General features: G+C 41.6%; 53 protein-coding genes (1 of these 53 running past the window's edge). 16 read left to right on the plus strand and 37 right to left on the minus strand.

What is annotated here, in order from left to right:
* Window positions 1–209: 209 nt before the first annotated feature.
* From H5164_RS17240 to H5164_RS17260, 5 genes are all read right to left on the minus strand, one after another.
* Window positions 210–497 (minus strand): hypothetical protein, encoded by a 288-nt coding sequence (locus tag H5164_RS17240; protein ID WP_182757177.1) that lies wholly within the window; start codon window positions 495–497, stop codon window positions 210–212.
* Between the two features lie 109 nt (window positions 498–606).
* Window positions 607–1,038 (minus strand): DUF4262 domain-containing protein, encoded by a 432-nt coding sequence (locus tag H5164_RS17245; RefSeq protein ID WP_182757178.1) that lies wholly within the window; start codon window positions 1,036–1,038, stop codon window positions 607–609.
* Window positions 1,039–1,152: 114 nt separating this feature from the next.
* Window positions 1,153–1,530 carry a hypothetical protein gene (locus H5164_RS17250; protein ID WP_182757179.1) on the minus strand — a complete coding sequence of 126 codons (378 nt, stop codon included), beginning with the start codon at window positions 1,528–1,530 and terminating at the stop codon, window positions 1,153–1,155.
* Between the two features lie 775 nt (window positions 1,531–2,305).
* A complete protein-coding gene (locus H5164_RS17255; protein WP_182757223.1) occupies window positions 2,306–2,542 on the minus strand; it encodes a hypothetical protein in 237 nt (78 codons plus the stop codon).
* Window positions 2,543–2,593: 51 nt separating this feature from the next.
* Window positions 2,594–3,097, minus strand: a complete 504-nt coding sequence (locus H5164_RS17260; RefSeq protein WP_220492733.1) for a hypothetical protein — start codon at window positions 3,095–3,097, stop codon at window positions 2,594–2,596.
* Between the two features lie 348 nt (window positions 3,098–3,445).
* Here H5164_RS17260 and H5164_RS17265 point away from each other — a divergent pair, with 348 nt between their 5' ends.
* Window positions 3,446–4,405: an integron integrase gene (locus H5164_RS17265; RefSeq protein ID WP_182757180.1), complete on the plus strand. Its 960-nt coding sequence runs from the start codon at window positions 3,446–3,448 to the stop codon at window positions 4,403–4,405.
* A 631-nt stretch (window positions 4,406–5,036) separates the two neighbouring features.
* On the opposite strand, the gene H5164_RS17270 is transcribed toward H5164_RS17265, so the two are convergent.
* Entirely contained in the window at window positions 5,037–6,653 is a 1,617-nt protein-coding gene (locus H5164_RS17270) for a M28 family metallopeptidase (RefSeq protein WP_259396857.1), read from the minus strand.
* A gap of 319 nt (window positions 6,654–6,972) precedes the next feature.
* On the opposite strand from H5164_RS17270, the gene H5164_RS17275 reads away from it, so the two are divergent.
* Window positions 6,973–7,314 (plus strand): hypothetical protein, encoded by a 342-nt coding sequence (locus H5164_RS17275; RefSeq protein ID WP_182757182.1) that lies wholly within the window; start codon window positions 6,973–6,975, stop codon window positions 7,312–7,314.
* Window positions 7,315–7,316: 2 nt separating this feature from the next.
* Here the strand turns inward: H5164_RS17275 and tilS are convergent, their stop codons facing one another.
* From tilS to rpsB, 17 genes are all read right to left on the minus strand, one after another.
* Window positions 7,317–8,768 carry a tRNA lysidine(34) synthetase TilS gene (gene tilS, locus H5164_RS17280; protein ID WP_182757183.1) on the minus strand — a complete coding sequence of 484 codons (1,452 nt, stop codon included), beginning with the start codon at window positions 8,766–8,768 and terminating at the stop codon, window positions 7,317–7,319.
* Window positions 8,769–8,777: 9 nt separating this feature from the next.
* Window positions 8,778–12,251, minus strand: coding sequence for a DNA polymerase III subunit alpha (gene dnaE / locus H5164_RS17285; RefSeq protein WP_124016998.1), 3,474 nt, complete (start codon window positions 12,249–12,251; stop codon window positions 8,778–8,780).
* A 109-nt stretch (window positions 12,252–12,360) separates the two neighbouring features.
* A complete protein-coding gene (gene rnhB / locus H5164_RS17290; protein WP_404948434.1) occupies window positions 12,361–13,008 on the minus strand; it encodes a ribonuclease HII in 648 nt (215 codons plus the stop codon).
* A gap of 18 nt (window positions 13,009–13,026) precedes the next feature.
* Window positions 13,027–14,175 (minus strand): lipid-A-disaccharide synthase, encoded by a 1,149-nt coding sequence (gene lpxB, locus H5164_RS17295; RefSeq protein ID WP_124016997.1) that lies wholly within the window; start codon window positions 14,173–14,175, stop codon window positions 13,027–13,029.
* A gap of 9 nt (window positions 14,176–14,184) precedes the next feature.
* Window positions 14,185–14,955 (minus strand): acyl-ACP--UDP-N-acetylglucosamine O-acyltransferase, encoded by a 771-nt coding sequence (lpxA, locus tag H5164_RS17300; protein ID WP_124016996.1) that lies wholly within the window; start codon window positions 14,953–14,955, stop codon window positions 14,185–14,187.
* Entirely contained in the window at window positions 14,952–15,413 is a 462-nt protein-coding gene (gene fabZ / locus H5164_RS17305; protein ID WP_124016995.1) for a 3-hydroxyacyl-ACP dehydratase FabZ, read from the minus strand. Before fabZ ends, lpxA begins: the two co-directional genes overlap by 4 nt.
* 31 nt (window positions 15,414–15,444) lie before the next feature.
* Window positions 15,445–16,470, minus strand: a complete 1,026-nt coding sequence (gene lpxD / locus H5164_RS17310; protein WP_124016994.1) for a UDP-3-O-(3-hydroxymyristoyl)glucosamine N-acyltransferase — start codon at window positions 16,468–16,470, stop codon at window positions 15,445–15,447.
* 5 nt (window positions 16,471–16,475) lie between these two features.
* Window positions 16,476–16,973, minus strand: coding sequence for an OmpH family outer membrane protein (locus H5164_RS17315; RefSeq protein WP_124017027.1), 498 nt, complete (start codon window positions 16,971–16,973; stop codon window positions 16,476–16,478).
* A 65-nt stretch (window positions 16,974–17,038) separates the two neighbouring features.
* Complete coding sequence (gene bamA, locus H5164_RS17320) at window positions 17,039–19,522, minus strand: outer membrane protein assembly factor BamA (protein ID WP_182757184.1); 2,484 nt, start codon at window positions 19,520–19,522, stop codon at window positions 17,039–17,041.
* 31 nt (window positions 19,523–19,553) lie between these two features.
* Window positions 19,554–20,924: a sigma E protease regulator RseP gene (rseP, locus tag H5164_RS17325; RefSeq protein WP_182757185.1), complete on the minus strand. Its 1,371-nt coding sequence runs from the start codon at window positions 20,922–20,924 to the stop codon at window positions 19,554–19,556.
* 12 nt (window positions 20,925–20,936) lie between these two features.
* A complete protein-coding gene (gene ispC, locus H5164_RS17330; protein ID WP_182757186.1) occupies window positions 20,937–22,127 on the minus strand; it encodes a 1-deoxy-D-xylulose-5-phosphate reductoisomerase in 1,191 nt (396 codons plus the stop codon).
* Window positions 22,128–22,132: 5 nt separating this feature from the next.
* On the minus strand, window positions 22,133–22,990 hold the full coding sequence (locus H5164_RS17335; protein ID WP_124016991.1) for a phosphatidate cytidylyltransferase: 858 nt from the start codon (window positions 22,988–22,990) through the stop codon (window positions 22,133–22,135).
* Window positions 22,991–23,009: 19 nt separating this feature from the next.
* Window positions 23,010–23,834 (minus strand): polyprenyl diphosphate synthase, encoded by an 825-nt coding sequence (uppS, locus tag H5164_RS17340; protein WP_182757187.1) that lies wholly within the window; start codon window positions 23,832–23,834, stop codon window positions 23,010–23,012.
* Between the two features lie 81 nt (window positions 23,835–23,915).
* Complete coding sequence (gene frr / locus H5164_RS17345; protein ID WP_220487623.1) at window positions 23,916–24,458, minus strand: ribosome recycling factor; 543 nt, start codon at window positions 24,456–24,458, stop codon at window positions 23,916–23,918.
* Window positions 24,459–24,592: 134 nt separating this feature from the next.
* Complete coding sequence (pyrH, locus tag H5164_RS17350; protein ID WP_124016988.1) at window positions 24,593–25,330, minus strand: UMP kinase; 738 nt, start codon at window positions 25,328–25,330, stop codon at window positions 24,593–24,595.
* A 68-nt stretch (window positions 25,331–25,398) separates the two neighbouring features.
* Window positions 25,399–26,250 carry a translation elongation factor Ts gene (gene tsf / locus H5164_RS17355; RefSeq protein ID WP_124016987.1) on the minus strand — a complete coding sequence of 284 codons (852 nt, stop codon included), beginning with the start codon at window positions 26,248–26,250 and terminating at the stop codon, window positions 25,399–25,401.
* Window positions 26,251–26,367: 117 nt separating this feature from the next.
* Window positions 26,368–27,096, minus strand: a complete 729-nt coding sequence (gene rpsB / locus H5164_RS17360) for a 30S ribosomal protein S2 (RefSeq protein WP_124016986.1) — start codon at window positions 27,094–27,096, stop codon at window positions 26,368–26,370.
* Between the two features lie 350 nt (window positions 27,097–27,446).
* Here rpsB and map point away from each other — a divergent pair, with 350 nt between their 5' ends.
* From map to dapD, 3 genes are read left to right on the plus strand one after another with little or no spacing between them, the layout of a single operon-like run.
* Window positions 27,447–28,244 carry a type I methionyl aminopeptidase gene (gene map / locus H5164_RS17365; protein ID WP_124016985.1) on the plus strand — a complete coding sequence of 266 codons (798 nt, stop codon included), beginning with the start codon at window positions 27,447–27,449 and terminating at the stop codon, window positions 28,242–28,244.
* A 23-nt stretch (window positions 28,245–28,267) separates the two neighbouring features.
* Window positions 28,268–30,841 (plus strand): bifunctional uridylyltransferase/uridylyl-removing protein GlnD, encoded by a 2,574-nt coding sequence (gene glnD, locus H5164_RS17370; RefSeq protein ID WP_182698047.1) that lies wholly within the window; start codon window positions 28,268–28,270, stop codon window positions 30,839–30,841.
* Window positions 30,842–30,894: 53 nt separating this feature from the next.
* Window positions 30,895–31,719 carry a 2,3,4,5-tetrahydropyridine-2,6-dicarboxylate N-succinyltransferase gene (gene dapD / locus H5164_RS17375; RefSeq protein WP_124016983.1) on the plus strand — a complete coding sequence of 275 codons (825 nt, stop codon included), beginning with the start codon at window positions 30,895–30,897 and terminating at the stop codon, window positions 31,717–31,719.
* A 167-nt stretch (window positions 31,720–31,886) separates the two neighbouring features.
* On the opposite strand, the gene H5164_RS17380 is transcribed toward dapD, so the two are convergent.
* From H5164_RS17380 to H5164_RS17395, 4 genes are all read right to left on the minus strand, one after another.
* Complete coding sequence (locus H5164_RS17380) at window positions 31,887–33,785, minus strand: HD domain-containing phosphohydrolase (protein WP_182757188.1); 1,899 nt, start codon at window positions 33,783–33,785, stop codon at window positions 31,887–31,889.
* 362 nt (window positions 33,786–34,147) lie between these two features.
* Window positions 34,148–35,020: a formyltetrahydrofolate deformylase gene (gene purU / locus H5164_RS17385; protein WP_124016981.1), complete on the minus strand. Its 873-nt coding sequence runs from the start codon at window positions 35,018–35,020 to the stop codon at window positions 34,148–34,150.
* Between the two features lie 177 nt (window positions 35,021–35,197).
* Window positions 35,198–36,676, minus strand: coding sequence for a PTS transporter subunit EIIC (locus H5164_RS17390; RefSeq protein ID WP_182757189.1), 1,479 nt, complete (start codon window positions 36,674–36,676; stop codon window positions 35,198–35,200).
* Window positions 36,628–37,092 carry a flavodoxin gene (locus H5164_RS17395; RefSeq protein WP_182757190.1) on the minus strand — a complete coding sequence of 155 codons (465 nt, stop codon included), beginning with the start codon at window positions 37,090–37,092 and terminating at the stop codon, window positions 36,628–36,630. Before H5164_RS17395 ends, H5164_RS17390 begins: the two co-directional genes overlap by 49 nt.
* A 171-nt stretch (window positions 37,093–37,263) precedes the next feature.
* Between H5164_RS17395 and H5164_RS17400 the strand changes: the two genes are divergently transcribed.
* A complete protein-coding gene (locus H5164_RS17400; RefSeq protein WP_165870116.1) occupies window positions 37,264–37,425 on the plus strand; it encodes a hypothetical protein in 162 nt (53 codons plus the stop codon).
* A 17-nt stretch (window positions 37,426–37,442) separates the two neighbouring features.
* Here H5164_RS17400 and truC read toward each other — a convergent pair whose 3' ends face one another.
* Window positions 37,443–38,243, minus strand: a complete 801-nt coding sequence (truC, locus tag H5164_RS17405; RefSeq protein ID WP_404716461.1) for a tRNA pseudouridine(65) synthase TruC — start codon at window positions 38,241–38,243, stop codon at window positions 37,443–37,445.
* Between the two features lie 172 nt (window positions 38,244–38,415).
* Window positions 38,416–38,778, minus strand: coding sequence for a YqcC family protein (locus tag H5164_RS17410; RefSeq protein WP_124016978.1), 363 nt, complete (start codon window positions 38,776–38,778; stop codon window positions 38,416–38,418).
* A 49-nt stretch (window positions 38,779–38,827) separates the two neighbouring features.
* On the opposite strand from H5164_RS17410, the gene H5164_RS17415 reads away from it, so the two are divergent.
* Window positions 38,828–39,841: a DUF3549 family protein gene (locus tag H5164_RS17415; protein WP_182698042.1), complete on the plus strand. Its 1,014-nt coding sequence runs from the start codon at window positions 38,828–38,830 to the stop codon at window positions 39,839–39,841.
* A complete protein-coding gene (locus H5164_RS17420; protein ID WP_124016976.1) occupies window positions 39,838–40,224 on the plus strand; it encodes a DUF3301 domain-containing protein in 387 nt (128 codons plus the stop codon). The genes H5164_RS17415 and H5164_RS17420 overlap by 4 nt, the downstream gene beginning before the upstream one ends.
* A 119-nt stretch (window positions 40,225–40,343) precedes the next feature.
* Here the strand turns inward: H5164_RS17420 and H5164_RS17425 are convergent, their stop codons facing one another.
* Entirely contained in the window at window positions 40,344–40,985 is a 642-nt protein-coding gene (locus H5164_RS17425; RefSeq protein ID WP_182757191.1) for a hypothetical protein, read from the minus strand.
* A 1,477-nt stretch (window positions 40,986–42,462) separates the two neighbouring features.
* Here H5164_RS17425 and focA point away from each other — a divergent pair.
* A complete protein-coding gene (gene focA / locus H5164_RS17430) occupies window positions 42,463–44,043 on the plus strand; it encodes a formate transporter FocA (RefSeq protein ID WP_182757192.1) in 1,581 nt (526 codons plus the stop codon).
* 363 nt (window positions 44,044–44,406) lie between these two features.
* Here focA and H5164_RS17435 read toward each other — a convergent pair whose 3' ends face one another.
* Complete coding sequence (locus H5164_RS17435) at window positions 44,407–44,934, minus strand: LuxR C-terminal-related transcriptional regulator (protein WP_124016973.1); 528 nt, start codon at window positions 44,932–44,934, stop codon at window positions 44,407–44,409.
* Window positions 44,935–45,198: 264 nt separating this feature from the next.
* Between H5164_RS17435 and H5164_RS17440 the strand changes: the two genes are divergently transcribed.
* Window positions 45,199–45,828, plus strand: coding sequence for a heme-binding beta-barrel domain-containing protein (locus H5164_RS17440; protein ID WP_124016972.1), 630 nt, complete (start codon window positions 45,199–45,201; stop codon window positions 45,826–45,828).
* A gap of 536 nt (window positions 45,829–46,364) precedes the next feature.
* Here the strand turns inward: H5164_RS17440 and msrA are convergent.
* The 3 genes from msrA to H5164_RS17455 form a co-directional block, all read right to left on the minus strand.
* A complete protein-coding gene (gene msrA / locus H5164_RS17445) occupies window positions 46,365–46,958 on the minus strand; it encodes a peptide-methionine (S)-S-oxide reductase MsrA (protein ID WP_182698039.1) in 594 nt (197 codons plus the stop codon).
* Window positions 46,959–48,070: 1,112 nt separating this feature from the next.
* Window positions 48,071–48,388, minus strand: a complete 318-nt coding sequence (locus H5164_RS17450) for a DUF962 domain-containing protein (RefSeq protein ID WP_182757194.1) — start codon at window positions 48,386–48,388, stop codon at window positions 48,071–48,073.
* A gap of 69 nt (window positions 48,389–48,457) precedes the next feature.
* Window positions 48,458–49,087, minus strand: coding sequence for a GNAT family N-acetyltransferase (locus H5164_RS17455; RefSeq protein ID WP_182757195.1), 630 nt, complete (start codon window positions 49,085–49,087; stop codon window positions 48,458–48,460).
* Window positions 49,088–49,264: 177 nt separating this feature from the next.
* Here H5164_RS17455 and H5164_RS17460 point away from each other — a divergent pair, with 177 nt between their 5' ends.
* Window positions 49,265–49,501, plus strand: a complete 237-nt coding sequence (locus tag H5164_RS17460; RefSeq protein WP_124016968.1) for a DUF2789 domain-containing protein — start codon at window positions 49,265–49,267, stop codon at window positions 49,499–49,501.
* A 35-nt stretch (window positions 49,502–49,536) separates the two neighbouring features.
* Here H5164_RS17460 and H5164_RS17465 read toward each other — a convergent pair whose 3' ends face one another.
* Window positions 49,537–49,920: a DUF3192 domain-containing protein gene (locus H5164_RS17465; RefSeq protein ID WP_124016967.1), complete on the minus strand. Its 384-nt coding sequence runs from the start codon at window positions 49,918–49,920 to the stop codon at window positions 49,537–49,539.
* A gap of 159 nt (window positions 49,921–50,079) precedes the next feature.
* Between H5164_RS17465 and H5164_RS17470 the strand changes: the two genes are divergently transcribed.
* Genes H5164_RS17470 through H5164_RS17480 form a run of 3 tightly spaced genes read left to right on the plus strand, consistent with a single transcriptional unit; the run spans window position 50,080 to window position 53,927 of the window.
* The gene (locus H5164_RS17470) at window positions 50,080–50,445 is read left to right on the plus strand and encodes a hypothetical protein (RefSeq protein ID WP_182757196.1); all 366 of its coding nucleotides are present in this window, start codon (window positions 50,080–50,082) and stop codon (window positions 50,443–50,445) included.
* Window positions 50,446–51,219 (plus strand): Zn-ribbon-containing protein, encoded by a 774-nt coding sequence (locus tag H5164_RS17475; RefSeq protein ID WP_124016965.1) that lies wholly within the window; start codon window positions 50,446–50,448, stop codon window positions 51,217–51,219.
* 14 nt (window positions 51,220–51,233) lie between these two features.
* The gene (locus H5164_RS17480) at window positions 51,234–53,927 is read left to right on the plus strand and encodes an ATP-binding protein (protein WP_182757197.1); all 2,694 of its coding nucleotides are present in this window, start codon (window positions 51,234–51,236) and stop codon (window positions 53,925–53,927) included.
* A 95-nt stretch (window positions 53,928–54,022) separates the two neighbouring features.
* On the opposite strand, the gene syd is transcribed toward H5164_RS17480, so the two are convergent.
* The gene (gene syd, locus H5164_RS17485) at window positions 54,023–54,673 is read right to left on the minus strand and encodes a SecY-interacting protein (protein ID WP_182757198.1); all 651 of its coding nucleotides are present in this window, start codon (window positions 54,671–54,673) and stop codon (window positions 54,023–54,025) included.
* A gap of 54 nt (window positions 54,674–54,727) precedes the next feature.
* Between syd and queF the strand changes: the two genes are divergently transcribed.
* Window positions 54,728–55,585, plus strand: a complete 858-nt coding sequence (queF, locus tag H5164_RS17490) for an NADPH-dependent 7-cyano-7-deazaguanine reductase QueF (RefSeq protein WP_124016962.1) — start codon at window positions 54,728–54,730, stop codon at window positions 55,583–55,585.
* Between the two features lie 383 nt (window positions 55,586–55,968).
* Window positions 55,969–57,492, plus strand: coding sequence for a S10 family peptidase (locus H5164_RS17495; RefSeq protein ID WP_182757199.1), 1,524 nt, complete (start codon window positions 55,969–55,971; stop codon window positions 57,490–57,492).
* Here H5164_RS17495 and H5164_RS20170 read toward each other — a convergent pair.
* On the minus strand, window positions 57,489–57,671 hold the final stretch of the coding sequence (locus H5164_RS20170; RefSeq protein ID WP_182757200.1) for a 4'-phosphopantetheinyl transferase superfamily protein. 678 nt of this gene lie beyond the right edge of the window; the window shows 183 of its 861 coding nt (coding positions 679–861); its start codon lies off the right edge, out of view — the gene reads right to left on this strand; the stop codon is at window positions 57,489–57,491. The genes H5164_RS17495 and H5164_RS20170 overlap by 4 nt on opposite strands.

A 57,671-nucleotide genomic window follows, 5' to 3' on the forward strand; every position in this document is an offset into this window, starting at 1 on the left:
TTAACTCATCTTTAAATCCAAGCCCCATAGTTGCACCTAAACTCAGAAACCCGAAAATAACGAGAGTTATAAAATGCAAAATTGTGGCAATGGCAATCTGTTTAATTTTCATCGTGCAACATAACGCTTAAAGCATGGGCGCGGCTTTATCGCGTCCAATGCCTTTACTTGTTAACTGCTGATTACGAGAACTGTTTTTCATAAGCTTCTCAATAGTGTTTAAAATACTTATCATATTCCTCATAAGAATCTATAAGAGCTGTGACTTCAAGGCACGTTTCTCCCATTTCCTTTGTAAGGTCTTCAAAAGAAATAGACTCACATTTGATTTCGATATCTCGGCCCTGCTCATATAGCTCAGCTTTCACCACACCAGATAAAAACTCATAGTTTTCAGTTGGAGTGACACTGCCAAATACGAACCCCATCGGCGGATCACCACCTTCTAAGTTGGTAGTACCAATTACTACATCATTAATTCGAATTTCGTAGATCACTCAAACCTCTAAGTGCAGTTAACGCCTTACTAAGCGGCGCGAAATTGTTGGCTAAAATGTACGAGGAACGAGTGCTAGCCAACTGTTTAGCGTCCGTTTGAGTAACTTGTTATACGATTTTTAACGCTTCATCTTGAATAGTAAGATCACAACCACCCTCTGTTGGAAGTATGTTCTGTTTGTTTGGCCAAAACATAACCATTGCTCTGAATGGTTTTTGGTAATATTTAGAAGCTAAACCGAGATACTCGCTATGAAACTCTTCTTGAACGGGTTTAAATAACACATCCATATCACCACCTATTACGTCATTTAAGCGCTCGTTAGAGTTGAATGACTTTCCATTTTTTAGTTCGTCCGCTATGTCTGATAAAATATGGTGAGCAGTATCTTTTTTTAATCCAAAAACTATAATTTCTGGGTGGTTATAAGACTCTTCAAATCCAACAGAATAAGCAAAATCAGACGCATTACCCTCAGGATCAAAAATATATAAAAAATGCCATCCAAATTTTTCTATATTAGTGCGGATATTATCCATACCATCTCCTTAATCGTATAACGCCGCGAGCAACGGCACAAAATTGATGGCGACTTTATTGCGCCTTTTGCAAAAAAGGTGACAGCGAGTTTGTGTCCGATTTGACTGGCCTTGTTATGTGCTTTTTGCATATTTAACCCAAATACCCAGTAGCTGTTCATCTGTTTTATTGCCGCCATCTAGAATAGCAAAACTGAGTTCACCCATGTTTGTAGGATTAAGATAATACTCTTGCGTTCCTAAGGTAATATAAAGTGTGCTTTGCTTCATTTCTAGTTTTGCGTCACTCCAGCTTTCTGGAACATCGATTCTAGATTGCTTCCAGCCAGCTTCGCCTGGCTCCAAGATTTGATTAAGCTCAAGCATAAGACCGATGCCAAGAAGCTTTTGAGCTTGCTTTAACTCATATGATATTGCTTCAGGCTTCCATAAAACTTCAGCAGATATAGAGAGCGAAAAGAGAAACAGTGGGAGTAATATAATTTTCTTCATCGTGCTCCCTACTCGAACTGCACATAACGCCCCAAGCAGGGGATTTTATGAGTGTTTTTCAGCGAGTAAAATTCCCGCTGACTTGGCTTGTTATAACTCATTTTTTAATGTACCAATATACTAGTGCTGAACATGGGAGAACTACAACACATAGCATTAGCAGTGCACCCGACATATTTACAATAGCATCAGGTAAATCAAGTGCTCCGAGGGCAAAATTGAATCCAATGGCATAAATAAAAATACAGGCAATACATGATATACCCCCTGATACGAGCAGCCTTTGGAATATAGGCAATTGCAATTTATGGAATATAAATTTGAAAATTGGGTAGCCTACGATTGACGATATAACTGTTACAGGAATTGCCACTATTAGAGAGAAAATAAAAATCGGGATCATTGGTGGAACCAAGCTTTCAACAGAAAACAATGCAATTCCAATAGCGACAACAAAGAACGCTAAAAAATAACCTCCAAGTGCTGAAGTGATATATGTCGTGATTCTGGGCTGAATATTCATAATGAGTTATAACGCCGCGTTAAGTAGTGAGCAACACTGCCACCTTACCTAAACCATTGTGCCGTAAACACTAATTTCAAAGCAAACCGAAAATGCCAAGCGTTGCGAATCTGCCTTAAACGCCTTGTTAGTTGCCATTCTACACCTTTGATTTCAGTTCATTTACACTTTGCCAACACCGTTTTTGATGCGTTTTTAAAAACTCAAATCAGGCGCAGTTTCAAAGCGCCTGTCACTGAAACCACTTGGAACTTACAACGTCGCAGAAAACTGGCCCAAAATACCCAATAAACCTTTTGGAAAGGCAATGTCACAAAGCTGAATTTCAACGTGTAAATTAGCGTCTGAAACGGCAAAACAAAACCGCAACATTAAAAAATCGAACACAACTTCAGCAAACCACACCCAGATACAAAACCGAGCATAATTCATTAGCCTTAATTTTTCTGATTTAGCTGCGTTTTTTTCGCTGGCAACTAACGCCCGCATTTGCGGCTGGTTTGAAGCGCAGCGAAAAAACAGTCCGACAACATGCGTTTGTTATGCAATTGAATTCCCGTTCATATCAGTGATAGTTAAAAATGAATCAAACTCTCCATTAGAGAATGAGTTGTCTGCTAGCCACTGATGAACAGACGAGCAAACGTCCCGGCAGAAAATGTCAACTTGCAACTGCAGAGCGTTATTCATTTTATTCATGTGAACTTCCCAACCTTGAGGAGGAACAACAAAATTAAAGTTCTCGATTACCTGCTGCGCTCGTTGCTCAGATATATCGTGTGACCCCTCATGCAATAGGGCACATCTCAAGGCATAGCAGTCTTCACCTTGCAGAAACACGTGCTCCTCTCTATCCGCTCCTACTTGTCTTGTATACTTTGGCAGCATGTATTGGTTGTACCATTTTACATACCTTCGTTGGCTCCCCTCGTTTGGTGAACATACATTGGCACATATATCTGGAAGTGCTAGCGCTAGCCCCAGCGCTGCGTACCAGTTTTCATCATTCAGCGCCTTTTTAATAGCTTGAGTAAACCTGAGCATTTCGCCTCCTTGCATAACAGCTTATTGATTAGCAGCAGGATAACCTCCTGCTTTCTTGTAAGTTTCTTCGTCAAAATATCACTTGTAAGTGTTTGTTGTAAATATATTATTTAACAAAAAATACAGGTTAAATATGACAATTTAGAAGATAAAAAAGATGCATAGGTGTTTACGAGGTCTGCATAGCACTTTTATATATATTACAAACTATTGATAATAATGAGTTAATGTTTAACAGTTAGTATTATCGATGCGCCAATCCAACGATTTATGCATCTTTTTCATACCAATTATCTCAACTTCAACTATAACTGTATATAAACACAGTGCATTGGTAAGGTAACGGTTATGGGGCAATTAACATTTTTGGAGGCTATACGGACAGAGATCAGGGTACGCCATTACAGCTATCAAACAGAAAAATCCTACCTCTATTGGAACCGCTATTTCATTCGACATTGCAATATTCGTCATGGCGCTGATATAACCCCCGCTTTGATTGAACAATTTCTCTGTTTTTTAGCAGTGGAGTGCGAAGTGTCGGCGAGCACCCAGAAACAGGCTCTATGTGCCATTGTATTTGCTTGTCGCCATGTGTTAAAAATTGAGCCCAATGAGTTACAATTTCCCTATGCAAAAGCCCCTAAACGAATACCGCAGGTATTGTCTAACGAAGAAGCAAAACTGATCATCAGCAATTTGTCAGGCTACCACTATTTAATTGGTGCCATCCTATTTGGCTCAGGGCTAAGATTAAAGGAAGCCTTAAAACTTAGGGTAAAAGATATTGATCTAACCACTAAATCTATCTTTGTGTACCGAGGTAAAGGGCAAAAAGATCGAGTTTGTATGCTACCTAACGGATTGATTGATGTTCTAAAGTCACAAATGAAACAGGTAAAAAAGCTCCACGAGGCGGATTTGTCAGATGGCTTTGGACTTGCTTCATTGCCCATCTCTCTCATCAGAAAATACCGCAGTAACGCCTCTAAGTTTCATTGGCAATATCTCTTTCCTGCTAGCCGCCGTTGTATGCACCCAAGTGACAACTATGTGTGCAGACACCATATTCATCCAACGGCTTTTTCACGTGCATTAAGGCAAGCTACCACTAACTGTGGTATAGATAAGCGCGTTACCGCCCATACTTTCCGCCATTCATTTGCAACATCTTTATTACTCAAAGGCCATGACATTCGTACCATCCAAGAGTTATTGGGACACAGTGATGTCAAAACGACCGAGATATATACCCATGTGATTGGTGGCCATCATACTGGGATCATAAGTCCTCTTGACAGTCTTTAAGGCATACTACAAAACAAGTTACTAGGGCCTTATCTTTTGCTTTCCGCATTAGTAAATATGAGGCAAACACAGAAACACAAAGTTCGAATGAGTAATTGTTCTAAATCATAATGGGGCATAAATGATTTGCATAACTTGCTTGCAATTGGTGTGATTCAACTCTGAACTTGAGGACGTTGAAGACTCTTTATAAAAGAATGCGTGAGCCTGACAGGACGTCAGGCTAGCTTTCGCGGTACAGGATGTACCATCGGAAGCGTTAGCATTTTCGAATAAGGCCGAGGCAGAATTCAAACGAAACCCAAAGCTGGATCAATTTCCGTCGCGACCTTTTCGCTCTTTAGAAATGTTGCCGGAACGGCAGGGGTGATCCAAGAGGGGATTGCTGTTGATCCCCTCTTGGCCAGTGCAGGATGGAACCTTGCGATCTTAATTCAAACGAAGTTTGAAAAAGTCTGCTGTGGGTTAAGCGCCACGACTTTGGTGGCCGCAGGCCATATGTAGTCAGCCCATGCAGGGTGGAACCTTGCGATATTACTTCAAACGAAGTTTGAAAATACCTTAGTAGCCGTAGGCCATAACTAATAAAAAAGGAGGCTTTCGCCTCCTCTCTTTATCCAACTAGCTAACACTACTTACCGTCTTGTGCTCGACGCTTTTTGAAGTCTGAATCTTCGATCCATTTTGGCCAGTCGTTGTTATTGGCGAGCTTTTCAATAATGTCGCTGATCAAGGCTAAGTCTTGCTCTACCCCGCCTAAATTCCAGCTGGCATCGTAATCGTCTGCGCCTTGGTGGTACTTATGGGCGATGTAGTCTGGGTCGGTGTCGCCTAGGCTCATGAACATTAACCCGGGGACGCCTTGTTGGGCTAAGGCAAAATGGTCTGAACGGAACATTAAACCATTTTGTGGGCGAGGATCAGCCTTTACAGTGCGGCCTTGTGCTTTGGCGGCATCATCTAAATAGGTTTCAAGTTGTGATACGCCTTGGCCGTAACGCAAGATGTAATTAACCCCTTTACCCACGTTCATGCCGTCTATGTTTAAAAACGATACCAGTTGTTTAGTCGGTACAGGAGGATTGGCGGCAAAGTATTGCGCGCCAATAAGGCCAGTTTCTTCTGCGGTAAATGCAGTAAATAAAATAGAGCGTTTAGGTGCTTTGTTTTGCTGTTTAAAATGACGCGCAAGTTGCAATACGCCTGCAACCCCAGAGGCATTGTCGACGGCACCGTTTAAAATTACCGTTTTACCGTCTTGCACGGTTTTACCTAAATGATCCCAGTGGGCATGCATGACTAGCCATTCATCGGCTTGACTGTTGCCTGGTATGAGTCCTGCTACGTTATAGGATGTGGCTAATTCGATGGTATTTTTTACTGCTAAATTGGCTTTGAGTTTAAGTGGTATAGATTTAAAACCCGCTTTTGCTGCACTGAGTTTCACTTTATCAAAGTCTAGGCCTGCTGCTTGAAACACCTTTTGCGCGGTTTGATGTTGCACCCAGCCCATGACACCAATATGTGATTGGTTTTTGTGATCATCAACTAAGGTGTATTTAGTATTGGTGTTGCTGTTTTCTACCACATTCCAGCCGTAGGCTGCAGGTGCAGTTTCATGGACAATAAACACCGCTTTGGCGCCCTGCCTGGCTGCTTCTTCGTACTTGTAGGTCCAACGGCCATAATAGGTCATGGCATTGCCTTTAAAGATAGCGGGATCTTGAGTGGCAAAGCCTGGATCATTAACTAACACGATGACGGTTTTGCCTTTCACATCAATGTTGGCATAGTCATTCCACTGATATTCTGGCGCATTAATACCATAGCCAACAAACACTATATCGCTGTTATCTACACTCACTTGAGGTAGAACTTGCTCAGTACGTGCAGTGAAATCAGTGCCATTATTAAACACTAAATCGCCAATAGTGAGTTGCATGGTTTGATCCGCGGTAATCTTAGCCATCGGCACAGCTTGACGATAACTGTCACCGAAACCAGGAGCGAGTCCCATTGCTTTGTATGCGTTTTCTAAATACTCAACGGTTAGCTTTTCGCCATGAGATAACGGCCCACGGCCCTCAAATTCATCACTGGCTAAGGTTTGGACATCTTGACGATAGGTTTTTTGATCAAATTGAAATGGCGTAGCATTGACACTTGGCAGAAGCAACACACCAAACACAGCTAATAAACGAAAGGTATTCACGGACAAGGTCCCCTGTTGAGTATTGAGAGCAACCATTGTAACAGCAAGCAGCTAAAGCGAAAGTCGTTAACGCAGCATAATAAATAACGTCAGCTGGGTTCACACAAAAAGGATAATTAAGATGCTTTGCATACGGCCACCTCTAACTAAATGCATAGCTATCTGACTAAAAATGATCGGCATGCATTTGTAATACAACAACACCTATTGACATAATATGTCACAGCATTCTATAGTGAGACATAAAATGTCATCGAGGGTACGTTTGCCATTTTGATGATTTAACGTGTATGAGCTTGTGTTAATAAAACACCCGAGGTGAATAGTGACAATACCGAAATATAAAGGGAAATATATGAAATTTATCATCGTGGGTGTAATCAGTTTTACACTGGGCATAACTGGCGCGGGTATGATTGCACTTAAATTTTTTGCCTATGGAGGTCAAAGCGTTGCCGCTGCAGAAATTCAAATGTCGGCGAGTACCTTACAACTGCTTGAATCACATCAAACCGATATGGTAGTCAACAAGCTGTGTTCGATACTGCCTATTGCATTAAAAAATAAAGCCGAATTTGACGCCTCATGGTTTGCTATCGAATTTAATTATGGTCATACCCAATCAGACGAAGATATTGAAACAATCGCCAAAAATATGTTGGCAAAGGGCAATATTTGCAACCCGATAACGCATTAACATCAAAGTAAACTAATGCCTTGGTGCCCTGTTTGCGCTAAATAGCGTTTGTCTACCCATAGGCCGATAGCAGCAACTAATACTTCATCATAGAAAACTAACGGAATAAGTTGCCGACGCCAAGGTGGGATATTGCACTCTTGCCATAGTTTTTTTAACTCACGCGGTTTTGGCCGTTGTGAGGTAGCAAATTGTGGTTGGCACTTAATAGAGCCTGCTGCGCCATAGCGAATCGTCACTTTACTGTTAGTTGGCGCTAACGCTAATAGAGGCTTATCAGCAGATATTTGTTGGCTTAAAAGGCATTGATGCTGGCCGATATCTATCTGCAACTCAGTAACATCACCCTTTAATAGACGAATAAAATCAGCGGTTAATGAGAGCGGATCGGGCGTTTTAAGATCACTATTGCTCAGTACATAGGCCACCCCTGCATAGCGTTTTACTTGGTAGCCACCCCATTGGATCGCCATATTAGCATCATCTTTAGCAGCCAGCAGTTGTGACAGTATCTGCTGTAATTGCGCTTGCGAAGGTAAACTAACGCCACAATGGCTTAAATATCCGCGAAATAGTAATGCTTGCCAAGCAGCACTTAATTGACCAAAACCGCTAAGCTTAAATCCGCTTGATTCGATTATTGATGCATTGTCATCACTGGCTAACATTAGCCATTGAGGTAAGCGATGACTGACTTCGTCATCAATAACGTCTTGTTGCTGAGCACACAATGCCGCACTTCTAGCGGCTGTTACTGCGATACTTGGCCAGCGTTGTTTTAAGCGGGGAATAATATCTAAACGCAGAAAGTTACGATCATAACTGTCGTCTTGATTACTTTCATCTTCAATATGAGTTAAACGCTGTTGCAGTGCAAATTGCTCTATTTGCTCTCGGCTGACATCTAATAATGGCCTAACCAACCAAGCGTGATGATAAGCTTGTATGGCGCCCATCGCACCAAGCCCTTTAGGGCCTTGGCCACGCTTTAATGCCAGCAATAACGTTTCAAGTTGATCATCCTGGTGATGGGCCGTGAGTAAAATATCACCCGGATTAAGGTAGCGGTCAAACGCTTGATAACGGGCGTCACGCGCTTGTGCCTCAAGGCTTTGCCTTGGACCTTTGTCAACATTAACGCGCTCAATTTGCACGGGTAATTGGTAATAACCCGCGCGCGTTATACAGTGTTGCACCCAAGTGTCGGCATTGGGACTGAGCCCATGATGAACATGGATAAGTAAACACGCAATATGTGGGTATTTTTGGGCGAACGCACTCAAACCATAAGCTAATACTTCAGAATCAACCCCACCACTGTAAGCCAGCACTAACTTAGGTGTGCGCTCATGTTGCAAAGTCGTCTGTTGATAAAGTGGCATTACCGCTTGTTCAAGCAAACTAAGCAATTGTTGGCCGCTGAGTTGAGCTAAAGTCGAGTGTTTCACTGTCATGGTATGTACCTAGAAAACAATTTTAACATTGGTTGACCCGAGCATACTTTCGAGAGCTAACATCAACTCATCACTGGGATTAACTCGCCATTCATCACCTAAAGTAATTTTACCGCTAGCATGGTCTTGTGCATAATTAATGGTCACCGGAACCACACCATTTCGCCAAGGGGTTAAGGTTTGTTCAAAGGTTTCCAGCCATGCTTGGGTAACATCGTTGCCATGAACATTTATTGCAACCGCTTTAGCAAAATGACTACGAGCTTCACCAATTTCGATAATATTACGGGCGTTCATCCGGTTACCACCAGAGAAATCATCAAAACTGACATCACCTTCGCAAATTAAAATACGGTCTTTTTCAAGCATGTGGCCAAACTTTTCAAACGGTTCGGTAAATAGCATGACTTCTAAACGGGCACTTTTGTCATCTAAGGTTACTAGGCCCATTTTAGAGCCACGCTTGGTGATCATTACCCGCGTAGCGACCACTAGACCAGCAACTTTAACGGTTTTACCACGTTCTGTTGGGTGAATATCTTTTAAGCGACCGTTTGTGTATTGCTTCAACTCTTTTAAATACTGGTTAATCGGATGACCCGTTAGATACAAACCTAATGTTTCACGCTCCCCTTCAAGCCAAATTTTGTCTGGCCAAGGGGTACACTGAACAAAGTTTTGCTTACTGTCTTCTGGCTCGGAGTTGAGTAAACCAAACATATCATGCTGACCAATGGCTTCGGCTTTAGCATGTTGCGCGGCAGCACTAATAGCCTCTGGCAAAGTGGCCATCATTGAAGCGCGATGCGGGCCTAAGGTATCTAGTGCACCCGCAAGGATCAGTTTTTCAATCACTCGTTTGTTGAGCTTTTTCAAATCAACACGGGCACAGAAATCAAATAAGTCGATAAATGGGCCGTCTTTTCGGGCCTCTAAAATGGACTCAACCGGACCTTCACCTACGCCTTTAATCGCGCCGATACCATAAACAATATTTAAGTCGTCATCGACGGTAAATTTAAATTGGCCTTTGTTCACATCGGGCGGAATTAACGGTAAGCCCATGCGCTCACATTCATCCACTAAGGTGACAATTTTATCAGTGTTGTCCATGTCGGCAGACATTACTGCCGCCATAAACTGCGCCGGAAAATGGGTTTTTAGCCACAGGGTTTGGTACGAGACGAGTGCATAAGCGGCTGAGTGAGATTTGTTAAACCCGTAACCGGCAAACTTTTCCACCAAGTCAAAGATCTTCATCGACAAATCGCCATCGATACCGTTGTTAATCGCCCCTTCTTTAAACGTGCCGCGCTGCTTGGCCATTTCTTCGGGTTTTTTCTTACCCATGGCACGACGGAGCATATCCGCACCACCTAGGGTATAACCCGACAATACTTGCGCAATCTGCATCACCTGCTCTTGATACAAGATAATGCCGTAAGTTGGTGACAGTAATTCTTTTAATGATTCATGCTGATATTCGGCATCTGGGTATGAGACTTCTTCACGCCCATGCTTACGTTCAATAAAGTTATCCACCATGCCTGATTGCAAAGGACCTGGACGGAATAACGCTACAAGCGCAATCATGTCTTCAAAACAGTCTGGTTGCAGACGTTTGATCAAATCTTTCATGCCGCGAGATTCGAGCTGGAATACCGCAGTGGTCTCATAACGTTGCAGTAATCTAAAGCAAGCAGGATCGGCAAGTGGAATGGCTTCAATCAGTACCGGCTCTTTACCTTCTTTGGCTAGGCGCGGATTAATCATCTGCAATGCCCAATCAATGATGGTTAAGGTACGTAAACCCAAGAAGTCGAACTTAACTAAACCCGCGGTTTCAACATCGTTTTTATCAAATTGCGTAACCGGGTTTAGACCTTCTGCATCGCAATACAGTGGCGCGAAATCGGTAATCCGAGTGGGCGCAATAACCACACCACCGGCATGTTTACCCGCGTTACGGGTCACACCTTCTAGGCGCCGACACATGTCGATGAGCTCTTTAACATCTTCGTCGCTGTCATAGGCTTCTGGTAGCGATGGCTCAACTTCAAACGCTTTAGCTAACGTCATTCCAGGCTCTGCTGGGATCATTTTAGTGAGACGTTCAACAAAGCCGTATGGATGACCTAAAACACGGCCAACGTCGCGCACAACCGCTTTAGCCGCCATGGTACCAAAGGTAATAATTTGCGATACCGCTTCTCGGCCATACAGCTCTGCTACGTGATCAATGACCTCATCGCGTCGGTCCATGCAAAAGTCGACGTCGAAATCGGGCATGGATACGCGTTCAGGGTTCAAGAAACGTTCGAACAGTAAGTCGTATTCGAGTGGATCTAAGTCGGTAATTTTAAGTGCGTATGCCACTAATGAACCGGCACCTGAACCACGACCTGGGCCAACCGGAATACCGTTATCTTTACCCCATTGGATAAACTCCATCACGATAAGGAAGTAGCCAGGAAACCCCATCTGGTTAATGACTTTCAGCTCAATCGCAAGGCGTTCGTCATACTCGCCACGCTTTTCGATACGAACTTGTGGGTCGGGGAATAAAAACGCCAGACGCTCTTCGAGGCCTTTTTCGGAGGCCGCGACTAAGAAGTCTTCAATCGATAAATCACCGGTGGGGAAATTAGGTAAAAAGTATTCATGCAAGCGGATGGTGACATTACAACGTTTAGCAATTTCAACACTGTTTTGAATCGCCGACGGAATATCACTAAACAGCGCAAGCATTTCATCTTCGGTGCGCAGATATTGTTGATCGCTGTAGGTTTTAGGGCGACGGGGGTCAACTAAAGTATAACCATCATGGATCGCAACACGGATCTCATGCGCTTCAAAGTCGTCTTGCTTTAAAAACACCACTTGGTTAGTGGCCACAACGGGTAAACCTTTAATTGACGCTAGCTCAACCGCCATGTGTAAATAGCGTTCTTCGTGCGCCCGGCCGGTGCGAATAAGTTCAAGGTAATAGCGGTCTTCAAAGTGTTGTTGATAAAAAGCAATCAGTGACTCAACTTGATTTTGATTGCCCTTTAATAAGGCTTTGCCCACATCACCGTCTTTGGCGCCAGAAAGAATGATCAAGCCGCTGTTATATTTGATCAGCCAGTCTTGATCAATCACTACGCGGTTATCGATATGCCCACGAAGATAAGCTTCGCTGATTAATTGGGTTAGATTTTGATAACCGTCATTGTTCATCGCAATAATGGTTAACGCACAAAACTCTTTTTCAAAACCAGGAGTTTGCACCCAAAAATCGGCACCAATAATAGGTTTAATCCCGACGCCATGACAGGCACCGTAAAACTTGACCAAACCACAAAAGTTGTTTTGATCAGTTAACGCTATGGCTGCCATACCCTGACTTTCAGCAGCAGCAATAATAGGTTTAACTTTGGCAACGCCATCTGACATTGAATAATCACTGTGGACGCGCAAATGAACAAAACGAGGATCGGACATAGATTATTTTTCTTCGAAAAAGATGAATGAAACAACACGAAAATGCGGAATTTAGACTACCAAACTAAGTGATTTTATCCAATGATAAACTCACTTAGTTTGGTGATTATCACAATGGATCCTGAAGTAAAATACGCTCAGCAACAGGTTTAAAACTTTTACGATGTTCAGGTAACACGCCATATAATGCCAGGGCTTCAAAATGTGCTTTGGTTGGGTAACCTTTGTGCTTAGCAAAGCCATACTGGGGATACTGGCTGTCTAAGGCATCCATCTCGGCATCACGAGTCACTTTAGCAATAATAGATGCTGCGCTGATAGCGGCAACGAGCCCATCACCTTTGATGATAGCATGGCTGGTAATACCAAAATGAGGCACACGATTACCATCAACTAATACTCGCTCAGGTAAAATTGCTAAACCTGCCACTGCGCGTTGCATCGCCAGCATAGTGGCATGCAAAATATTAAGCTCATCGATTTCAAGTGGACTGGCACGACCAATACTGACACTTAACGCGTTATCCATAATCTGTTGATATAAAGCGTTACGGCGCTTCTCACTGAGTTTCTTAGAATCATTAAGGCCTACAATTGGTTTACTCGGGTCTAAGATCACCGCGGCGGTGACCACATCACCAATCAATGGACCACGACCGACTTCATCAACACCGGCAACCACACCTTGTGAAATCATGGCGACGTGTTCTGGGGTAATATTTTTAATCACCACAGGAAGAGAATCAAGAGATGTCATCTGTTTTATCCTGTAAACCTAAGACGCATGTAACAATGCCACTACAGCATCTGCAGCTCGTTCGCTGGCGTTACATTTAAGTAAACCATGTAATTGCTCAAAACGGGCATTTAGCGGTGCAAAATCTTGATTGAGTTGGTTAATTACCGCGTCTGCAATTAACTGAGGCTGGCAATTTGCTTGCATGAGCTCAGGCACTATGGTCTCGTTTGCTAACAGATTAGGCAACGAATAGTTCTTAATTTTCATCATCCGAATCGCAATGGCGTAAGTAATAGGGCTAACACGATAAGACACCACCATTGGGCGTTTTACCAGCATTGCCTCTAAAGTTGCAGTGCCTGACGCTAACAAAATACAATCAGCAGCAGCCATCACCTCACGAGATTGACCTTCGATAAGAGTGACCTCTAAATCGGGCGCAAACTCCTCAAGCGCAGTTAGAAATTGTTGCCGGCGAGCATCATTAACCACAGGCGTGACAAATTTGATGTCCGGATAAGCTTGTTTAACCAACTGGGCTGCTTTGATAAAAGGTTCAGCTAATTGCTTTAACTCACCGCCACGAGACCCTGGTAATACCGCCAAGTATTCAGCATCGGCATCTAATCCTAATAATTGACGCGCTGCCTGCTTGTCGCTGTACATAGGTATATCATCAGCAAGTGTATGGCCGACAAAGGTACAGGGTACTTGATACTGGTCGTAAAAGGCTTTCTCAAAGGGCAGTAACGACAACACCATATTAGTGGCTTTGGCAATTTTGAAAATACGCTTTGGACGCCAAGCCCATACCGACGGGCTAACATAATGGACCGTTTTTATTCCTTTAGCTTTTAACTTAAGCTCTAAGCCAATGTTAAAGTCAGGTGCATCAATACCGATAAAGCAATCTGGAGCTAATTCAGTAATCTGTTTCACTAAACTGGAACGAATATGCATAAGCCGCGGTAAACACGAAAGCACCTCAACTAACCCCATCACTGAAAGCTCTTCCATTGAGAATAAACTTTCAAATCCTAGGGCTTGCATGCGCGGGCCACCAATACCGATAAATCGCGCATCAGGGTAGCGTTGTTTGAGTGAATGAACTAAACCGGCACCTAAAATATCGCCGGAGATTTCTCCGGCGACAATGGCAAATACTTTTGAAGAAGAGTTGGTCATCGTTTCCGTCTATCGAATAATGCCACGAGCAGAGTGGTTTACAAAATCTACTAACATTTTTACATTGGCGTCATTTTTAGCAGACTCAGCCAGTTCAGCATTGGCTTCTTCAATGGTTAAGCTTTTACGAAATATCGCTTTATACGCATTCAAGATTGCACGCTGGCTTTCTTTAGTAAAACCACGGCGTTTTAAACCTTCTAAATTTAATCCACGTGGTGCAGCAGGAGATCCCGAAGCCATCACAAATGGAGGTACATCTTTTAAAATCAGCGAAGCACCAGCAGTGAATGCATGGTCACCAATATGAACAAACTGATGTACACCTGTCATGCCACCTAAAATAACCCAATCACCAACATGCACATGGCCAGCGATAGATGCATTGTTAGCCATAATGACGTTATTACCTACAACACAGTCATGGGCGATGTGAACATAAGCCATAAATAGATTATTTGAACCTATGCGTGTTTCACCATGATCTTGGGTAGTGCCTCGGTGAATAGTGACTGACTCACGGATAATATTATTGTCACCAATAATTAACCGAGTTTGCTCACCGGCATACTTTTTATCTTGGCACTCTTCACCGACTGAAGAGAATTGAAAAATACGGTTACCTTTACCAATAACCGTTGGACCTTTAACCACAACATGCGAGCTTATCCATGTGTCGTCGCCAATTTCAACATTTTCACCGATATAAGTCCAAGGACCAATAGTGACATTATGGCCAATTTTGGCTGTTGGGTGAACAAATGCTAATTTATCTATCACTTTTCAATCTCTCTACGTGCACACATGATTTCAGCAGAACAAACCAGTTCGCCATCAACCAGGGCTTCACCAATAAACACACCAATGCCACGACGCTCTTTAATCATTTTAACGTGAAAATGTATTTGATCGCCCGGTACAACTACACGTCTAAAACGCGCTTTATCAATACCGGCGAAGTAATACAATACGTCAGGAGACGGCTCTGTACTCATGGTTTTAAATGCAAGTAAGCCTGTGGCTTGTGCCATAGCTTCTAAAATTAGTACACCTGGCATCACAGGTTGTATTGGAAAATGTCCCTGAAAAAATGGTTCATTAATAGTGACATTTTTAATCGCATGTAGTTGCTCACCTACAGTAAAGTCTAATACACGATCGATTAACAAAAATGGATATCTATGGGGTAGATATTTAAGTATCTCTTGAATATCCATGGTGTTTAATTGGTTTGACACACTACATTCCTTTAATAAGGCAGAATTACAATTATTCTGTGCCCTTAGCACTTTTCTCGAGATTTTTCACTCGACTAAATAAATCATCTAGTTGGCGGAAACGCACAGTATTTCGGCGCCAAAGTTTGTTTTCCATGGCAACTGTAGCAGATGAATACACGCCTTTCTCGCGAATAATACTCGTTATATTGGTACCGCCAGAGACATGGACACCATCCACAATACTAAGGTGTCCTGCAACAGCACTACCACCACCAATAATGCAGTATTTACCGATAGTAGAACTACCTGCAATGATGGAACCACCCGCCATCGCGGTATTTTGTCCAATAACTACATTATGGGCAATTTGAACTTGATTGTCGATAATCACACCATCATGAATCTCGGTATGCGACAGCGCGCCACGGTCAATACTGGTACATGCGCCAATTTCCACATGATTGCCAATACGTACACCACCTGTTTGAGGGATTTTAATCCAATTACCACGTTCATTGGCATAACCAAAACCATCAGAACCAATAACAGAGCCTGAATGAACGATACAGTGGTGACCAATATGCACATCATGATAAATCGTTACATTCGCCCAAAGACGTGTATCTGAACCAATAATACTGGTTTCACCGATCACACAACCTGGACCAATCTGAACATTTTCACCTAAAATAACATTGGCACCAATCACCGCATTTGCACCAATAGCAACACCGTCACCAATAATGGCTGAGGCTTCTATTTGGGCTGAAGGATGGATACCAAGGCTTTCTTTTGGTGTGGTATCAAGTAATTGCGCCACGCGAGCGAAACCAACATAAGGGTCACTGACAATTAGGGCATTACCTTGATAATTGCTTGCTTCTTTTTCGCTAAGTAAAACCGCGCTAGCTTGAGTTGCCTCAAGCATTGCACGGTATTTACTATTGGCTAAAAAAGAGAGTTGGCCTTGGACTGCATGTTCAAGAGTAGCCACACTGGTGATTTCCAGCGTATCGTCACCTTTGACTGTTGCACCCAATAATTGGCTAAGCTCTTTTAAAGTCACTTTTTGCATACTTATTATTTGCCTTTGCTTAAGGCTTCTACCACTTTGCTGCTGATATCAGCTTCTGGCTTAACAAAAATTACCGCGCCACGTTGAAGAACCATGTCGTAGTTTTCTTTACCAGCAATGGTATTAATTGCTTTTTGAACTTGAACTAATAGCTTGTTCTGCTCTTCACCTTGACGGCGACGCATGTCTTCGTCTAAAGCTTTGCCTTTCAGTTGGAATTCAGATTTCAATGATTCCATTTTACGGACTAATTCAGTTTTTTGTGTGTCGCTCATTAACGCGCCATCACGTTGTTGCTTTTCAACCATAGAACGCATGTCTTCTTGCATTTTTTGGACTTCAGCAACACGATCACCAAACTCAGCTTTTAACGATTTAGAAATTTGTTCGCGCTGTGGCAACTGCTCGAACACTTGACCCATATCCACTACAGCAAGCTTTTCTGCTTGAACTAGCATAGGGGTAGCAAACAATGCCAATGTAATTAATGCGCGATTTACCATCTTTTTCAAAGTAGACTCCTTGTTGAACTTGTTGTTGTCAGCAAAACTTGCCGAGTGTATTTGTTTTAGAACGTTTTGCCAATATTGAACGAGAAAATCTCTGTCTCATCATCTGCGTATTCTTTCAGCGGCCAAGCTAAACTGAATACCATAGGACCCATTGGCGATAGCCACTGAACGCTCATACCCCATGAGGCACGTAAACGAGCTGGATCACTGTAATCTTCTAACTTAGAGAACTGATCCGCAGGCAGATTTCGATAAGATTCATAATCAAACTCTGTATCCCACACGTTACCGGCATCCACGAAGAAACTGGTCCGCACTGAGTTGGTGTAAGCTTCATCAAGGAATGGCGTTGGAACGATCATTTCAAAGCTTGCGGTTGCAATAGCATTACCACCAATTGAGCGACCTGAACTGACCTGAATCGTATTTGGGTCACCAGGTAAGCTACAACCATCACCAGAAACATCAGGCGCACATTGCTCACTACCACGGTATAAATAGAACGAGCGTGGACCGACTGAATTTGACTTGAAGCCACGTAACGAACTGCTACCACCTGAATAGTAGTTTTCCCAGAACGGTAAGATTTGGTCATTGTCGTTATATTGACCATAACCATTTGAGTAACCTAAACGGGCGCGAGCCAATAATACAAACCCATGCTGAGGTGTCAGCGGGAAGTAGAAATTGGTATCAAAATCCGTTTTAAAGTACTGCAAGTCAGAACCCGGAACCGTCATTTTACCGCTTAAACGTTGCGATGAACCATCTGTAGGGAACGTACCACGGTTAAGTGTGCTGCGGTACCAACCAGCATTCAATTCAAAGTTATCAAAACTTAAGTCTGAATTTGGATCGTCCGTTTCACGATACACATTGTAGAAACGCAATGCTTGTTCATAAGCAGAGATTTCTGAAATGGTATTATGACGATAACCAATACCACCGTTCAAACGGTTATATTCGTTGATCGGGAAGCCTGAGTTTAACGCCACACCATAAGATTTATTCTTATAGCGTTCAAGGTTAGCCTGGTTAGCATCAAACTCGTTCCAGTAAACGCTACCACCTAAACTAACACCATCTTTGGTGAAATAAGGGTCAGTGAAAGACAAGTTAGCGCTACGGGAATATTTATTAGTGTTAATACTAATACCCGCTTGGTTACCTGTGCCAAGGAAGTTGTTTTGCTCAACGCCAAACTGCAAACTCACGCCAGATTCAGTACCATAACCGACACCCGCGTTAAACGAACCCGACGGCTGTTCTTTTACGGTCACTGCAACATCAACTAAATCGTCACTGCCCGGCACTTGAATCGTTTCTGCATCAACCGTTTCAAAATAACCTAAACGGTTAAGGCGAAGTTTAGACTGCTCAATTTGGGCTGAGTTTAACCATGCCCCTTCCATTTGACGAAGTTCACGACGCATAACTTCATCTTTGGTAACCGTGTTACCGGTGAAGTTAATTGAGCGAACATAAACGCGTTTACCCGGTTTAACATTAATGTTAAGCACCACTTCTTTGGTGTCATCATTAATTTCAGGGTAAGTTTTCACTTCCGGATAAGCATAACCAAAACGGCCCAGGTATTTACTGTACATTTCTTCGGTGAATGTGACATCGGCACCGTTGTACATATTACCCGCTTTGATCGGTAAAATAGCTTTCATTAACTCTTCGCGGCCCATAAGGTCACCAATTAAGTTAACTTCTTTTACTTTATACTTTTCACCTTCATTAACATTGATAGTGATGTACAAACCTTTACGGTCCGGTGTCATCGCCACTTGTGTTGAGGTGACTTCAAAACGAATATAACCTTGGTTATGGTAATAGGTTTTGATGGTTTCTAAGTCGGCTTGTAGCTTTTGCTTTTGATAGCGACGCTCGCCAAACAAATCCCACCAAGCCACATAATCTTTGAGTTCCAGCATGCTGATGATCTCAGAATCTGAGAACACAGTATTACCTACCACGTTGATTTGACGGATTTCAGCCGCTAACCCTTCGGTAAATTTAAACTTAAGCTCAACACGATTACGCGGTAAGTTGATGATTTGCGCTTCAACTTTAGCCCCATACTTACCCACACCGTAATAGAAATCTTGCAGGCCTTTTTCAATGCCTGTCAACATGGTTCTATCAAGTGACTCGCCCGCTTTAACACCAGAACCGTCAAGACTTTCTTGTAACTGTTCGTCTTTAATATCTTTATTACCTTCAAACGAGATAATACTGATAGTTGGACGCTCTTTAACCGTTACAAAAAGTATACCGTCTTCATGACTGACACTGATATTTTCAAAATTAGTTGAACCGTATAGGCTCTTAATCGCTTGCTGTAATTTAACTTCATCTACCGTGTCACCTACTTTCACAGGTAAACTCAATAGTGCTGCACCGAGAGCAACTCGTTGCAAACCTTCTACTTGGATGTCGGTCACTTCAAAAGGTTGGAAAGACTCTGCCCAACCATTCCCTGAAAAAGACGCGCCGACGAATAACATCGAGGCAAAAATTTTATTAAATCTCATAGAGCACTTCTAATTATTAGTCTGTCCTTGCTCAGAGTCGGGCAAAATCATTGAATAAGGCTACGCCCATCAACATTAGCAGCAAAGCTGCGCCAAACCTGAAACCTATTTCCTGAACCTTTTCGGGTACAGGCTTACCAGTAATCACTTCAATAAAGTAATACAGCAAGTGTCCACCATCGAGCACTGGCAAAGGCATTAAGTTGATAATGCCTAAGTTAACGCTGATGAGCGCGATAAATCCTAGAAAGTACACTAAACCGTAACTCGCACTGGCGCCTGCGCCCTGTGCAATAGAAATAGGACCACTAAGATTTTTCACCGACACATCGCCGGTAAATAATTTTCCAATCATCTTGAAGCTGACCACAACAAGTTGCGATGTTTTATCAGCTGCAGCGACAACAGAATCTACTATGCCATACTCAAGTTCAAAGCGCATATTATCAGGCCATGGAGCTTGAGTTGGGCTAATTCCGACAATCCCGATAGTCTTACCTTCAGGATCTTGTTGTGCTTTTGGCACAACATCAACATTGATAAGTTCGCCTTGGCGCAGCAATGTCATATTAATATTTTTGTTAGCAGAGCTTTGTATCACATCAACAAACGCATTCCAATCGCTGTATTGTGTACCGTTAATGTTGACCAGTTTATCGCCAGCAATAATGCCTGCTTGCTCAGCTGCGCTGTCTTTGCTCACTGCAGCTATCGTTGGATCAATACCTGGGCGAAAAATGCCTAATCCAAGAGCCGTAATCGGTGATTCTTTTTCAGGATCAAATACCCAGTTACGCGTATCGAGCTTGAACGTGCGAACTGGCATGTCCATCCCAGATAACTCAGGTAGTGACGCCAAGGTTAATTCAATACTGTCATCACCAATATGCCCCACTAGAGCCAAGTTAACCTCTTCCCAAGTGCGCACTTTTTGTCCTGACACCGCGATAATCTGTTGCGGCTCAACCAATTGAATAACACTGGCAGGACTGTCTAATTTAGTAGTATCAATCACAGGCTTAATCGACGGAGTGCCAATAAGGTACATGAGATACAAGGCTGCAAAAGCAAAAATAAAGTTAGCGATAGGGCCGGCTGACACAATCGCAATCCGTTGCCATACGGTTTTACGGTTAAACGCTTGATCAACTAACTCGGCGGGGACCTCTTCAACACGCTCATCGAGCATTTTGACATAGCCACCCAGTGGGATCATCGCAACCACATATTCAGTTCCGTCTTTACCGACTTTTCGCCAAATTGCTTTACCAAAGCCAATAGAGAAGCGCTCTACTTTGACACCACAGCGACGGGCAACCCAAAAGTGTCCGTACTCATGTGCAGTAATCAAAATACCTAATGCAACAATAAAAGAGCCTAGGCTCCACAAAAAATCTATCATTATTTCCCTGAACTAATTAAGTGCTTTAATGGCAGACATTGCTGTCGCACGGGTTTGAGCATCAAGCTGTAATATATCGTCAATACTCGCTAAGCGCGTCTGTTGTACCAGTTCTAAACAGCGAGCGTTTACATTGGCAATATCAGTGAAGCGGATCTGGCCTTTTAAAAACGCATCAACAGCGACTTCATTCGCTGCGTTCAGCACAGTAGTGGCTTCTTGCCCTTGCTCGCAAGCCTGCATCGCTAAGCGTAAACAGGGAAAACGCTCAAAGTCAGGTTCACAAAAGCTTAATTGTCCGACTTTGAAAAAATCCAAAGGTTCAACGCCAGCGTCAATTCTTTGCGGATAGCTCATACAATGAGCAATCGGCGTACGCATATCGGGGTTGCCCATTTGCGCAATAACAGAGCCATCTCGGTATTGCACCATAGAATGAATGAGACTTTGAGGATGAATCACCACTTTCAGTTGCTCAGCTTGAGTATTAAACAACCAGCGAGCTTCAATAAACTCTAAGCCTTTGTTCATCATAGTGGCGGAATCAACAGAGATTTTAGGGCCCATAGACCAGTTGGGGTGATTACACGCCTGAGTCGGCGTCATCGCACTTAACGTGGTTAAATCGGTGTTTAGAAATGGCCCACCGGAACCTGTTAATAAAATATGAGCAATACCTGAAGCGGCTAAATCACAGTAACCTAATTGGGCTTGAACTTGTGTGGGTAAACACTGGAAAATCGCATTGTGTTCGCTGTCGACAGGTAACACAATTGCGCCCGATGTTTTTGCCGTGTGCATAAATAACTCACCCGACATCACTAAGGCTTCTTTGTTGGCTAACAACACCCTTTTGCCAGCTTTAACGGCATCAAATGTTGGCACTAAACCCGCCGCACCAACAATGGCCGCCATCACGGTATCGGTTCGACTGTCGGTCACTAAGGCGTTTAACGCCTCAGCACCGGTTGTCACTTGAGTAATACAGTTGCTCGGCAATAACGACTTAAGCTCCATAGCGGCGCGCTCATCGACCATGTGAGCATATTCAGGTTGATGACTGATACACAAAGCCAGCATGTCATGCACGCTGGTATTAGCCACTAATCCATACACATGAAAATCAGCAGTATTGTTTGCCACCACACTTAAGGTGCTTGCACCAATTGAGCCTGTCGCCCCTAAAATCACCATATTTTGCATTGGCATCACATCCACATAGCTATGTAGATAAACGTAAATACAGGTAATGCAGCCGTTAGACTGTCGATGCGATCTAAAATCCCACCGTGTCCGGGTAAAATGGTGCCAGAGTCTTTGATATTGGCTGCACGTTTAAACATACTCTCAGACAAGTCGCCAAATGCAGATGCAAGTGCTGTAATTAAGGTAACTACAACAAGTAAACCCAGTTCTTGCTCTGGGGCAACATACATAATTCCCGCGACCACAACCATAGTGGTCACCAAGCCACCAACTAAACCCTCAAGGGTTTTAGCAGGACTGACACTTGGCATTAATTTACGCTTACCTAACTTACGGCCAGCGAAATAAGCTCCAGTATCGGTAGCCCACACCACTAACATGACGATAAACACTAAAGCACCGCCATAATACGGATGCACATTGCTGCTTAACGATTTGAGGGCAATCAATGAAGCAAAGCACGGAATAAGCGTTAACTGACCAAACATGGATTTCAGCATTGGGCTGTCTTTCCATATTTTGGCGCTTTTGGGGAAACTGAACACCAATGCACTGCTCACTATCCACCAAAATACCCCGATGGTGATGATAGCCAGGTACATAGGGTGTAATTGCCCTTTAAACCACAACACATCAATTGGTACCGCCAAATTAAGCGCGATAAGTAACAAGCCCAGTGTTGCAGTAAAAGACCACTGCGTAACGTTACAGCTTGGGTCAATAAAACTGCCCCACTCTTTTGCTGCAATTAAAAACACTGGGACTAACACCCAAGCAAAAATATTTGCTGGGAGTAAAAATATTGCCCCGAGTACAATTGGGATTAACCACAATGCTGTTATTATTCGTTGTTTTAGCAAAAACTAATCCTCTTAATATTTATATTGCGCGTATCTCTTCAATTTGACTCCCGGTCAAACCAAAACGGCGCTGCCGACTGGCAAAAATGGCAATAGCATCGCGAAATGCTCGCTCATCAAAATCAGGCCATAAGGTGTCAGTAAACACCAATTCGGCATAAGCGGCCTGCCATAAAACAAAATTACTAATGCGGTAATCACCGCCAGTACGGATCATTAAATCAACTTCGCTCTGATTTTGCATGCACAAATGTTCATTTAAGGCCTCTTCGGTCATCTGACTGCTGCTGATTTCACCACTTTCCACTTTTTCGGCTAATTTCTGTGCAGCTTGTAAGATATCCCAACGGCCACCATAGTTCGCCGCCACATTTAATATCAATCCAGTATTGTTTGTGGTTTTCTCTTGGGCTGCGGCAATTTGTTTCTGCAAACGAGTCGAGAAGCGACTCGTGTCACCAATAATATTGAGCCTAACTTGGTTTTTGTCGAGCAATTTTAATTCACGATGTAACACGGTAAAAAACAGTTCCATCAACAAACTGACTTCTTTATCTGGTCGGCGCCAATTTTCACTGGAGAAGGCAAACAAGGTTAATGATTCAATACCCAGTTGACTTGCTGTGCTAACTGCACGGCGCACCGCTTTAACACCTGCTTTGTGACCAAAAACCCGAGCTTTACCCTGCAGTTGCGCCCAGCGGCCATTACCATCCATAATAATCGCAACATGCTTGGGCAGAGATTGTTTTACTACATCAGATAATTGTCCCGGCAAAACTTGCGAAGTCATTTGCTCCGAATCGGCTTTAGGGTCTGATCCAAACTCAACTGTAGACGACATCTACGACAATCCTTTATAAAAACAAACGCCGTGTAGTATACCCTTACACGGCGTGTTAACTCTAGCGTCTAAATTGACAGATTATACTTCCATCAACTCTTTTTCTTTCGCTGCTAAGATCTGATCAATATTTTTGATTGATGCATCTGTATGCTTTTGCACCTCATCTTCACTACGACGTACATCATCTTCTGTGCATTCTTTGGCTTTTTCAAGCTTCTTAACTTCACTAATAGCATCACGACGAACGTTACGAATCGCAATTCGGCCATTTTCAGCTTCGTTACGTACCACTTTGATGAAGTCTTTACGACGTTCTTCAGTTAACGAAGGTAATGGAATACGCAAAGTAGCACCCGCTGTCATTGGGTTTAAGCCCAAGTCAGAGCTCATAATAGCTTTCTCTACCGCTTGAACCATAGTTCTATCGAACACACTAACAGTTAAGGTACGAGAATCTTCTACGCCTACGTTTGCCACTTGCTTAAGCGGTGACATAGAGCCGTAACAAGACACTTGGATAGAATCTAATAAACTTGGGTGCGCGCGACCGGTGCGAACTTTCGCCATTTGATTTTTAGTCGCATCTACACATTTACCCATGCGCTCTTGCGCATCTAACATAATAGTATCAATCACAATAGTTTCCTTTTTGTCACAAATTCACGTGTGTTTGAGCATTAGCCTAAGAATGACACATGCAATAAAACCGCTCAAACAGTTAAATGATATAATGTAAATATTTTCTGTGTCTGTGATTAAGCAGATTGTTTACTGCTAATAATCGTACCTTCTCTCTCACCCATAATCACGCGGCGAAGTGCTCCTGGCTTATTCATATTGAATACCAGAATAGGCATATTATGATCACGAGCCATAGTAAATGCAGCAAGATCCATTACTTTAAATTCTGATTCAAGAACTTCAGCATAACTAAGTGCGTCATATTTAACCGCTTCAGGATCTTTCATTGGGTCAGCAGAGTATACACCATCGACTTTAGTGCCTTTTAATACCACTTCAGCTTCAATCTCAATACCACGTAAACAGGCTGCAGAATCAGTTGTACAAAAAGGATTACCCGTACCCGCAGCAAAAATCACTACTCGGCCAGACTTTAATAAACTAATTGCTTCTGTCCAGGTGTAATCATCACACACACCTTTAAGCGGGATAGCAGACATAAGACGAGCATTAACATATGCACGGTGCAAGGCATCACGCATGGCTAAGCCATTCATTACGGTTGCTAACATACCCATGTGATCGCCCACCACGCGGTTCATACCAGCTTTTGCTAAGCCTTCACCACGAAACAGATTACCACCACCAATAACCACGCCAACTTGGATACCAAGTTCAACAAGCTCTTTCACTTCTTGAGCCATACGATCAAGTACTTTAGGGTCAATGCCGAAGCCTTCTTCACCCATTAATGCTTCACCGCTTAATTTAAGCAGAATGCGTCTAAACGCTGGTTTTGGATTGGTGCTCATAATTTTCATCCTGATCATAACAAAACCGCAGCGGTTGCTGCGGTCTTAGGGTATTTAGATAAAAGCGATTACGCTTTTTTAGTAGCAGCAATTTGCGCAGCTACTTCAGCAGCAAAATCTTCTGCCTTCTTCTCGATACCTTCACCAACTTCTAAACGTACGAAGTTAGTTACTGTTGCGCCTTTAGATTTCAGTACTTCGCCAACAGTTTTCTTTGGTTCCATGATGAAAGCTTGACCAGTAAGAGAGATCTCACCAGTGAACTTCTTCATACGACCAACAACCATCTTCTCAGCGATGTCAGCAGGCTTGCCTTCATTCATCGCGATTTCGATTTGAAGTGCTTGCTCTCTTTCTACAAGTTCAGCAGGAACATCTTCAGGGTTGACGAAATCTGGCTTAGAAGCAGCAACATGCATTGCGATGTGCTTCAATGTTTCTTCATCAGCTTCACCGGCTACAACAACACCAATGCGCTCACCGTGGCGGTAAGAAGCTAGGTTTGCACCGTCGATGTACTCAACGCGACGAACGTTGATGTTTTCGCCGATTTTAGTCACTAGAGCAACACGAGTTTCTTCAAACTGTGTTTTTAACTCTTCAATAGTCACTTTAGATGCAGCAGCAACGTCTAACACTGCGTTAGCAAATGCTAAGAAGTTTGAATCTTTTGCAACGAAGTCAGTTTGGCAGTTAACTTCTAATAGTGCAGCGAAACCTTCGCCATTCTTGATTAGAATTGTACCGTCAGCAGCGATGTTACCTGCTTTTTTAGCAGCCTTCGCAGCGCCGCTTTTACGCATGTTATCAATCGCTAGTTCGATGTCACCGTCAGTTTCAGTCAGTGCATTCTTACAGTCCATCATGCCAGCGCCAGTGCGGTCACGAAGTTCTTTAACTTGGGCAGCAGTAATCGCCATTGTTAAATCCTCTAATTTAATTCGTCTAATATTGCATTTATAAAACAGGGGCCAATAGGCCCCTGTTCACCAATTATCTTATTGGCAAATAAGGGGGATGCTAAGCATCACGCCTTATTAAACAGCTTCTACGAAACCGTCTTGCTCTGCTTGAACAGCTAAATCTTGACCACGGCCAGCGTTAGCAGCTGCAGCAACAGAAGAAGTGTACAAACGGATAGCACGCATAGCGTCATCGTTACCAGGAACGATATAGTTAACACCGTCTGGTGCAGAGTTGGTATCAACAACTGCAACAACTGGGATACCTAGGTTGTTAGCTTCTTTAATAGCAATATGCTCATGGTCAGCACCGATAACGAATAATACGTCAGGTAAACCGCCCATGTTTTTAATTCCGCCTAAAGACTTTTCTAATTTGTCTAATTCGCGTGAACGCATTAACGCTTCTTTCTTAGTTAACTTGTCGAAAGTACCGTCTACAGACTGGCTTTCTAGCTCTTTAAGACGCTTGATTGACTGACGAACAGTTTTCCAGTTGGTTAACATGCCGCCTAACCAACGGTGATCAACATAGTACTGATCACAAGAAAGTGCAGATGCTTTGATGGCTTCGCCAGCAGCGCGCTTAGTACCTACGAATAATACTTTACCTTTCTTAGAAGCAATGTTGCTAATGAAAGCTAGAGCTTCGTTGAACATTGGTACTGTATGCTCAAGGTTAATGATGTGTACGCCATTACGAGCACCGAAGATGAAAGGCTTCATCTTTGGGTTCCAGTAACGAGTTTGGTGACCGAAGTGAACACCAGCTTGTAGCATTTCGCGCATTGTAACAGTAGTCATTGTATATACCTTAATGTAAGGGGTTAGACCTCCACGCATCCCATGTTTTCGACTTTCTAACTTCCGTTAAGAATGAGAAAGCACCCCGAAAAATGTGTCGATACGTGTGTGATTTAGTATTTAAGTTAATTGCCATGTATAATAGCCGCCATATTTTACGATTTGCCGAACATGATGTACATCTCGCTTAAAAAGCGTCGATTGACATTATATTTACTCGAACCGTACAACAACGAACTTACACATAACGGCGCGCTTTATACCATAAACGGCAAGTAAATACAAATTTTTGCCGTAAAATCCTTGGATAAAACATGCCTATTTTGACCGTCAAAAGATAGAGAGTTTTCATGAGTATAGTGATCAAAAATGCAGACGAAATAGAAAAAATGCGCGCAGCGGGTAAATTAGCAGCGCAAGTCTTAGAAATAGTCGCTCCATATGTTAAGGCTGGAGTCACCACAAATGAATTAAATGACATTTGTGCTAAATATACCGAAGAGCAAGGTGCTATCTCTGCACCACTGAATTATCACGGATTTCCAAAGTCTATTTGTACCTCGGTAAACGAAGTCGTTTGCCACGGTATTCCTTCTGACTATGTGTTAAAAGAAGGCGACATGATTAACCTCGATATTACGGTTATTAAAGACGGTTATCATGGTGATACCTCTAAAATGTTTCTGATTGGTGAAGTGTCAGCAAAAGACAAACGTTTAAGTCGCATTGCCCAAGAAAGCTTATATTTAGCCATTCGCAAAGTGCGCCCTGGGTTAAAATTAGGCGAAATTGGCACGACTATCGAAAAATTCATCAAAACAAGCAAAACAGGGCTTGATAAGTATTCCATCGTGCAAGATTATTGTGGTCATGGTATTGGCACAGGATTCCACGAAGAGCCTCAAGTTGTTCATTATAAAAATAATGATAAAACCGTGCTAAGACCAGGGATGTGCTTTACGATTGAACCGATGATCAATGCGGGTCGTCATACCACCGTATTGAATAAAAGTGATAATTGGACCGTCACCACCTCAGATAGTAAAAATTCGGCACAGTGGGAACACACGCTTTTAGTGACCCAAACTGGTGTAGAAGTGTTAACTTTGCGTGAAGAAGAAGACTTTCCTCGTATTATTAATCACTAAAAATTAAAAGAGTAAGGACATCAATGAATACTGCGCTGGCCGCCAAAAACACATTAATTGACCTAAACCAGCGCTTAGTTGAGCAGTACACTGCAAAACACCCAATTGCTGATATTGTTAAACACCGTAGTCAATTTGTTGATGCTTTACTCATACAAACTTGGCAAGATTTTGGCCTCAATAATGGCCACATTGCCTTGGTTGCTGTTGGCGGTTATGGTCGCGGCGAGCTGCACCCTCATTCAGACGTAGACTTACTGTTTTTGGTCGACGATGAACCATTATCGCCAGAAACTGAAACTCTGCTGAGTCAATTTATTACCTACCTTTGGGATACAGGGCTTGAAATAGGCCACAGTGTTCGCACCATAGCGCAAACCATTGAACAAGGTAAGTCAGACATCACCATTGCCACGAATCTGATTGAAGCCAGATTGCTTACCGGCAGTGAATTTCTGTTTGACGTATTATATGACGCCATTCGTCAACAAGACTTTTGGCCCTCATATGACTTTTATAACGCCAAAAAAGACGAACAATCGGCACGCCACAGCAAAGCCAGTGCCTTTGATTTAGAACCTAACATCAAAACCTGCCCTGGCGGATTACGCGATATTCAGACCATAGCCTGGGTCGCGATGCGCCACTTTGACGCGGCGACATTAGAAGAACTGGTCGAATACGATTTTTTGTCACCGGCAGAGTTAGCCGAACTCATTGAGTGCCAAAATTTTCTGTGGGAAATTCGCTTTGCCCTGCACATCACAGCTAATCGCAACGAAAACCGCCTACTCTTCGACTTGCAACGCCAAATAGCCAGTTTATTAGGTTACGAAGATGCCACTCAATTAGCTGTTGAGCAAATGATGAAACGCTATTATCGCACGGTGCGCCGCGTGATGGAGCTCAATCAAATGCTGTTGCAATTGTTTAAGCGCGCGACTTTGGGCCATACAAAAGCGCTTGAGATACAGCCTATTAGCGATGTTTACCAACGTCGCGGGCGTTACATCGAAGTATTGAATGATGATTTATTTAGTCTCCACAACGAAGAGATATTACGCTTATTTCTGTTGGTGGCTAAAAACTCTAATATTCAAGAAATCTACGCGCCCACTCTCAGGTTATTACGCAATGCCCGTAGAGCGTTAACGACACCGTTACAAGAAAACCCTGCCTGTCGTAAAGTGTTTATGGAGATCTTAAAACATCCTCGCGGCATAGCGGCATTTTCATTAATGCATCGACACGGCATTTTATCGTCTTACCTACCTGCTTGGCGCAAAATTGAAGGCCAGATGCAGTTTGATTTATTTCATGCCTATACCGTTGATGAGCACACCCACAGATTACTGCTCAATATTGAACGTTTCTCACAAGCAGAACAAAAAGATGAATTCCCACTGGGCGCCATCTTAATTAATCAATTACCGAAAAAAGGCTTATTGGTACTCGGGGCCATTTTTCATGATATCGCCAAAGGCCGCGGCGGTGATCACAGTAAACTGGGCTCCAAAGATGCAATCGATTTTTGCAAATTGCATGGCATGAATGATCACGACGGACGTTTGGTGGCATGGTTAGTTGAAAATCATCTGGTAATGTCGATCACTGCGCAACGAAGAGATATTTCAGATCCAGAGGTCATAGCACTGTTTGCTGAAAAAGTACGCGATGCCGCGCATTTAAGTTATTTGTACTGCCTTACCGTTGCCGACATTTGCGCCACCAATGAAAAAACGTGGAATAATTGGAAAGGTTCATTGCTGCGGGATTTGTATTTTGCCACCCAACGGGTATTAGCTCGGGGCAAAGAAAAACCTATCGACGTAAAAGCGCGAGTACAAGAGATCCAAGCCAAAGCGAAAAAAGAACTTATCCGCCGCGGGTTGAAAGAAAAAGACATGGATACGCTGTGGTCACGGTTTAAATCGGAGTATTTTTTACGTCATCAACCAACCCAAGTTGCTTGGCATGCAGAAGCGATTTTAAAACATCATCACGATGATCCATTAGTGTTAATGTCAAAACATACTACTCGTGGTGGCACTGAACTGTTCGTCTACAGTAAAGATAAACCAAAACTTTTTGCTACTGTAATGACCGTTTTAGACAATAAAAACATTAATGTTCATGACGCCAACATCATGACATCAAAAGATAATTATGCACTCGACACCTTTGTTATTTTAGAACAAGATGGCGAACCTATTGTGCAATTATCTCGCATTCAAAGTATCCGCAAGGCGCTCGAAAAAGCCCTAGCCAGTGAAAACCCTAAATTACCAAAATTTAGAAAATTAGCGCGGATCATGAAACCTTTTAATGTTGCGACTCATGTGAGTTTCTTACCCAGTGCCCGCCATGGTACAAGTATGATGGAATTAATTACCTTAGATACGCCAGGTCTGCTGGCCAAAGTCGGTGATACCTTTTATCGTTGTAACGTTACACTGTTAGCGGCAAAAATTACCACTATCGGTGAACGTGCAGAAGACTTCTTTATTTTACAAAACCAAAATGCGACAGCCCTAGATGAGCAACAGCAGCAACAATTATCTGATGCGCTTACACTGGCGCTAAAATCATCTAACTAATTTTTTTAACCTTAATTTTTACGCTACTAATCATTTAATACCGGGAGAAAACAATGGAGGCTTTACGCCAACGCATTGAAGCAGCATTCGAAACACGTCAAGACATCTCACCTTCAAGTGTTGAACCTAGTGTTCGCGCCGATGTGGAGACAGTGATCAGTATGCTCGATAAAGGCCAAGCACGTGTTGCAGAGAAAATTGATGGCGAATGGCATGTGCATCAATGGCTTAAAAAAGCGGTGCTACTGTCTTTCCGCATTTTTGATAATGGCGTGATTGAAGGTGGCGACACTAAGTATTTCGACAAAGTCCCACAAAAATTTGCCGATTATGATCAAGCTCGTTTTCAAGCTGAAGGTATTCGCGTTGTGCCACCAGCCACCGTTCGTAAAGGGTCATTTATCGGTAAAAATACCGTATTAATGCCATCTTACGTTAACTTAGGTGCCTATGTTGATGAAGGCACTATGGTTGATACATGGGCAACGGTAGGTTCGTGTGCGCAGATAGGTAAGAACGTTCATCTATCAGGTGGTGTGGGTATTGGTGGTGTATTAGAGCCATTACAAGCCGGACCAACCATTATTGAAGATAACTGCTTTATTGGAGCTCGCAGCGAAATCGTTGAGGGTGTGGTGGTTGAAGAAGGCAGTGTGATTTCAATGGGCGTTTACATTGGCCAAAGCACACGGATTTTCGACCGTGAAACCGGTGAAGTACATTATGGTCGAGTGCCAGCAGGTTCGGTTGTAGTATCAGGTAATTTACCATCAGCTTGCGGCACATACAGTTTATATGCAGCCATTATTGTTAAAAAAGTCGATGCTAAAACCCGTGGTAAAGTGGGTATTAATGAACTATTACGTATTGTTGATTAATCTTGCTCAACAGCGATAAATAGATAAAAGGCTCCTAGGAGCCTTTTTTATTGCGTTGATAATAATTACTGAACAAATTCACTTAACCAGTCAAATTGACAGAAAGCATCGACTCTCATCAATAACCTAGATTAATTAAATCTATAATAAGCTAATGCATCGGCGTATTAGGCGTTAACCAATAATGCATTAGCTAATATTTTCCAGGTGAGCATACCGATAACCTGATGCTTGTCATTGTGAACAATCAAATAGTTTGCATTGGTTGTTTCCATCATGAGTTTGGCATCATTCAAAATCGTACTGTCAGATATCATATCGACCTTATGCATCATTACCTGATGCACACGCTTATTAAGCAGGCTTCTATCCACTGCGCGCTCTGCTGCGGTATCTAAAAAAGGGCTGTGCCAAAATGCCAAGGTATTGTTATCGATGACACCAATGGGCGTACGATGTTGTTCTGACAGTACCACAGCCACATCCATTTTAGCCTTTTTCATCATTGCTTCTGCATGCTCAAGAGTATGGTACTCCTCAAGAAATACAACCGGAGCTAATAGCAAACCGCTCACGACTCCCGCGTCTTTAAAGTCTTTACTCGCTAAAATATCCAAGCATGCATCAACAACAACCTCATCGTATATTTTACCTCTGCCCTTTAGTAAATCTTGGGTTAGCACTGCCATGCCAAGGGCGGGGCGATAAGGTCGATGGCTAAGTATTGATTCGGCAACGTCGGCTACGGCAATGATCTTAGCCTCAAGTATAATATCATCAGCTTTTAATCCTTTAGGGTAACCAGAGCCATCTAAACGTTCATGATGCTGGAGGATCATTTGTTTGATCGGCCATGGGAAATCGACTTCACTAACAATCAGCGCCCCTTGCTCGGGATGCTGTTTAACCAAGCCAAATTCAGCATCACTCAGTTTTGATGTTTTAGACAGGATCTGACTAGGGATGGCCAATTTACCAATATCATGGATCAATGAGCCCAGTTTAAGTCCTTCTAAACGATCTGGAGGTAAACTCATTTTCTCACCAATAAGATAACTTAATTGTGCCACTGACTTTTGATGCCCTGCGGTGTAAGCATCTTTAAGCTCTAGCGCCTCGGAAATAGCCCCTATAAGTTGGACTAAAATCGAGGTCATCTTTTCTTTTTGGATTTTAATGATGCTCGACTGCCGAGAGACGGCCTTCATGGTGCGAGGTAATTCGATACAGTGCCATAAAATTGTAGCAAAAATACTCAAGGATTTTGCATCAACTTGGGTATAGGTGGTGTCCCGATTACCCACCCCAATAATACCGACTAATTTTTTGCGATAATGAATAGGGACGCATAAATGGTTTTTAAAGGCAAAAAAGCCATTTTCTTGGGTGTTATTTTTAGACAACACAGTTAAATCATTATGAATAACGGGTTTGCCAGTACGAATGGTTTCGGCCCAAATACCAGAATTGGCTTTATACTCTTGGCCCTTGGAGAGTGTAAAATAATCAGCTACCGCTTCATTCCACGCAGTGCTAACGATTTGATTCTTTTTTTCATCAAATTTGTGTAAGTAACCCACTTTAGAATGGGTTAACGACAAGCCTTGGTTTATCGCAGTGGTAAATACCAAATCAGGACGAGCATTAATGACTTCTTCTATTTGATTAAGCCAATCATCACTTGAAAGTATCGCTTGATGATAATCAGGATGGAGCTGTGACAACCACGCTTTGTCTAACTCGATTACAATCACCGTTATACACCAATGCTGATCACTTTCTTCTATAGGAGTCATGGTAGCTTGAAGTGCATTGCCTTTATCATCAACAAAATTGATAACATGATCGATATGGCGATTGTTAAAATCGATGTTGTCTAATGTAAGAGCGGAAAAGGCATGCGAAAGCGGTTGTTTTAAAATAGCCGCTATAGGTTTATTGACTAATTTATACAATGGCTCACTCAGCTTAATTAACTCAAGCCTGTCATTAAAAATACCCCAACACAGTTTGGCTGTTTTAGGCAATTCAGATGGTTTTAAGAATAAGTCAGCTTTGTGTAGCATGGTGGGCCCTATTTAATATTTTCAATCGGCATAGGAAGTGGTTTAACTTAGCGAGGTCGAGGATTTCAATATGTCTCCCTAAAATTGACCTTACGCTATGACGCATATTGTTTAAATAGCGTATCGCCCTTCAACACCAAATAGATACAATAGCGACAGGAATTACGACAGCATACCATTGATAATATCAAACAATCCTAACGATTATCTTTGACTAGTTCAAAGCGTGTTACTCGCTTAAACTGAATAACTGCAACATCCATATTCCGCTCTGTAAGACCAACACTCAAGTAAGGCTACACAGTTTATGTAACGCCTTACTTGGGCGCTTTTTTGTAGTATATGACCGATAAATAACGACGTTAAAAGACTACCGTTTTATTACCGTACACCACAACTTGTTCATTTAATACTAATTGTAGCGCTTTGCTTAATACGCTTTTTTCAACATCACGACCGTTATGTGCTAACTCTTCAGCACTGTAACTATGATCAACTGAAATCACATCTTGTTTGATAATCGGCCCTTCATCTAAAAGATTATTCACAAAGTGTGCTGTTGCACCAATAATTTTGACGCCGCGATCCCAAGCCTGCTTGTACGGAGATGCTCCAATAAAAGCCGGCAAAAATGAATGATGAATGTTAATAATCTTATCTGGAAATGCTGACACAAATTCAGGCGTTAACACTCGCATATATTTAGCCAACACTAAAAAGTCAGTCTCATAAGGCTGAATTACCGCCAACATCGCCTGCTCATGTTCCTGACGATTTAACCCTTCGTGGCTAACATAATGAAATGGAATATCAAATTTTTCAGTCAATGGCTGCAGCACATCATAATTCCCCACTACAGCAGCAATCTCAACGTCTAAGCCGCCATAATAGGATTTCATCAAAATATCGCCTAAACAATGGGCTTCTTTTGTCACCATGATCACAATACGTTTTTTACCCATATCGACCAATTTCATCCGATTCTGGGTAGGCAATACCGCGCGTAACTCACTTAATAGACGTTCATCATCAAACTGACCTTCAAGTTCTGCGCGCATAAAAAAGCGCCCTTGTGTGTGGTCTACAAATTCGGTGTTTTTAATAATGTTTAATTGATGAGCGAAACATACACTGGTAATTTTGGCAATCAAGCCTTGGGCATCGGCACAATCGGTTATCAGCACTTTTCGCTGTAAAACAGGTGGGTTAATAATGGTATGATCTTGTTGGCTCACGCGTACAACTCCTCTTTAAAGACTGTTCAACAGTGTGCCATTTAAAAAGATTTTTGGGTGAGGTTTTTAGTGATAAATTTTCATAAAATGAAAATTATCTACTTTTTAATCTCATGTTCTAAAAAATGGCCGCCAAATTAAGCCAAAATTAAACACAACTACATATAACGGCTATCGTTAGCGTCGAGAATCTAAATATTTTTGCAGTAATTTACGCAGTGTTTCCGCCTTAGTCCCATAGACAACTTGAACACCTTTACCCATTACCACCACGCCTTTAGCGCCCAAGCGCATCAGTCTGGCTTTATCAATTAAATGCGCTTGGTTAACACTAATACGTAAGCGGGTTAAACAAGCGTTAATTTCAACTATATTATCGCGCCCACCTAATGCCGAAATCATCGCTCTTAAGCTCTCTTTGGGTTTTGCGGGTATATCGCTTTGTTCTATTCGCCCTGGGGTTTTTAAGTTAAATGCTAAAATGCTGGCCCTAAAAATAGCGTAATAGATCACAGCAGTAAGCGGACCTAACACTACAATCCAATGCGTATTGGCAGAGCGAGAAAACAATAACGTAAAATCCACCAATCCATGAGAAAACACAATACTGTGATGAATGTCGAGCAAAATGCACACGCTATAGGCAATACCAGTGAGTAATGCATGGACAATAAATAAGATAGGCGCAACAAACATAAAGGCAAATTCAATCGGCTCGGTCACCCCAGTTAGCCAGCTGGCCGTGGCAGCGGATAACATAATACCTGCCACTCTGTTGCGCTCAGCTTTATCAGCACAACGCCAGATAGCTAATGCGGCAGCAGGTAAGCCCCACATTTTTATCAAATAGCCGCCAGCGAGATTTCCAGCTAATGGGTCACCAGCGAGATAGCGAGCCACCTCACCTCGCACTACTGTACCTTGGTTAATGTATTGGCCTATTTCAAGATAAAATGGCGCATTCCAAATATGATGTAACCCAAGCGGAATTAATAAACGTTCAACCGTACCGTAGACCCCAAAAGCAATAGCAGGATCTTGATACACGGACCAATCAGAAAGATGTTCGATAATACGAGATAACGGTGGCCATACATGGATTAAAAGATAAGCCAACGCCATAGAGAGAGGAATAACAATGATGGGCGCACTGCGGCGACCTTCAAAAAATGAAAAAATAGCTGGTAATTTAACATGATGACTAATGTTTACCGCTAAACAAGTGATCGCACCAACTAACATACCGCCAGCGATGCCAGTATCAATGGTTTGCATCCCCCACAATGGCCGCGAAACCAGGCCATAAATATCTGTGAGGGCCCCCATGGTAGATAAAAACACCCCAAAACCAAAGACTGCAGAAAAAGCAGCAATACCTTGATCACGGCAAAATCCAATGGCTACTGCGACGCTAAACAACAATGGCATCATGGTAAACACTAAGTTACCGACTGCAGACAAGACAGTATTTAATTCTGTTGGGATAAATGGCAGCGGATTAAACGTTAACCCTAACATCACCCCAGCAGCAGGTAAAATAGCAATTGGAATCAGCAGAGCTTGACTAAGACGCTGGGCAAATTTAAACCATTGTTGCGTAATAAAACTTACGCTACGTTTACCGATATAACGGTGCTGTGCCAAGTGGCTATCCATGTTTTAGCTTCTGTTTCGGGTTCCATCGTTTCACAGGCATCGATCTCTAACCGTTCAGTCAGGGGTTTTGCACCTAATTCAGTAAATAATTCATCAAATTGTTTTATCGCACCACAATAGGTTTCGTAGCTTGAATCACCTAAGCCAATAAGGCTGTATTGCAATGAGGGCAGATACGGTGCATCGGATTTAAGTTCATTAAACCAAGGCGCAATATCTTCAGGTAAATCACCTTGTCCAGTAGTGGACGATACGACTATTAATAGCTCATTCTGTGGTGGCACAAAACCTAATAATTCATTAGGTTGCCAAAGTTTAGCGGTAAAACCTAATTTTGCAATCTCCTTAGTCACTGTTTCAGCAGTAAATTGTGCACTACCATAAACGGTACCAAAAACAATATTGACCATTTTCATGGTATACTTTCCCCTTAAATTAAATACTATGTAAAATACCTTGAGTGTTAATGACTTACCTTACTGTATTCTTTTAGTCTCTCGCAAGTGTCTTTATGCTGCTAAGGTTAAATCAATAGGGTCAAAGCAGGTTGGCTCAAAGTGAAATAACGCCACAATGGAATCTAGACCATGCGACAAGTGAGCCGAAAGCGAAAACTCAAACTCCAGCATAAATCTGCCCACATACGCCGTAATTACTATTTTCATATTGAACAACAAAATCATAAGCTTATTCCCCCTATTGCTGAGTTCGAAAAGCTCAAAAAAGCGATTGCCGATCACATAGAATAAATCAGCGTCTTAGGGTGTTAACTGAGTAACATACTTGGCATAGATGATAATTGATCATCATCCCAGCCAAATGCAGCGAAAATATCTAGCCATTCTGCTTCTAACTCAGTTTCTATGTGCATCGGTTGCTGTGTCACCGGATGGGTAAACTGCAAACTTTTTGCTATCAACCATAAACGATTAATACCGAAATGCTCACGAAAAAACTTATTTTGTTTACCATCACCATGGGTAGTATCACCAATGATGGGATGACGTAAATGCGCCATATGACGGCGTAATTGATGCTTACGCCCAGTATGAGGACTTAATCTTACTAATCCGAAACGGCTAGAAGGATAACGACCTGAGCTAAAGGGGATTTCAGCATTCAATAGTGGTTGGTAATCCGTTACCGCTTGTTGTGCTGCTTTATTGGGATCGACATGCTTGTCCCCCAAATCATCAAATTCTTGTTTCAGGGCATAATCTAACCTGCCAGACTCGTGCATATTGCCACGAATAATGGCTAAGTATTGCTTCTTAATACTGTGATCGGCAAATTGCTCACATAATGCCCGAGCCACCTCACTCGATTTAGCAAACAGCAATACGCCAGATGTCGGACGGTCTAAGCGATGCACTGGAAACACATGACAACCCACTAAATCACGGGTCATCTGCATCGCAAAAAAACGCTCTCTTCGAGCTAAATAACTGCGATGAACTAATAAACCTGCGGGTTTATGTATTGCAACAATATGCTCGTCTTCAAATAATATCTCGACATGAGGAGGCTGTACGTCGTCTAAGTCAGTGTCTTCAGCACTATAATTCATGTCATCAGAGCTTATTTGCCCAAATAAATCATCATTATCCAATGAGTATTCAGCATCGTTATCTTTTGTCATCTTTATCACTTTACTTATTTTGTATTGGGCTAAGCCTATTGGGTCAAGCTTTGTTGGCATAGGGTATATAGGATTAATGTGGCTGACGTTTATTGTTCGCTTAACGCTGGCTGAGCAATATATCAAATTGCCGTAACTGGGCAATCATCACCTCACCATGGGGCTTACTTTGCCATACGTGCTCAGCCATAGGGGCTAACGCCATATTGCTTGGCAAAGGATGTCGTTGTACAACAAGCTCGGTCATCTTTGGAATAAAAATAAACTGCAACCATTGCTCAAATGCCATTACATCACAGCAAAATGGTGCCGTACTGGTCATTGCTGATACAGGAGGTAAAATATCAGACCACAGCTGAAACTCCTTAAGCAATTGTTCTAATTTAATTAAATGATTTTGGCTGGTTAAATAAAGCATAAAAGTGAACGACAACATCAAGGCTAAGTCGGAATATGATATCATTTAGCGCATTGAATACCCATCCAACATATGTGATTTAGTGACAACACCCATGACCGAGATAACTACCCTAAGCCAGTTTCTGACGACCGCAAATACTCAATTCCAAATATACGATTTAGGTCGCCGAGTGCAACATATCGATATGTTAGCCTTTCAGCAAATTGACTCTTTATTGGCGCCGTATCCTTATCCCATTCAAGGCCATGCGCAGTTTGCAATCGTATTTTGGCAACAAGCACAATTACCCTATATCTGGTTTGTAAAATTACCTTTAGATGAGCAAGGTTTATTATCACCTGCGCCGCGAACTCAGTTTATTAAAATGATTTTAGAGGCCTTGGGTCGTAACCCAACCCAAGCATTAACTGATGAACAGCAAGAGCAATTAGCCAATCATCCATTTAGCTTTAAGCCAAATCAACATAAACTGGCATTATTTAATGCCTTAGTGAGGCTTCAGCTTAATCAACCGGCATCGAGTCAATACGAATTTGCCGCACAGTATTTGTCTGGGCAAGCAGCGCATGACACATGGCCACAACTGGGTGTTCAAGGTTTAGCAGATCTTTGCGTTCGCGCACACCAATTTAATCATCTTGATGACATAATCAACGCCCTTGATAATGCTCCTATTGAAGTAAAAGCTGCACTTTGCCAAAGTTTGGAGCACATTAATCTTGATAAGCGCCTTGCTGAACACTTGTTTAGTCAACTACAACAAGCTGAAGATCATCTAAAGGTCATGTATTTAGCGGCATTAGCGTCCAATGTGCACTACAGCATGGCAGCGATTAATCAGTTAAATGACCAGCAAGCTCTGGATGAAAACACCTTAATCACCATTGCGGCTCGTAACTGGTTAGCCCTAAAAGATGATGACACTCGTAAACACTATTTAGAAGCACTTGCAAAGCAGCCGCAGCACTTCTTTAATCAAGTATTTGCTGATATCGTGGCAATACCCAGCTTGCGTCCGGGATTATTAGCTGACTTAAGGCATCCAGACAGAAGCATTCAACTAGCGACCGCTATCGGCGGATTATTTAGGGCAACCAGCCTATGATGAGTGATTTTTTAATATTTGTTGCTTTAATTGTTGTTGGCGCTTTTTTTTGGCAATTAAGACAAATGGCCGAACTTAGCCGAACTGTCGTAGAGCAGTCGTGTAAAAAACAGAACGTACAATTGCTCGCCATTGCAATGGAATCGGCTCGTCCGAGTATTGGTGGCACGACAGGCATTTGTTGGAAAGCAACTTTTATGTTCGAATTTAGCACCGACGGTTTAAACCAATATCGTGGACACATCATGATGCATGGTAATCGTGCGACTAAGATTGAATGGCCTATTTTCCCGGAGCCAGAATGGATGGATGCCCCTATGGCCAGTGGTAAATTTGGCGGATGCGGCAGCAGTAAAAGTTGCGATTCAGGCAAATGCCATTAATGAGGTTAACTTGACGCTATTTTGCACTCTTGAGCAAGATAGCGTTTTATTGTTGTTCAATGCCCGAGAACTAAACATTACTGTTCATCTATTTGTTAATAGCATTGCTCTTACCAGCATTAAGCTTGAGGTTTGTTAATCATTTTATAATCGTGATAAGTCACCGTTTGGATACTATCAAGCGATTTGAAAATTGCCGCCGTTCCTTCGATGGTGGTTGATGTATGTTCTGGCATCGCTAAACCTTCGAACACAGCAAACCCTAATTCTAATTCAAATTTTGTCAAGGTGACTGAAAATGCCGGATTCAGATCATCGGTATTACTGATCAGAATTTTTTTCAGCTGTTTGGATGCTTTATCTAAATAAAGCATTCCAGTAAGAGCAGCATTATCAAGTTCTTCAATATTAGGAACAAATTTAAACGCTACACTCGTTTCATCTTCAGCCACCAAAACAAGTGTGGTTAAATCAATAAGATCAGAAAATGCTAACTCATGGCTGTTCTCATCTTTATCCTCTTTAAGATCTTGTTGATGTTGCTGATATTTGTCTTTGCGCTTTTTATCAGGTTTTTCACCATTTTCAGACACCAAGGTCCATCGCTGCATTTCAGGCTGTGAAGCATCAAATCGTTCAACTCGTGTTAAGTCAGGCATAACAGTATGCTGAACATATTGCCAACGTACATTTGCATCATCGGTGTTATGGTTAATCTCACTTAATGCCTGCTCAACCCATTGCAACTCCTCAGGAGTCACCTAGGCATTAGCTTTGTAACACGTAAAAGCAATACTGACCACTAAAGCCAACGTAAACACATTCATACTATTCCCTCTTATACTAAACTCACATCAACTGTTTACAATTTGACAACATTACCAAGATAAGTTCCGATTATAGCGAAAAAAACACAAAAGAAAGGCCGCGACATTAACTGCCGCGGCCTCTTGATCTCTTGTTAAGCTTTCCAGCTATAAATGTGCTCCCTGCACCATCCATGCGTATCGCTTGCTTCCTGCTATGTCCTTGTTCAATCCTTGATGTTCCTTGTACAATTAAGTACTTTCCATCTTACTCGATTATCCTTTTACCGAGCCTGCTCCATCCTGAGCGTGTCCTTATATCATCCATGAAATTCTTAACATATCCTGTCGCAAATCATTTGCGTAGCATCTTGCATCCACTGCACATTATCATCCTGATAATGTTATAAAACCTGCTTAATCCGCTAGTGCGTCCATTGAGCAAGCTTAGCGTTTCATCCTGAAACTTAATATCGTCCGTTATGTCCGTACAGTCATGGTCTTCCTAGACCTATTTACTACCTTGTAATGTCCCCTTCCTAGGTACGAGATAAATAATAGTTCATTTACCTCAACCTAAACAGGTACCTCTAAATGATTAAAATATCCCGCGGATAATGAAAAATAAACTTTATAACAAAATCATAAACTTAGATTTAAAAAAGAAATAATCACCATTAATTAGGTGATTCATCTCACATGCTTTGTGAGATATATCTCACAAAAATGCAGGCTAAAAAGGTAAACACCAGGTTAACGTTTAACACTAATTAAACATTTATTCTGAGTAAATAGCACGAATACTCGCCTCAACTCGCTTTTATGGTCATTTTACCCAAATAGCTTCATTTCAAGACTCGCAGATAACACCCGAATAGTTCTATACATAAATAACCACACTGACACTGGTTCATGCCAATTTATGAGCAATATTAGCCAATCCCAATAAATAGGTTTTAAGCATGAGTGGATTAAAATCTAAATTTTAACATCCTATTTAGATTTTGCTTATATGGGCTGTTTGTATGTTGAACGGTGACAGTTTTACTACCTAAATAATCTTAAAGCCCAATGACATCATTCTCGCCCCGAGTAAATTGATACTCACTATCAATTTTTATTTTTTGTGTATAGCAAGGCTTAAAAGACCATACGGCCTGCTCCCCATAATGGCACAGCGTGTCATATGTAAAGGACAAAAAGCGGTTCCAATCAGCCTAAAACGGCTAAAAAAGTACGATCATCAACGACAAGCAAGCTATCAATTTAATTGATAGCTTGCTTAAAAAAGTCTCAATATTATTTATGCGATTTATTGTGTAATTTAAATTTGCACTAACGACACAATAAACACATTCAAGGAGTTATCGATGTATATAGCATATTTAAGTCCACCTCGATTTGGAGTCCGTAACACATTACGGAAGACATCATGAGGGAGGATCACGCCCCAGAGGCGAACCCATACTTATTAACAGCCAAGCAAAAAAACCATTTCTGCGTGGTAGATGAACATATTGTAATCAGCCCTTTTGAAAAGGCTGCGGAATATGGACACGCTAAAGTCACTAAGCACTTTGGGCAGTCATTTGGTCTATCTGTATTTGCAGGCGCCTTCATTGCTCTGGCATTTGTATTTTATCTTACGGTAACGACTGGTTCATCAGCGGATTCATGGGGCTTAGTCAGATTTAGTGGTGGTATCGCTTTTAGCTTAGGACTCATTCTCGTAGTTGTTCTGGGTGGAGAACTGTTTACCAGCACGGTATTGAGTGCGATTGCTTGGGCACAAAAACGGGTCTCGACCAAACAATTACTGGGCTGTTGGACGCGCGTCTATTTAGGCAACCTATGTGGCGCGATGTTGATACTGCTACTGGTAATGATGTCAAAAATGTACGCAATGGACAGTAATCAATGGGGACTTAATGCACTGCATGTTTCACAACACAAGATCCACCATGATTGGAGCCAGGCTTTTGCTCTTGGGATACTGTGTAATTTGTTAGTTTGCCTAGGTGTGTGGATGACCTTTAGCTGCAAAGATGCTTTAGCTAAATCGTTACTGCTCATATTACCAGTTGCTATGTTCGTCTCCAGCGGTTTTGAACATAGCATTGCCAACTTATTCATGGTGCCACTGGGTATTGCCATTCAACACTTTGCTGGAAATGAATACTTCAGTGCATTGGGAGTAATGCGACAAACTTTTGCAGACCTTACCTTAAGTAACTTCCTATTTAACAACCTTATTCCGGTAACGCTGGGCAATATAGTCGGTGGTGCTGTGTTTGTGGGTCTTGGTTATTACTGGATAGATAATACCGCGATGAAAGTCCCTGGCGAAGCCGCATCACGACACATTAGCACCATCACAAAAACTCCGATGCAAATTTCAAAAAAGTACCAAGATTCAAGTATTGCTCAACAAACTCAATATCAACCAAGTCAAGAGGACTTAGCCATGAAAAATAAAATCCAAAAACTTATTGTCAGTGAACTAATGGACACTAAACCGACCACTCTTTCAGTTGATACAAGTATTTATCAAGCGCTTACCCTGCTAGCAAAAAATAATGTCCGCAGTGCACCTGTGATCGATAAAGATAATCAGCTATTAGGCTTTGTATCAGAGCAAGATCTTATGCGCTCACTTTGGTCTGAGGAGTTTGCATCTACATTGCCTATTTCAGTCAAAGATATTATGCAAACTAAAATGCTCACTGTCGCACCAACAGAGAAAATTGTTCAATTGCTAGAGTTTATGGTGGTTGATAAAAACAAACTATTCCCTGTGACAGATTCAGGTATGTACATTAGCGGTGGCTATCAAAGCTATGAAGAACGTCTGCGTGATGCATCTGCAACAGTACCAAGTACTTATCCAGTTGTTGAAAACGGTCGTTTATGTGGGGTTATTCGTCGTGAAACCTTCATGCAAATGTTCGCTAAGCTTTATAGTCCAGAGCACGATGGCATTACCCATCCGGTTGAACAGCAATCAGTAGCATAATCCCGAAGACACAATGCCGATGCAAATACTGATTTCATAGTCAACTCACAAACACTTTGCTTAAGCTGATATCACCAGGAACAAGTTAACAATATCGTTAACTTGTTCCTATATAAGATTGACTCTCTAGATTTATGCGCAGGGTAATGCTGTCTATAACAGTGCGAAACAGTTTGTCAGCCGATTAAGCTAATTATTCATCAACAACATCGATAAACCATATTGATTGTCATTTATACAACCAAGGCTGACAAATTCATCACACTAGATTATTCACCAAAGTGAAGCTAGCGTTATATTTCTTTTCACATTCAAGTCCCATTAAACAAACATTCGTATTGAGAGATTTTGAGATATAGAGCGTTACAACGAGCCTTCCATGAACCAAGCAATAAAGCTAACTTTACTCGTAGTCGCAGATTTTTTATATACACTCGTTAACTGATTGCGTACGGTTTTATCTGAAGCGTTTCTAAAATTAGCGATTTCCTTAGCGCTATATCCCTTGAGAGTAAACAAAGCAATGTCAGACTCGCTATCAGTTAACCCCCATCTAGAAAATTGTTTCACTATTTCCTCGCCAAAATGTCGCTTGGCACTTATCAATTCTTTCGATGCCTGCATTGAGTAAATGATCGCTTGATCACGCTCTTTGAGCAACTGTGCGTTTCTTCGTGTGGTCACTTTCGCATTCCATAGCAACATCAACAGTAAAGATAGCGAAAAAACAGAAACTGTAGCTTCTTGTAATATATGCAATATATTAGCCCCCCGCCCCATATCGGCAAAAAAATCCGAAATACTGGTGATGATAACGATCAAAAAAAATAGCATAGTCAGAAATTTTAACTTTCCAGCGTCAATCATCACATTTCGAATATAGTGCATCATTACTTCCCTAAAATTAGTTCCTTGTTAATTGTCTCACTCATTGCTTTTTTGGGTATGCGACATATGTCCTACGTACTGAAAATTAACCCTTATTTTTATACAGAAACAGAGCTCGGGACATTACGCCCATATAACAATGATTCAACCAGGCCTATCATCGGCGTTACCTGAGGTGATGATGACTTGAGTTCATCTGTGCATATTGACTCAAGCCTAACGGATCCCAATCGACACTTGCTGTTAATAATATAAATGGAAACATCGATGAAAAATCTTAACTATCTACCCGCAATCATTCTGACATCAATCGCCCTTTCATTATCTTTTACTGGGCAAGCTGTAGCTCAAAATGTTGATTTTGGTCCACTTCAGCCGTTAATTGGATCGTGGAAAACGGTTAGTCCCGGCGTTGACATCGCACCTGGAAGAACAGGGTCAAATGTTGGTGAAGGTGGCACAGCTGTAGAAGCTTTCTATGAAATAAGAACATATGAAGCCGCTGCCGACGCTGTTAATGCCAGTGATCAATCTCTGGTCGCTATCTATTACAAGCTAGAGGTGTTTAGACAAAGAGACGATGCCAAGTTTCATGATCAGCGTGGTTATATGATTTACGACCAAAAGAATCAAATGGTATATAACTCATACTGTGTGCCAAGAGCGGTATGTGTGATCGCAGAAGGAAAAGCAGGCAAAAAAATGACCCTGACAGCGCCAAGTAGAGGTATAGGTGAATCGACATATATGACCGAAAATGCGACGACCCAAGGATTCTCTATGACAATGGAAATTGGTGAAAAAACCCTGTCCTACTCACAAACCACCAAACTCAATATCTACGGTAAAGATTTCTCTCATACCGATGCTGCGACGTTAGAAAAAGTGAATGAGTAAGTTAATACGACTTCTCGCGCTTAAATAAAACAATGGCAAAGAGTAGGTTATTGATTAGACGCTGCAAATAACAGCGTCATTCTACTCAGATAACGAGAAGGCATCAGCAACGCATGGGCAATCTAGGCATAAAGGGCATCAGTCATAAACTTGGTTTATTAACGGCTTAAATCAGTTGATGTCCGCCTATTACTCCAAACTATATTTTTTGATAGCGGAATTAAACAAATAAACAGAGCAGGTTATCGCCAAAATAAGCTAAACAATCATCGACCGCCGAACACAATAAAGCTCTGATCCTGATAAAGGAAACAGTTGCAAATGGGGTAAATCAACTTGTGACTAATGGTTATTGATTTTCAAATAATTAATCGTCTCAATAGCCACAGTCAAATAATCCACTTTATTTAATAGTTACAATTTTTACGGCATTAACATCAACCAATACCCACTAAAAATCGTTACTTTATTCTAAATATAAGCAGTGAATAGCTGATTTACTTTCAATCTCATATGTGCTTTGCCAAACAACCTGATTAATGTGTCGCTTTATCTCCCCAAATTTCCTCTAACCTTTGGTCACGACCGCAATTCCAGCGATAAGCATGGTAGCGAATAGGATTGTTCTTATAGTAATCTTGATGGTAACTTTCATCGCCTTTGATAGGGTAAAAAACACTCGATGCTAAAATTGGCGTAACCACTTTCTGGTTAGGAAATTGTTTTTCAATATCGCTTTTAGACTGTTCGGCAATTTGCCTTTCTTTATCGTTTGCCACAAAAATTGCGCTTAAATAGCTAGTACCTTTGTCACAGAACTGCCCTCTTGCATCAAAGGGATCAATATTTACCCAGTAATAATCTAATAACTCTTTGTAGCTCACTTTATTAGGATCATAGGTTATCTGTACCGCTTCAAAATGACCTGCATGGTTACCGTTATAGGTGGGATCTTTTAAGCTTCCACCAGTAAACCCTGATATCACATCGCTAACACCATCAAGCTTTTCAAAATCGGACTCCATACACCAAAAACATCCTCCGGCTAAAATGGTCTTATCTGCAGTGGCGTTAGAAGCATAGGACAATAAGCTTGCTGCCAATATTGTTAGCATTAATGTACTTTTCATAACACCCTCCTTATTTTTCGAGATGATGGCCTGCTTGCATCAAACATATGTGCACTACGAAGTTAATAATATGAAGGTTCACTATGGCAGAAAGCTGTCACTATTACATTGAGTTTGTTATTTATACAAAAGGTCATTGAGATAATCATCAGCATTTTCAGAGTATCAATGACATGCTTGAGCATGCCCTCGGGATAAATTGAGAGTATCAATATAGGCATTAGTAGATTCAGTACGATATTGGGTCATATTGGCGAACATTAGTGTCACAAAGATGACGAGATAATCGTTCAAATAAGTGTTCAATTACATCACAGGATTATAAAAACATCGCGAAAACTGAACGATATCGATAGGACTTATTATGAATATTGAGATTAGCGATTTAGATAAGCTAAAGCCAGTTAACCTAGCACATCATCAACCCAGTCCGATCATAGAATTCCGCAGCGGTTCAAATATGAGTTTTAGATGCAAAAAGGCACAACCTTAAGTTATAAGGTTGTGCCCGTTAACACTTTTGTCAGCATCCTGCTGAATATTTGCTCCCTGCACACCATCCATGTAAACATGCTTCCTGCAGTCCTTTTCCCTGTTCTCATTTCCTTGTCTATTTGTGTAATACAAACAAACCCATGAGTGTCACTCCTTTGAACAGCCTATCCATTGACTGAGCGGTAAATCTATTCAATCCGTTGAATCTATCCATGCTGCATCCTGCAGCCCTATCCTTGTTATCCTTGTGTCAACAGCATGACTGTTTTCACTCATCCTTGATTCGGCTATCCATTTGCCGAGCTTATGCTCAATCCGTGAGCGTGTCCTAATAACATCCATGATATTCTTAAGCATTAATTGTCTTATTTCTCATCCTAAGAAAACCAACAAATAACTCGCTTTCGATAACTACATTCTAATCAAAACCAGCTCGATGAAAAGTCACTCAACATCATTGAAATAGATGCTTAACATACCAACACTCAAGAAAAAACATGTAATGCTATGATTTTTATATATTAAATATAATTAATAACGTTAAACGCTGACAACTTTAGATAAGATCCCTTACATGCTTGTAGGATATGGCTTACAAAAGCATGAGCAGGTTATTACTATCGGATTGATTTTCGCCACAGGCGCATTATCATCTGCCCAAACATGACCCAATCAGCCCACAAACTATAAAGCGGATAAGTGAATGTAGCAGGCCTATTTTTTTCAAATAGAAAATGCCCTAACCATGCAAAGCCATAACCCACAACGGGCAGCCACAATAATTGCCACCAATGCTGATTAATCAAGGTATTCACAATAATAACCAAAATAATGCCACTGCCAATATAATGCAGCCTTCGACAAATAGGGTTTTGATGTTGCGACAGATAAAATGGGTAAAATTCTGTAAATGAAGAGTAACGTTTAGGTTCCACTATTCACTCCTTAATTGATAATCCGCAAATGATATGGCCCGATGAGTATTCAATTATTTTTCGCTGGCGTTACACTTTACTGTAAAACAGAATTTCACCTTCTATATTACCGATGCTAACGTTAGCAATACTGCTAAACCCTTGTGTTACCAAAGCCCGATGATGTGATGAATTACTAACAAACACGCCTACTCCATCGAGATCAGGTTGTTCATCACACCAACTCAATACCGCTTGAATTAACTTAGCCCCATAACCTTTTTGCTGCTCATTTGGTGATATAGCAATAAATTGTAAAACACCACACTTTTGAGAAGGTAGATGTTCAAGAATGCAGGTTTCTTTTTGCATTAATCCTTGGGTCGATTTCCATCCGGTACCCAGCATCATTTTGAAACGCCAGTGCCAATATCGTCCCTCACCCAGAGGAATGAGATGAGAAATGACACACGCAATTCCGATTAAGCGCTCACCATCAAATAAACCGATTAAAGCTTGTTCTTGTTGCCATAACTCATTTAACTCTTCACGGATGGCTGCCCGAAGCTTTTGCTCATATTGTTGTTCATCATCTTGAGCAAGCACGTCAATAAAATAGGGGTCATCATGATATGCGTTGTAGAGAATGGAAGCTGCGACTCTCAGGTCTTCTGCGGTCAAATACACTGCGCGAATAGTTTCCAAGGTGTGATTGTCCATTTTTATTCCTTGTTATTGACTCTCTAAACTCAATCTAACTTAACAAGTTTGAAACATTCTACAAGTTTTGTTTACGCATTTAGCCTGTTCGCGGTTGTCATTGTCAGTTGTTTGCTATTTACCTCATCAACACTGATACTGAATTTGTTTACCACACCATTACAAGGAATCCTTTAAATGGACACTACATCAAATGATCTTAGCCATTTATTTATGCAACTAGGTTTACCGCATGATCAAGTGGGTATCGATGACTTTGTTATGCAAAATAAGCTTGCTAAGCATACGTTAATAACCGATGCAGATTGCTGGAATCCAGGCCAAAAAGCATTTTTAAAAGAGGCATTACGAGAAGACGCCCAATGGTCAGAAGTGATTGACCAATTGGACGTAATGATGCGCGCTGAAATGTAATTAATTTTTGACCTTATAACAGCGCCATTATCTCATCAGATTTGTTTGTAGGCGGTGTTACCCCAACCGACTAAAACATCATCGCGAAACACAATGGGCGTGCATTCATCTTTGGTTGTTTTACCATCGCCTTGCGCCCATTGCGTTCGGTAAAACATGACCTTGATAGACTGTTCCCCTTGGTTTTCAGTCGGCTTAATATAAGCTTCGCTGAAATCGGCGGTGCCCATTAGAGTTATCACTTGATCACTCGTCATCCCCATAGACAGTTTGCTCAACAGTTCACGATTCTTATCTTGTTGAACTTGCCAATAGTCAGCACTTTTAGCCGATTCATGATCACCGACACTGATAACACAACCACTTAGCCCTACTGATGTGGCGATAATTAATCCTGCTGTGATAAGTTTTAATTTCATGTTGCATCCTTTTTGTTAAAATAAAATCCGCATTGTATTTACAGTTCCTTTAAGCCAGAATCGTGCCAAAAAATAAAACACTGATTTGTATGCCTTTATTTTTATATTTAATAAGAATTAGTTAATCTCACACCATCGAATTAAGGAATTTAACCAACAATGAGTCCAATTGAGCAAGTACTTGCCGCGGCTAAATCGATTGCTAACAATGGAAATACTCCCTGTTTGGCACTGATTAAAAGCCGTTTAGGAAATAGCATCCCAATGCCTACCCTAATCCAAGGTTTACAACAGTTTAAGGCGTTGCCAAAATCCGAGTGGCAACACATACCAGAATTAGCCGATATTGCCGCTGTGACTGACCAACCTGCAGATAATAACGTGGATCTTACCGATGTTATTCAGCAGGTCATGAGTCTGCAACAACACGTCACACTGCTCACTAAGCGAGTCGAACAGCTAGAAAATCAATTACAAGACAATGCCATTCAAAGCAATATCATTGTTAATAAGGCAGACCAATAGATGTTTGTTACTGAACTGCGCTTTGAATGTTTTGCCGACACAACAATTGATACCGTAGAAAAAGCCATCAACGCTTTTCTTGAAGCCCTAAGGGCGAATGGACAAATTTTAGGCAGGGAGTTTGCCGTCGCTTTTAATGACGGTGAATTTAGAGTTCGCCTGTTGTTACCCGAAAAAACCAGCCTGGCAAATCGTTATCATAGCCCGTGGGTAAAGGTCACTTTAGCCGGATTAACCGCGGCCAAACTATTGGCTCCTAGAGAAAAGTTCATCGGCCAAGACATTAACTCTGAAGTTAGCAGCACAGAGACACCATCATGGCAGGTGTTGTATACCAGTTATGTTCATATGTGCTCACCGCTACGTAATGGCGATAATCTCCTGCCAATCCCCCTGTATCAATTACCTGCGACCTTCAATGGCGATCATAAACGCATTATAAAATGGCAAACAGAATGGCAAGCATGTGATGAGCTACAAATGGCGGCTGCCACTAAAGCTGAATTTGCCGCATTAGATGAAATCACTCGAGTAGACAGCGACCTGTTTAGACGAGGTTGGGATTTACGTGGCAGAATAGAGTTTTTAACGCAAATACCAACTTACTATTATCTGTATCGTGTCGGTGGTGAGTCGTTAGAAAGCGAATTAAACCGAGCTTGCCCACGTTGTGGTTCACATCATTGGAAACTTGAACAGCCTTTGTTAGACATGTTTCACTTTCGCTGCGAGCCATGCCGCATAGTGTCTAATATATCTTGGGACCATCAGTAAATGGAATTACTTCATTGAGTTACAAACAAATTATTTCTTATTACCGAGATTGCTACAAGGAAGATAGTGCCTCCATTAATCTTTGGAACGTCAATAAGCTTAAGCAAGAAGACCGTTTAATTCTTCAAGGTAAAGATGAACTAGGCACAGGTTTTTTACCTCGGCTACCTATCCCCGAAGAATTTGCCGCCCCAATGTTAAAACGGGTAGCAATGTATGAAAGAGAAAGAGTATTACTGTATGCACGGTTCTTGTTTGTCGGCAAAGTCACCATAAAAGGCGAGCTTAAAACGGTAGTATCGCCTTTGCTCTTTAGCGAAGCCACCATTGAGCAGGATAATGGTAATTGCTATTTTTCTACCCAAGCCGATGAAACTGAAATCAATGAAGCCTTACTGCAACAATTACTCCCAGATGATAATGCGCTAGCAGAATCGCTTTTTTCTGAAGATACTCGCTCCGCATCATTTTGGACCTCATATTTTAGTAATAATCATATTGAAATAAGCTCGCTTGAATTACTCCAATATCCGAAGCTTGCTCAATACAGTGACATCAAAAAAGCGCTGACAAAAAAGATCCCCAGCTTATTACCCATTTCCATGTTAATTTGTGTTGAAAGATCAAAAAGTAGCCGCGGCGTACTTCACGAATTAGACACTATCATCAATGCTAATCAGCTATCAGCCCCTATCGGTAAGCTCTTTAACCATACAATGGCAAAGTCGAACAAGGTTTCCAAACCTGCGAAGCTCAAGTACGACTTTTTGCCTGGACTATTATCAGGCCCACAAAAGAAAGTCATCGCTATCGCCGCTAACAACAGTCTAGGTTGTGTGTCTGGCCCACCCGGCACAGGTAAAAGCTATACTATCGCTGCCGTTGCAGCGGAACATATGGCTCGCGGAGAGTCGGTGTTAATTGTGGCCAATAATGAAGTAGCCCTTGATGTTATTGCAGACAAATTGGCGAGTAACTTTACCTTAGGCGATGTTTCAATTAAGGCCGGACAAAAAGCCTTTTTAAAGCAGCTAAAAGACTATACCGCTGATTTGTTAGCCGGTTACTTTGCAGATGACTTGGACAACAGCCCCAAAGCAAATGAACAAGAAATTAACCAGCTAAATCGATTGCTAGGTAAATTAGAACATCGTTTTATGGCTTTCAGCCAAAAAGCCATCAGCCGAGGCTTGCGGTTGCACCAACTTGAGTTACAACAATCGAAGTGGTTAAAGCGCGCTTATCTGTTTTTTATTCAAGGATCAATAAACCAATGGCACCATCAATGGCATGCATTAGATACCATTAACAAACGCACCATTGAACGTGAAACGCTTGCTTCTGACTATCTCAATACACTTAAAAAAAACAACTTAAAAACATTAGTCAGCCAATACCGAAAGTATCTTCAAGCATTTAACCAAGCAATACGCAGTCGAACCTCCAGTAAACAACTCGCCCAGTTTGCGAAGATTGAATATGCCAAGTTATTTGCTGCATTTCCCATCTGGTTGGTGAGCTTAAATAGCCTGCACAAAGTATTACCACTTAACAGTGAAATGTTTGACTTAGTGATTATTGATGAAGCCACGCAATGCAATATTAGCAGTTGTTTACCGGCCTTATATCGTGCAAAACGAGCACTGATTGTTGGCGATACCAAACAATTAAAACACTATTCATTTTTAGCTAGAGCTAAGCAGAATCAATTATTAAGCAAAAACAACGTGCCTGAAAACAACCAGAGCGCCATCAGTTATCGAGATAATTCTATCTTAGATTTAGCCCTAAAAACCTTAAACACCGATAAAGAGCTGGCCTTTCTAGATGAACATTTTAGAAGTAAACCTGAACTCATCCATTTTAGTAATCAGTCTTTTTATCATTCAAGATTAAAAGTCATGCAACACCGACCTTGTACTAGCTCAGGCCATTTGCACCTTCATCGACTAGAGGGGATCCGCGACACATCCGGCGTAAATCATCAAGAAGCACAATGCATCCTAGCTGATATTCAAGCTCAAATAACAACCGACAATAACACTGGCATAGCCCACAGTATCGGAGTCATCTCACCTTTCAGCGCTCAAGCAGAACAGATTGCCGCACTGATTGAACAACATATTCCTCAAGCCGATATCATTAAACACAGTATTCGCGCTGCTACGCCGTTTGGTTTTCAAGGTGAAGAACGAGATATTATGTTGATTTCGTTTGCAATTGATAATAACAGTAAACATGCAGCAGCCTACCTAAACAAGGCCGATGTATTTAATGTCACCATTACCAGAGCACGTCAAAAACAGTCGTTATACCTGTCAATTGATGACTCACAATTGCCAGAAAATAATCTACTGCGGCGCTATATAGCATCAATGACCACTTTTCATGCCGAGCATAGCGTCACCTCAGAAATAGACGCATTTCAACAACAAATCATTGCAGCATTACAAGAGCAACAAATAGAAACATGGCCGGGTTATGCCATTGTTGGCACAGAAATAGATATTTTATGTCGTTATGCTGACAAGTACCTTGCCATCGATCTTATTGGCTTTCCTGGACCATGGGCTAATTTTTTCGAACTAACAACCTACAGGTTATTTGAAAGAGCAGGAGTTGAAATATTGCCATTAAGCTATGGTCTGTGGATTGTCGATAAGCAAGCATGTATTGATAAAATAAAGTCTACGCTGTTATTACCATGATAAGAAAAGCTAAGCGGGGATGATTCATAGGATTAACCACTGTGGATGCATTAAGTATTGAAACACTCAAAAGAGCATTTCAATACTGCTGATGGTTATTTTTTACGTAAAAAATGTCGTCCCATGGTTTTGATCCGCAGCCAGATCCCAGGATGCTCAGCAACAATCTCAGCTTCTTCTATGGGCTTAACTGGTGGGGTTATTAACGGAGAGAGTTGCTGCAGAAATTCTGTTAATGATGGTGCAATCTGAGTAGTTTGTTTTTCGCCTGGTATTTCTATCCATACGCTGCCATCATCATTGTTTACGGTTAGCATTTCGTCACCATCACCTAACACGCCGATAAACCAAGTTGCTGGTTGTTTAAGCTTTTGCTTCATGATCAAATGACCAATTACATTTTGTTGCAAATTTTCAAAGTCAGCTTGATTCCACGCTTGGATTAATTCACCTTCGCCAAACGATGCAGTAAACGCCAATGGCGCTGAAAAATATTGCCCATAAAATGCATGAATATCTTGGTGTAACTGAATATTTAATGCATGCTCTACATTACTAAAGTCGCCTGTATCATCCCGTTTAACAGGTTGCCAGAATACGATTTTATCGTTATTCGCATCAAATGCACCTTGAATACATACCGAATCCTCGCCCAAAGGATAATAGCGCGGAAATTCAGATAGGGTATCTTGATAAGAATTAAGATATTTTTTAATGAAGCAATCTAATGCAGATGAACAAGACACTTAAGCCACTCGTAGTTTATAATAAAACCATATTTTGACACGGAAACCGATTAGATGACACACAATCACGACCCTTATAGTGACGCTGCAGCATTAAAAGGCCTAACATTAGGCCGTGCAACTGCTTATCAAGCTGAGTATGACGCGTCACTGCTGCAAGGGGTTCCTCGTAAACTTAACCGAGATGCTATTGAATTAAGCGGTGAACTGCCTTTTCATGGTACCGATATTTGGACAGGGTATGAATTGTCTTGGCTTAATGCCAAAGGCAAGCCTATTGTTGCTATTTTGGAAGTTCAGTTAGATATCAACAGTGTCAATTTGATTGAATCTAAGTCTTTTAAACTGTACTTGAATAGTTTTAACCAAACTAAATTTGACAGTGTAGAAGCCGTACAAGAAACCTTAAGCCGTGACCTAAGCACTTGCGCCCAAGGTGAGCTAAGCGTAAAAGTCATTGAGCCTAAGTTTTTTAATCTTGAACGTATCATTGATTTACCGGGTAGCTGTATTGATGAGCTAGACATTGAAGTTAATGAGTACGCCTTTAACCCAGATCATTTATTAGACAGCACAGACGCAGATAAGAATGTCGCTGAGACACTAAATTCTAATCTATTAAAGTCTAATTGTTTAATCACCTCACAGCCTGATTGGGGCAGCGTGATGATCCGTTATCAAGGCCCTAAAATTGACCGTGAAAAACTGCTGCGCTACTTAATTTCTTTCCGTCAGCATAATGAATTTCATGAACAATGCGTTGAACGTATCTTTGTCGACTTAAAGAAATATTGCCAATGCACTAAGCTAACCGTATATGCACGCTATACCCGCCGTGGCGGCTTAGACATCAACCCTTATCGCAGTGATTTTGAAAATCCACCAGAGTCGAACCGTCTAGCAAGACAGTAATTGCTTTTGAATTGACTGCAAAAAAGCCTTTATCTTTGATAAAGGCTTTTTTAATTAATCTACCGATCTTTTTAAGCCATATGATCATTCTTCGCCATTCTCAGTGAGGTGTTAATACTTGCACTAGGTTCTTTTTAATAAGACTTTTCGAGCAGTACTCAATGCCATTAAGCCTAGGTTTAAATGAATATAAGGCCTAAATCGATCGGTATATCATGAGCATAATACCTTCTACACACATTGATAATACACATCACAAACATCACTTAATATGGCACAAACTTTTACAATATAGCCTTGTTGTTCGCAGCACATTTGAACAATCGCTATGCTAATCTGCAGTCTACTCGACCACAAATGACTAACATAACCAGAGAGTTCTTATGCTCAAATCACTTTTACATACAGGTTTAATCGTGCTTTTTTTACAAAGCGCCTGCATCTCATCAAACGCTTTTGCTAACGATATCAGACAAATACCCATTGATGAAAAAGTAGTGACCGAGCATAAGGCGAAGATCAATGGTAAAACCATCCCCTATAAAGCCACGACAGGAACTCAACCCGTATGGGATGAAGAAGGTCATTCGACCGCGACCTTGTTTTACACTTATTACCAACGCACTGACGTTAAAGACGACACTAAAAGACCGTTAATTATTTCATTTAATGGTGGCCCAGGATCTGCCTCGGTGTGGATGCACATTGCCTATACTGGACCTAGAGTATTAAATGTGGACGACGAAGGTTACCCACTACAACCTTATGGCGTCAAAAATAACGACAGCTCAATACTGGATATTGCCGATATCGTTTACGTTAATCCTGTTAACACCGGTTACTCAAGAGTATTGCCAAATGATGAAGGCAAAATGCCTTCAAAAGATGAGCAACAAAAAATGTTTTTTGGAGTTAAAGCCGATATAAAATACTTAGCAGAATGGGTCACCACATTTGTATCTAGAAATGAACGCTGGCGCTCACCTAAGTATTTAATTGGTGAAAGTTATGGTACTGCAAGGGTTTCCGGTTTAGCCCTTGAACTGCAGAACAATCAATGGATGTATCCTAATGGGGTTATCTTAGTCTCACCCACAGATCTTGGTATTGAGCGAAATGGTCCTGTAAAGGCAGCTAATCGCTTACCCTATTTTGCCGCTGCAGCTTGGTACCACAAAGCACTTGATACTGATTTACAGCAACAAGATTTAACACCGATTTTAGCTGAGGTAGAGCAATTTACCTTAAATCAATATCTACCAGCACTCGCCAAAGGCAGTTTTATTGATCCAGATGAAAAGCTGCGCATTGCCCAACAAGTTGCTCATTATTCAGGGCTTAGCCTAACGGATGTACTGCAAAGTAATTTAGATATCGACACTGATTACTTTTGGAAATCCTTATTGCGTGACCGCAAGCAAACCATAGGCCGTTTAGATTCACGTTATATCGGTATCGATGAAAAAGTCGTTGGCGCAAGTCCTGACTATAATGCAGAGCTTACCTCTTGGCTTCACAGTTTTACTCCAGCAATTAATGATTACCTGCGTACCGAACTGAACTATAAAACTGATATAAAATACAATATGTTCGGACCAGTTCATCCGTGGGATAGAAGCGGTAATAAAACCGGTGAAAATTTACGCTTGGCAATGGCGCAAAACCCATACCTTAATGTGATGATCCAATCGGGTTATTATGATGGTGCAACTAATTATTTTGATGCTAAATACACCATGTGGCAGCTTGACCGCAGTGGGTTAATGAAAGACAGGTTATCATTTAAAGGCTATCGCAGTGGCCACATGATGTATCTTCGTCACGATGACTTAAAGCAATCAAATCAAGATTTGCGCCAATTTATTAACTCCACATTACCAACAGAACAACAAGCGGCAAAATACTAGCCGTGTGAAGAAGGTATTAATTGCGCCAACGAAATTATCGACATCGTTGGCGCTTTTATATGCAGCAAAGACTGAGATTGCATATCACCAATACACACGCTGAAGCGGTAATATGGGCTTAATCGGCCAAAGTAAAACTGCCATTGCGGTTCGTGATAATCGAGCGCTGAAAAATGGAT

Origin of the sequence: Shewanella sp. SG41-3 (genome assembly GCF_014164545.1) — a bacterium.
Lineage (GTDB): Bacteria > Pseudomonadota > Gammaproteobacteria > Enterobacterales > Shewanellaceae > Shewanella > Shewanella vesiculosa.

Coding starts and splice junctions, on each gene's coding strand:
- focA (WP_182757192.1), top strand. CDS start 42,463: ATGAGGGAGGATCACGCCCCAGAGGCGAACCCATACTTATTAACAGCC.
- H5164_RS17460 (WP_124016968.1), top strand. CDS start 49,265: ATGGACACTACATCAAATGATCTTAGCCATTTATTTATGCAACTAGGT.
- H5164_RS17415 (WP_182698042.1), top strand. CDS start 38,828: ATGACCGAGATAACTACCCTAAGCCAGTTTCTGACGACCGCAAATACT.
- H5164_RS17275 (WP_182757182.1), top strand. CDS start 6,973: ATGAAATTTATCATCGTGGGTGTAATCAGTTTTACACTGGGCATAACT.
- H5164_RS17315 (WP_124017027.1), bottom strand. CDS start 16,973: ATGGTAAATCGCGCATTAATTACATTGGCATTGTTTGCTACCCCTATG.
- H5164_RS17270 (WP_259396857.1), bottom strand. CDS start 6,653: ATGGTTGCTCTCAATACTCAACAGGGGACCTTGTCCGTGAATACCTTT.
- H5164_RS17435 (WP_124016973.1), bottom strand. CDS start 44,934: ATGATGCACTATATTCGAAATGTGATGATTGACGCTGGAAAGTTAAAA.
- dnaE (WP_124016998.1), bottom strand. CDS start 12,251: ATGTCCGATCCTCGTTTTGTTCATTTGCGCGTCCACAGTGATTATTCA.
- map (WP_124016985.1), top strand. CDS start 27,447: ATGAGTATAGTGATCAAAAATGCAGACGAAATAGAAAAAATGCGCGCA.
- tilS (WP_182757183.1), bottom strand. CDS start 8,768: ATGACAGTGAAACACTCGACTTTAGCTCAACTCAGCGGCCAACAATTG.
- H5164_RS17420 (WP_124016976.1), top strand. CDS start 39,838: ATGATGAGTGATTTTTTAATATTTGTTGCTTTAATTGTTGTTGGCGCT.
- ispC (WP_182757186.1), bottom strand. CDS start 22,127: ATGCAAAATATGGTGATTTTAGGGGCGACAGGCTCAATTGGTGCAAGC.
- H5164_RS17265 (WP_182757180.1), top strand. CDS start 3,446: ATGGGGCAATTAACATTTTTGGAGGCTATACGGACAGAGATCAGGGTA.
- H5164_RS17495 (WP_182757199.1), top strand. CDS start 55,969: ATGCTCAAATCACTTTTACATACAGGTTTAATCGTGCTTTTTTTACAA.
- H5164_RS17260 (WP_220492733.1), bottom strand. CDS start 3,097: ATGCTCAGGTTTACTCAAGCTATTAAAAAGGCGCTGAATGATGAAAAC.
- H5164_RS17255 (WP_182757223.1), bottom strand. CDS start 2,542: ATGCGGGCGTTAGTTGCCAGCGAAAAAAACGCAGCTAAATCAGAAAAA.
- glnD (WP_182698047.1), top strand. CDS start 28,268: ATGAATACTGCGCTGGCCGCCAAAAACACATTAATTGACCTAAACCAG.
- rnhB (WP_404948434.1), bottom strand. CDS start 13,008: ATGACATCTCTTGATTCTCTTCCTGTGGTGATTAAAAATATTACCCCA.
- H5164_RS17245 (WP_182757178.1), bottom strand. CDS start 1,038: ATGGATAATATCCGCACTAATATAGAAAAATTTGGATGGCATTTTTTA.
- bamA (WP_182757184.1), bottom strand. CDS start 19,522: ATGAGATTTAATAAAATTTTTGCCTCGATGTTATTCGTCGGCGCGTCT.
- H5164_RS17440 (WP_124016972.1), top strand. CDS start 45,199: ATGAAAAATCTTAACTATCTACCCGCAATCATTCTGACATCAATCGCC.
- lpxD (WP_124016994.1), bottom strand. CDS start 16,470: ATGCAAAAAGTGACTTTAAAAGAGCTTAGCCAATTATTGGGTGCAACA.
- H5164_RS17380 (WP_182757188.1), bottom strand. CDS start 33,785: ATGCTACACAAAGCTGACTTATTCTTAAAACCATCTGAATTGCCTAAA.
- H5164_RS17455 (WP_182757195.1), bottom strand. CDS start 49,087: ATGGACAATCACACCTTGGAAACTATTCGCGCAGTGTATTTGACCGCA.
- truC (WP_404716461.1), bottom strand. CDS start 38,243: ATGAATTATAGTGCTGAAGACACTGACTTAGACGACGTACAGCCTCCT.
- H5164_RS17465 (WP_124016967.1), bottom strand. CDS start 49,920: ATGAAATTAAAACTTATCACAGCAGGATTAATTATCGCCACATCAGTA.
- H5164_RS17390 (WP_182757189.1), bottom strand. CDS start 36,676: ATGGATAGCCACTTGGCACAGCACCGTTATATCGGTAAACGTAGCGTA.
- pyrH (WP_124016988.1), bottom strand. CDS start 25,330: ATGAGCACCAATCCAAAACCAGCGTTTAGACGCATTCTGCTTAAATTA.
- H5164_RS17400 (WP_165870116.1), top strand. CDS start 37,264: ATGCGACAAGTGAGCCGAAAGCGAAAACTCAAACTCCAGCATAAATCT.
- H5164_RS17475 (WP_124016965.1), top strand. CDS start 50,446: ATGTTTGTTACTGAACTGCGCTTTGAATGTTTTGCCGACACAACAATT.
- H5164_RS17470 (WP_182757196.1), top strand. CDS start 50,080: ATGAGTCCAATTGAGCAAGTACTTGCCGCGGCTAAATCGATTGCTAAC.
- H5164_RS17410 (WP_124016978.1), bottom strand. CDS start 38,778: ATGATATCATATTCCGACTTAGCCTTGATGTTGTCGTTCACTTTTATG.
- tsf (WP_124016987.1), bottom strand. CDS start 26,250: ATGGCGATTACTGCTGCCCAAGTTAAAGAACTTCGTGACCGCACTGGC.
- dapD (WP_124016983.1), top strand. CDS start 30,895: ATGGAGGCTTTACGCCAACGCATTGAAGCAGCATTCGAAACACGTCAA.
- uppS (WP_182757187.1), bottom strand. CDS start 23,834: ATGTCGTCTACAGTTGAGTTTGGATCAGACCCTAAAGCCGATTCGGAG.
- rseP (WP_182757185.1), bottom strand. CDS start 20,924: ATGATAGATTTTTTGTGGAGCCTAGGCTCTTTTATTGTTGCATTAGGT.
- queF (WP_124016962.1), top strand. CDS start 54,728: ATGACACACAATCACGACCCTTATAGTGACGCTGCAGCATTAAAAGGC.
- msrA (WP_182698039.1), bottom strand. CDS start 46,958: ATGAAAAGTACATTAATGCTAACAATATTGGCAGCAAGCTTATTGTCC.
- rpsB (WP_124016986.1), bottom strand. CDS start 27,096: ATGACTACTGTTACAATGCGCGAAATGCTACAAGCTGGTGTTCACTTC.
- frr (WP_220487623.1), bottom strand. CDS start 24,458: ATGTTAGATGCGCAAGAGCGCATGGGTAAATGTGTAGATGCGACTAAA.
- H5164_RS17395 (WP_182757190.1), bottom strand. CDS start 37,092: ATGAAAATGGTCAATATTGTTTTTGGTACCGTTTATGGTAGTGCACAA.
- lpxB (WP_124016997.1), bottom strand. CDS start 14,175: ATGACCAACTCTTCTTCAAAAGTATTTGCCATTGTCGCCGGAGAAATC.
- H5164_RS17250 (WP_182757179.1), bottom strand. CDS start 1,530: ATGAAGAAAATTATATTACTCCCACTGTTTCTCTTTTCGCTCTCTATA.